Origin of the sequence: Gordonia insulae (assembly GCF_003855095.1) — a bacterium.
Taxonomy (GTDB): Bacteria; Actinomycetota; Actinomycetes; order Mycobacteriales; family Mycobacteriaceae; genus Gordonia; species Gordonia insulae.
Genome location: NZ_CP033972.1, coordinates 1,146,681 through 1,204,351 on the forward strand (window position 1 = coordinate 1,146,681; position 57,671 = coordinate 1,204,351).

The window sequence follows — 57,671 nt, forward strand, 5'->3', positions numbered from 1 at the left end:
TCAATCACATCTTCACCAAGCTCGATCTCCGTGACCGCGCGGCGGCCATCGTCTACGCGTTCGATCATGCATTGGTGACACCGTCACAGCCCGAGGAGCGCCGCCGACCCTGAGCGCCACCGACCCTGAGCGGCACCGGTCGGACCATTGGCAACCGGTTCCGGGTTCGCTAACGTAAAGCATGGCGCGCGAGTTGGTGACGGGGATGACCTTCACGACCTCGGACGAGGTCGTGGTCGACACCGCGCTCCTGGCCGGTTTCGCCGACGTTCTGGGATCACGATCGGACACGTTCGCCGTCCCGGTGATCTTCCGCGTGACCGTCATCCTCGCCCACGAGGCAATGGATTCCGGGACCGTCCCCAGCGACGGCATCGTCCACACAGCCGAATCGCTCCGCGTCCGCCGGCAACCGCGGGTCGGCGATCGGCTGACCGGCCTGCTGACGGTGGAGGAGATCCACCATCGGGGCGGCGCGACGCAACTCCTGGTGCGCAGTGACATCATGGCCGACGGTGAGGTCGCGCCGATCGCGGTCACGACATCGACGCTCGCGTTCCGAACCGAGGGGACCGGGTAGCGATGGGCGAGGAACCGGTGGATACCGAGCTGATCTGGGATGCGATCGAAGAGATCTCTCTCGATCGGGTTCGCCGGTATGCGGATGTCTCCGGCGATCACAACGCCATTCATGTCGATCCCGCCGCCGCCCGAGCTGCCGGCCTGTCCGCGCCGATCGCGCACGGGCTGTTGATCGTCGGCATCGTGCTGAGACACGCCGATGACTGGCTCACGAGGAACGGGGGCACGATCAGCGGGTGCGATACACGCTTCGTGCGGCCGGTCTACCTGGCCGAGGACCCGGTGTCCCTGCATGTGACCGGTCACCGTGCCGGGCCGGGCCACATCGACGCAGCCGTGTGGAGGTTCGATCCGGACGGCGTGACCCATCGCGCGATCATCCGACCCATCCGGATCTCCTACACCGCGGATGCGGACACCTGAGGGGCCCCGTCAGCGGGCGAGCCGATCGGCGGCTGATCGCAGATCGGCGCGCAGACCACGCGGAGCGAGTGCTCGGAGCACCGCCACAGTGGGCACGAGGACAAGGGGCAGGGTCAGAAAAGCCTTGGCGCGCACCTCGGTTCGATCCGCGGGCTGCGGGTCGAACCGCAACGTCAGGTGTGCGTCCACGAAATGCCAGCTGCCGATCTCCTCCCAGCGCGTGTACGGGTCGTCGGCGACGACCTCCATTCGTGGTGACACGCCGGGCACGAGCGTCACGTCGGTCCAGGCGGTGCCGGTGGCCCCGGGCCGCTCACCCACGCGCGCTAGGCCCTCCACCCTGCGCAGACTGGACTGCCACTCGGACCGCTTCTCCGGATCGACGAGATACTCGAATGTCGTCGCCGGTGCCGCGTCGAAGGTCACCGAGACGTCGGCGATGAGCATGCGTCGGGACAGCCGTGGCACGTCAACTCCTCGTCATCGTGCGGGTCCCTGGTGTCGACGTGGGCAAAGCGGTCGTGACACCTCCCGCCACTTTCACCATAACGCGCGACCCCGGGCTTGCGGCAAGACCCGGTGCATGCTGCAGACTCGTCTGCTGCGGCACCGGAGGTGGTGCCCCGGAGGAGGTTCGTGGATGTGTGACGTCATCGTCGTCGGGGCCGGTCCCACGGGGTTGATGCTCGCCGGTGAGCTCCGGCTACAGGGCATCGACGTCGTGGTGCTCGAGCAGGACGAGGAACCGCCCCTGTTCGTCCGGGCGCTCGGCATCCACGTGCGCACGATCGAGATCATGGAGCAACGCGGGTTGCTCGACAGGTTCCTCGCGTGCGGGCGCAAGTATCCGCTCAACGGCTTCTTCGCCGGCATCTCCGCGCCGGCGCCGGCCGGCTTGGACACCGCGCACGCGTATGTGCTGGGCATTCCTCAGCCCGAGATCGACCGGATCCTGGCGGATCGCGCCGTCGAGGTCGGCGCCGACATCCGGCGAGGGAAGCGCGTCATCGGAATACAACCGGGTGGCGATCACGTGACCGCCGAATTGTCCGATGGCACAACGCTTCACGCGCGCTACCTGATCGGCTGTGACGGCGGGCGGAGCACCGTGCGCAAGTTGGTCGACATCGCCTTCCCCGGCGAGCCGTCCCAGGCGGACACGTTGATCGGTGAAGTCGACGTGACCATGCCAGACGACGAACTGACCGCCAGGGTCGCCGAGATCCGGGAAACGCAGAAACGCTTCGGAATCGGACCCTCACCGTCGGGAACCGGCGCATACCGCTTCGTGGTGCCTGCCGCCGATGTCGTCGACGGCCGTGCCGAACCGCCGACTCTCGACGACGTCAGGCGACAACTCCAGGCCGTGGCGGGAACCGACTTCGGCGTGCACTCGCCACGGTGGCTCTCACGCTTCGGGGATGCCACGCGGTTGGCCGAGCAGTATCGCCGTGGCCGGGTGTTCCTGGCCGGCGACGCCGCGCACGTCCACCCGCCGATGGGCGGGCAAGGCCTCAATCTGGGTGTCCAGGACGCATTCAACCTGGGCTGGAAACTCGCCGCGACCATCAACGGCTGGGCTCCCGACGACCTGCTCGACAGTTACGAATCGGAACGGCGTCCGGTCGCCGCCGACGTGCTGGACAACACTCGCGCCCAGGCGTTGCTGATCTCCACCGACACCGGAGCACAAGCGGTGCGGCGCTTGATCTCCGAGCTGATGAACTTCGACGACGTGAGTCGATTCCTCATCGAGAAGATCACCGCGATCTCCGTCCGCTACGACGTCGGCGACGACGGTCATCAACTCGTCGGCCGCCGACTCCGGGATGTGCAGTTGACCGCAGGCAGACTCTACGACCTGATGCACGCCGGTCGCGGCCTGCTGCTCGATCCCACCGGTCGACTCACCATCGATCGCTGGGCGGACCGCCTCGACCACATCATCGACACCAGTGACGAACTCGACGTGCCCGCCGCCCTGCTCCGGCCAGACGGCCATGTCGTGTGGGTGGGGGACGCTCAGACCGACTTGGAGACCACAGTGATCCGCTGGTTCGGTCGCCCGGCCATGTGAGTGCACGCACCGGGGTGTGACCGGCGACCGGGACCCGGTGTCACCTCGACAACTCGGCCGCCGCTTCGGCCTTGATCCGGTCGAACTGTTCTCCCATCGCCTCGGCGAGCGCGGTGGCGCCGGAGAGTGGCCGCACCATCACCATGAAGTCGTCGATCTTGCCTTCCTCGTCGACGTGGAGAAAGTCGCATCCGGTGATCTTCGCGCCACGCACCACCGTCTCGAAGACGAGCGCGTGGTCGCTGCCCTCGCTGTCACCGATCTCGCGCACATAGCGGAAGTCCTCGAACACCCGCAGCACGCCACGAAGGATCGCCGACGTGATGGCCTTGCCCTCATAGGGCTTGAACGCGACCGGACTGGTGAACACGACATCGTCGGCCAACAGGTCGGCGATGGCCTGCTCGTCGCCGGTTTCGACGGCGCGGCGGAATGCGTGCATGACTGTGCACCTCTCTGCTCATCCTGTGTTCGGTCGGACGGTCAGTCTACGGTGGAGTGGCCAACCGGGGGTCGGACGTGTGAGGACAGCGTGAATTCACGTTCGTCTGGCACACTTGTGGGGCCGACGTGATGCATTGCTCATGGTTGTGACTCCCGTAGCGCGCCCGCTAGATGGACCGACCCTCCGTGGCCGAGGCGCCTGGCTCGAGCAGAAAGCAACGAGGCCGTCGTGACCGATGCACACAGTTCGACCCTGCCCCGCGACCGATATGTCAGCTCCTATTCCGAACTGGCCGCCGAGGTCCGCGAATCGGGCCTGCTCGATCGGCGGCACGGCTTCTACGTGACCCGCATCGCACTCACCGTCGCCGCATTCCTCGCCATCTGGGCCGGCGTCGTCGTGCTCGGTGATTCCTGGTGGCAGATCGCACTGGCCGCCGGGCTCGCCCTGGTCAGCACGCAGTTCGGATTCCTCGGACACGATGGTGCGCATCGGCAGATGTTCGCCTCCGCGTCAGCCAACGAGTGGACGGCGCGCATCCTCGCCGGCGGTTTCGCCGGATTGTCCCTGCACTGGTGGCGCGCCAAGCACAATCGCCACCACAAGGCGCCGAATCAGATCGGTGTGGACCCCGACATCGAGGGCGCACCGCTGGCGTTCGTCCCGGCCGACGCGAATGGACGCACCGGGTTCTACGGGTGGTTCACGCGTCATCAGGGCTGGCTGTTCTTCCCGCTGGTCACGCTGGAGGGCATCGCCCTGCACATCTCGAGCATCCAGGGGCTCGTGTCCCGCGCACCCGTCACACAGCGAGCCACCGAGCTCTCGCTGATCGTGGCGCGGCTGTTGCTCGGTTTCATCGTGCCGATCCTGGTCATGTCGCCGGGGATCGCCGCGGTCTTCATCGTGGTTCACCTGGCGCTGTTCGGACTTCTGCTCGGCGGGTCGTTTGCGCCCAACCACAAGGGAATGCCCTTGGTGCCGAAGGACATGCGCGTGGACTTCCTACGCCGGCAGGTGTTGATGTCGCGCAATATCCGCGGTGGCCGGTTCACCGATTTCATGATGGGTGGTCTGAATTATCAGATCGAGCATCACCTGTTCCCGAGCATGCCTCGGCCCAACCTGGCCAAGGTGCGGCCGATGGTCCGCGCGCACTGCGCCCGACACGAGGTGACCTACACCGAGACCTCGCTCATCCAGTCGTACGGCATCGTCGTCCGCTACCTGAACCAGGCCGGCCTCGGTGAGCGGGACCCGTTCACCTGCCCGCTGGTCCAGATGTACCGCTAGACCCACATCACAGGGCGCCACCTGCCGGCGAGCGGACCGGGCGGCGTCCACCTCACGCTGCTGATACAGGATCGGTGGGACGATCTTCCGTGTCCTCGCGGTGGCGATGGGCGTGTTCGCGCCGTTGTTCGTGGATCTGATGCAGGCATGCCGCCAGTGTTCGATCTCGGACTGACCGTGCTCAACATCACGCCCACGTTTCTGGGGCGGCGGCCGGTTGCCGGTGTCCTTGTCAATGGGGTCGTCCTACGCGACGACATGCGCGCCCGCGGCGACTACATCCGCGCCTGACGAGCCATGACGAAGCTGTAAACGCCATAGGTCGCGATACCGATCGCCGCCAGTATGAGTAACGCCTGACCGGCCGGCAGCCCGGCCAGTGTCTTCACCGCGCCGTCGACCCCGGTCGCCTTCGACGGATCCGCCTGTACCGCCGCGACGATCACCAGGAGACCGGCGCCGGCGAGTACCGTACCCTTCGCGGCATATCCGACGACACCGGTGACGGTCACCGCTCGTCCACCGCCGGTACGGAGGTCATCGAGGAAGTTGCGGGTCACCCCTTTGTAGATGTGGTACACGCCCACCGCGATGATGATCAGCCCCACGATCACCAGCACGAACTTTCCTCCGGCACTCTGCATGAGGCGGGCACTGAGCCCGGCGTTCTGACGGCCGCTGGATTCGCCGGCGCCGATGGCGAATCGAGCTGCCGAGTAGGCGAATGCCACGTAGATCACGCACAGCGACAACGCCTTCCCGCGATCGAACCAACCGCCGAGGCCGTCGTCGCGATCTGCGGGATCGTTTGCCTTGCCCCCGAGTACTGCTTCGGCCAGCCGCCACAGCGCGAGGGCGGCGAACGCCACCACCGCGACCCACAACAGAAGGCGCCCTCCGGATGATTCGGCGAAGATCGCCAGGGCACCGGACTGATCGGCGTTCCCCGCGTCGCCGAAGGCCAGCCGTCCGACGATGTAGGCGATCACGAGGTGCATCACCCCACTGACGACGTGACCGGCGCGCGCCGCGCGCTCGAACCACGCGCTGTCGGTGGCCCGGTCGACGGCGCCTGCCACGTTGTTCTGTGTCATCACATTCACTCCTCGACACCCGATGTGTGCTTGTAGTCCACCATTCGGAGACGCGAAGACCGCCCGGAATGGGACATTCAGCCGATAGAGTCACAGGAGTCACAACCCGTCCCAGTGACCGTCTGGAGATGCGATGCACTGGTTTGTCGACAGCCCGCTCCTCACACTGTTCTTCTGCGTCGGTGTCGGCGCGCTGATCGGCCGGATTCCATTCGGGCCGGTCTCGTTCGGGCCGGCCGGCGCGTTGTTCGTCGCACTCGCGTTGTCGGCCATCGATTCGGACGTCGCATTGCCGGCGATCGTGACGAACCTGTCGCTGTGTGTCTTCTGCTACACCGTGGGTATCGCGGCAGGTCCGTCGTTCGTGAACGCGTTGCGCACCGGATGGAAACCCGTGCTCGTCTCGGTGGTCGCGATCATCGCGATGGCGGCGACGGCGCTCGGCGTGGGCAAGGCGCTCGGCTTCGACATCGGTACGATCGCCGGTTCGTTCAGCGGTGCGGGCACGGCGACCGCCGCGCTCGGAGCCGTCCAGCAGCAACTCGCCGACGGTGGCGACATCCCGCCCGAACCGGCGATCGGCTATGCGGTCGCGTACCCGATCACCGTACTGCTGACCATCATCGCCTGCGCGTATCTGATCGGCGCCGGCCGCCGCAAGCCCACTGCGGAGGACCGCGAGAAGGTGTCGCCCATCGTGATCCGGACACTCGAGGTCGTCGGAAACCCCGACCTCACGGTGCACGGCCTGTGCGAGCGATACGAAGCCGTGGTGTCGCGCCTGACACGTGACGGCAGGACCGTGGTGGCGCACGACGACGAGAGTCTTGCGACCGGTGACCTGCTCACCGTGACCGCGCGTGAGGATGTACACGACCGCCTGGTCAACGATCTGGGGAGGCCGGCCGCCGAGGAGGTGTGGCTCGACCGCTCGACCATCGACTTCCGGCGGATCACGCTGTCCAACAAGTCGTATGTCGGACGCGAACTCCACGACCTCCGGATGGAGGAGCGATTCGACGCCGTCGTCAGCCGGGTGCGCCGCGGCGATATCGACCTCATCGCCACACCCGACCTCGTCCTGCAGAGCGGGGATCGGTTGCGGGTGACCGCACCCCGCGATCGCCTCAGCGAGATCACCACGGAACTCGGCGATTCCGAGCGCACCGCGGGCGACATCAATCCGATCGGCCTCGGGCTGGGACTGACCATCGGCCTCGTCCTGGCCTTCGTCGAGGTGCCGCTGCCAGGCGGCGGAACACTGGTACTGGGAACCGCGACGGCTCCGCTGATCATCGGCGTCGTCCTCGGCGCACTCGGACGCACCGGCCCGATCGTGTGGACGCTGCCGGGCAACGTCACCAACACGCTCAACCAGTTCACACTCATGGTCTTCCTGGTGGCAGTCGGGACCGGTGCCGGATCCGGTCTGGTCACCGCCCTGGCCGACGACGGACTCCAACTGGTCGTGCTGGGCTTCGCGATCTCCGCCGCGCACGCGCTGATCTGTGTGATCGCCCTGCGTTCGCTCCTGCAATTCGGGACGGCACGCGCACTCGGCGGACTGACGGGTTCTCAGCTCAACCCGGCACCGTATGCGTATGCCATGGGCAAGGTTCCCGATCAGCGGGTCGCACTGGGGTACGCCGTCCTCTTCCCGGTGAGCATGATCATCAAGGTGTTCCTCGCCCAACTGATGGTCGTGTACTTCTGACGGACCACGCCGTGGCGGAGAGGTCGATCAACCAGTGTCGGGTGAGTCCGTCCCCGCGTGCCGGGGGATCGTGCGACTGCTGCGAAGATCCTGACTCAGGACGCTAGCTGACCTTCTCGGTGGCCGCCGCGAGTCGCGGCTCGATCTGCTCGAGGGCGTACTCGAGGGAGACGGGCGTGCCGGCCGCCATCGCCTGCACGATCGGGTCCGTCTCCGGTAGTTCGATCGCTCGCCCGTCCCGGGTGACCGACAGCGAGTTGATCAGTGGGTCGTTCTGCAACGTGGAGAACGGCAAGCCGATGGTGGTGAAGACGGCCACCTGCGAGTTGAGGCTGGACACCTTCTCTACGGGTACAGCGGCGAAAAAGCCCTGCGCCTGAAGGGATGCCACGGGTGGGTACTGTACGAATCCCAGCTCGGCGAAGGTATCGAAACGTGCGTCGCCGGGTAGATACGCGCCGTAGGCCTCACCGTACTTCGCGCCCCACACGAACGTCTTGCCCGCGAAGTCGGGATGCCGGGATCTGATGGTGTCCTGCACGTCGGTGGTCTGCTTGATGAGGGCGTCGCCCTCGCCGCTCTTGCCGAGGGCATTGGCGATCAGCTGTGTCTGGACCTTCCAGTTGACGGCGTAATCCGGGGTCCCGGCCGGTGCGGTCACCACCGGGGCGATCTGTTTGAGACTGTCGGTCACCTTGGAGTCCGCCTTGCCTCGGACATTCAGGATGAGGTCGGGCGAGAACTCCTTGATCTGTTGATAATTGAACTCACCGCCACTGGATGCGGAGATCAGCGTCGGCGAGTCGGTGCCGAACATGTCTGCCGCCCAGGGGCCGACGCCCTTGGATTCGGCTCCGAAGCTCATCCAGTCGTAGATCGCGACCGGTTTCACACCCAGCGTCAGCGAGATCTCACCGTCTGACCAGCCCAGCGCCACCACTCGCGGCGCGTCCGGGAGACCGAGGTCGGCCTCCGCGGACGGGTCCGAATAGACCGCATTCTCGGTGGTGTCGGACTGGATGCAGCCGGCCGTGACAAGCGCCAGGACGAGCAGCACCGCGAACCCGATCAGTCGTGGAAACCTGTGCGCGAACATCATCGGTGTCTCCTCTTACTCGGTGGACTTCGATTGTGCGGAGCGGAGCGTTGCCGTGTCACCGGGCGTCGTGTCGAACGACACCGCCCCGGCACCCAAAGGAATGACCAGGGGGGTATGGGTTTCCGGATCGGAGATGATCCTCGAACGCACACCGAAGGTCTTCTCGACCATCTCCGTCGTGATGATGTCCGACGGCGCCCCCTGCGCGATGATCTCGCCACCGCGCATCGCGATGATGTGGCTGGCGTACCGTGCCGCCTGGTTGAGGTCGTGCAGGACGGCGACGAGGGTGGTGCCGCTCTGGTTCATCGCGGTGCACAGTTCCAAGACTTCGATCTGGTGGGCGAGGTCGAGGTAGGTGGTGGGCTCGTCGAGCAGGAGGATCGGTGTCTCCTGCGCGAGCGCCATCGCGATCCAGACCCGCTGGCGCTGACCGCCGGACAGCGCATGCACCGCACGTTGGGAGAGGTCGGTGAGCCGGGTGGCGTGCAGCGCGCGGTCGACCGCTGATTGGTCGGCGTCGGTCCACTGCTTGAACATGGTCTGATATGGGAAGCGACCCCGCGATACGAGATCGATGATGGAGATGCCTTCGGGTGCAAGGGACTGTTGGGGCAGTAAGCCGACCTCGCGCGCGAACTCCTTGCCCCGGAAGGTCTGCACATCCTTGCCGTCGAGGATGATGTCACCGCTGCGGGGTGCGAGCAGCCGTGACAGGGCTCGCAGCAGCGTCGACTTGCCGCACGCGTTGGGACCGACGATGACCGTGAAGGATCCGTCGGGGATCACCACGTCGAGATCCGACAGGATGGTGTTGTCGTCGTACCCGACCTGCAGCCCGGACCCTACGAGACGGCCACGGGGGCCCGGATCATGCGCCATTACCTGGCCTTTCGTGACTGGACGAGCAGGAGACCCAGTAGATAGACACCGCCGACCGACGTCGTGACGACGCCCACCGGCAATTGGGTCTCCGGTGCGAGAATGGTTCGGGCGATCGCATCACAGCTGACCAGGAGCGCGGCTCCCACCGCGGCGGAGGTCACCAGGGGGATACCCGGACTCGGCGAGATCCGCGCGGCGAGTTGCGGGGCGACCAGCGCGATGAACGAGATCGGTCCGGCGACCGCGGTGATGACGGCGGCGAACCCGACCCCGAGGATCAGCAGGATCAGCTGGGTCCGGCCTGTGTCGACGCCCTTGCTCTGCGCCGAGTCCGTGCCCAGTTCGAACATCCGCATGCGTGGTGCCATGGCGATGAGGAACGGCACCAGCACCACCAGGGTGACGAATACCGGTACGGTGTCGGACATTCGGATGTCGTGGAGGTTGCCCATTCCCCACGCCGCGGCCGATGCCGCGTTCTGCAGGTTGGCATTCGAGATCAGGTAGCCGTTGAACGCGAGCAGCATCGCGTTGATACCGACGCCGACCACGACGAAGCGATAACTGTCTGTCCCGCCGCGCATGCCGAGAAAGTAGACGGCGGCCGCGGTCACCAACGAGCCGAGCAACGCACCGATGGTTGCCGCCCCGGAACCGTCGTGCATGACCAGCATCACGATCAGCGCGCCGGTGTTGGCTCCCGTGGTGAGGCCGATGATGTCGGGACTGCCCAACGGATTTCGTGTGATGGTCTGGAAGACGGCACCGGACAGCGCCAGTGACGCGCCGCCGATCAACGCGATGACCACCGCGGGCAAGGCCGCGGCGACAAGATTAGCGGGCTCGCCGGAGACCTGTCCGGCGAGGACCCGAAGCGTCTCGCCGAAGCCGATCCGCGGCGTGTCGGTGGTACTGACGCCCAACGACCAGGTCCCGACCGCCAACGCGATCACCACCAGGATCACCGAGATGATCACAGCGGCAAGATCGACCTTGATGCTCAGGAACCGCCCTCGGATGAACCGGATGCGGCGCGGCCATCGTGCGGCGGCCACCGGCTCCGTGCGCAGCGACGTCATGTCTCCGCCCCCTTGCGCCGCACGAGTGCGATGAGTACCGGGGCACCGATGAATGCCGTCACCATGCCGACCGGGAGCTCGCTCGGGGTGATCACCCGCGCCAGGAGGTCGGAGCCCACCAGGACGATCGGCCCGACGATCACGCTCATCGGCAACAGCCATCGATTGTCGGGCCCGAACAGGAGGCGCACGGTCTGCGGGACCATCAGGCCGACAAAGGTGATGGGGCCGATGGCCGCGGTGGCCGCGCCACAGAGGACCGTCACGATCACGAAACCTGCGGCCCGCACCCGACCCACCGGAATGCCCAGGGAGCGAGCCCGGTCATCGCCGAGCGCGAGTCCGTTGAGGTAAGGGATCAACAACATCGAAACCAGACAACCGAGGCAGATCGGGAGCCAGACGATCGTAACCTCTTCCCAGCCGCGTCCGTCGAGGGTGCCGACCTGCCACGAACGGATCGTGTCGAAGGACTTGGGATCGATCATCGTCAGACCGAAACCCACACCGCTGAAGATGGATCCGGCGGCGACGCCGGTGAGCACGAGTTTCTCCGGACTGGCGCCGCTGACGCCGCGCGACCCGACGAAGTAGACGATCGTGGCCGCCAGGAACGCGCCTGCCATGGCGAACCACAGATAGCCACTGGTGGTGGTGATCCCGAAGACCACCGCACCGACGACCATGGCGAAATACGCGCCCGAGTTGACCCCGAGAATCCCGGGATCTGCCAACGGGTTCCGGGTGAGGCTCTGCATGATGGCGCCCGCAGCACCGAGTGCCGCACCGACGAGAACCGCGAGCAGCGTCCGCGGCACCCGGTTGTTGCGGATGACCTCCAGCGTTGTCGCGTCGCCCTGGCCGAGCAAGGCATGCCACACCTCGGAGATCGAGAAGGAACCGGATCCGACGAAGAAGCCGAGCAGGATCAGGGCGGCGAGCACCCCCACCAACGTCACGAGCATCACCAGATGCGAGGCTCGGCGCGACGGGATCGGCGGTGGGTCCGGGCGGGTCGCGGTCTCGGCGGTGTCCACGCTCATGTTCGACCGGTCTGCGCAGTGGGCCCGCGCCACCGTCGGGGAACTCGTGCGCGCACAGAGATCACACCGCCGGCCTTCCGCCAGTGTCCGCCGGCATGTGGGTCGGCAGACCGTGCCGCAAGTATAAGTTAGGAACGCCTATCCTCGGCTTCGAAACGCCCCGACCAGACGGCACGGGTACCCGCGTGGAACAACGGATTCTGCGGTCACGAGACGTGTTGGGTGCCCTGGAGTTCACCGCCTGCGGCGCGCCAGTCGATGAGACCCTTGGTCATGTTCCGCGCCTCGAAACCGAGTTCGATCAGCATGTTCGCTGCTCCGGCCGACCGCAGTCCACCGGTGCAGAAGGTGATCAGGAGCTGATCGTCGGGTAGTTCCGCGCACCGTGTCGGCAGATCCTCGAGCGGGATGTGGATCGCGTCGGGGATGTGGTTCCGATTCCACTCGAAGGATCGGCGCACGTCGACGATCACCGCACCTTCGCGGACCAAGGCGATTGCCTCCTCGGCCGACACCGCGGGCGCGTGTCGCAGGAAATGCCGAATACCCATCCAGCCGAACCTCTTTCGCGTGTCGACGCATCCGTTCTGGAAGATGCGTACAGCTGAACACGACCGTAAGCTTCAGTAAGTCTGAAGCTTACGGTCGGCTGTGTCAAGGCGGCACCGTCGCGGCGCCGGGGTCAGTGATGGCCGCTCGGGGCGCGCACGTCCGGTGGAACCGTCGACCTGTCGCAGCAGATGGCCGCCGATTCCAGCGGCACCCGGTCGTCGTGGTGATCCCGGTTGCGGATGCCGACTGCCGAGATGATGCCCCCGACGATGAACAGTGATGCGGTGATGAGGGCGGCGCGATGGAAGCTCGCGACGTCGAGGACGCCACCCACGATGATGCCGGTGCAGGCAACGGCGACCAGTCCGGCTATCCGGGAGATCGCATTGTTGATCGCGGAGCCGATACCGCTCTGCTCGCGTGTGACCGCCGCGAGAATCGCGGAGGTCAGCGGGGTGACCGTGATCGACAGGCCGAGGCCGAACAGCACCAGACCAGGCAGCATCTGCCACCAGAAGTCGAAGTCCGAGTCGGTGGTGAGCATCAGCAGATACCCGAGACCGGCGATGATCGGGCCGCCCGCCATGAACAGCCGCGGACCGTGGCGCGCGGACAGGACGCCGACCGGACGCGCGATGAAGAACGACAAAACCGGTATGGGAAGTGTCGCGAGTCCGGCGACCAGAGCGGAGAACCCGACGACCTCCTGCAGGAACAACACCGTGATGAGGGAGCCCATCGACACTCCCGCATAGACAAAGGTCGTCGCCAGGTTGCCGACACCGAAATTGCGCACCGCGAACATCCGCAGCGGGATCATCGGATGGTCGGTGTGCGTCTCTCGCCAGAACAGGCCGGCAAGGCAGATCACACCTCCGATCAGTGCCGATGCGACGACGGGATTCGACAGGCCGAGACGTTGCTGTTCGATCAACGCGTAGACCGTCCCGGCGAGTCCGGCGGCCGCCAGGATCGCGCCGGGAAGATCGATGCGCGTCGGTTCAGACGTTCGCGGCGGCTCCTCGAGGCGCATCGAGAGCACCACGGTGACGGCGACCGGGATGACGTTGACGGCGAAGATCCAACGCCAGTTCAAGGCGTCCACGAGGACGCCACCGAGCAGGGGACCGACCACGAACGCCGTACCCGTCCACGCTGTCCACGTGCCGATGGCCTTCGGCTGGTCGTCGGGGGAGAAGGCCGAATTGATCAACGCGAGCGAACTGGGTACGAGCAGTGCCGCACCGACGCCCTGGACGCCGCGACCGGCGATCAGCACCAGAGCCGTGGGCGCTGCGGCACAGACCACCGACGACAGGCCGAATATCAGGAGACCGGCGCGGAGAACCGGCAGACGGCCGAACGCGTCGGAGATCGATCCCGCGACGAGGATCAACGCGCCGAGGGCCAAGAGGTAGGCGTCCACCACCCATTGTTGGGTGGCGAGTCCGCCGCCGAGATCCGCGGAGATCGCCGGCAAGGCGAGGTTGACCACCGATCCGTCGAGGAATGCCACGAACGACGCGAGAATGGCCACCGCCACAACGGGTCCCGTCGCGGGATGCGCTGCCGGCACCGGGGAGCTGAGCGCCATCGTTTCCGCCTGTCACGTGCGTTGGTTGCTCGCGGGGGAGTCAGGTCAGTATGGCAGGGGTGACCGACCGCGGGGGTGCCGAATGCGCGTGGCGGATCAGTCGATCAACCCCAATAGGCGAACTCGCAGGTGGGTCGCGGTTCGGTCTTGTACGCCACGAGCTTGCCGTCCATCGTGATGGTGCAGGACAGTTCGGCGGCGCCGCCGTCTGCCGAGATCGTCGTCTCGAGTTCGTCGTACACGGGAAACTGCTTCTGCCACGGCAGACTCACGTCGCTCTCGGTCTGCTCGGCCGCCCCGTTCACGGAATAGCGGACGGTGGCCTGACCGCTGCCGGTCACCTGCATCGTCGCGGTACCGACGGCCGGGCCGGTTGGTGTGGTCGGCGCGGGCGTCGTCTGCGTCATCGTCACCTCCGGTGACGCGTCGGCCCCGACCGGGTCGCCCTCGATGCCGCAACCGGCCGTCACAGCCGCCACCATCGCGATCGACGCGATCACGCCCAGCCCACGAATACTCATGGCCGTAGCGTAGGTCCGCGGCCCGGGATCGCCCACCGCCCCGGCGGTGAATCATTCGGCCGAGCGACAGCGCCCCGCGAGCCGACGTCCGCAACGAAGTTGCTACGTGTCAGGCCAATTCGATGATCGCCCGGGTGGCCGCGGTGCGCACCCGCGCCACGGGGTCGTCGGCGAGACGGTGGAGCTCCGGCATGGCGTCGACGAGCTCATGCTTTCCCGCGATCTTCGCGACCCACTCCCGAACGCGCCAGTGCACGTCGTCGGCCGCGTCGAGCACGCTCTGCTGGGCGACGTCGTCCCAGACCCAGAAGAGGCCGCGGCCCGCCCAGACGCGCAACCAGTAGGTCAGGTCTTCGGGCAGGCCCCGCTCGACGAGATTCATCCCCGGCGGCCCGCCGAGCGCGATGATCAGACCCGGATCGGTGTCGTCGCCGTCGAGCATGCGACTGCAGGCCAGGACGAAGTCGAGGCGCCCGCGGCGTCGGCATTCCTGTTCGATGCTCTGCCGCGGGGTCAGCTTCCAGTGTCGGCCGGCCACAAGCCGAGTATCGCACTGCGCATGATGCGATTCAGTGCGTCTGCTCGGCCTCGGGGTCGGGGGTGACGTGGCGTCCGGCCAGTTCGTGGAGTTCGCGGAACACCCGTTTCGACGACTCCGCCCACGGCATCAGGATCGGAAAGACATGGAACATCCCGCGTTCCTCCATCGCGTGTACCCGCACGCCCGCAGCGGAGAGACCTTCCGCGAACTCACGGATGCCGTCGCGGAACATCTCGTCGGCGCCCCAGCACACGAACGTCGGCGGGAACCATGCAGGATCGGGGGTCGCGTAGACCGCTGACACGCGTTCGTCGTTCGGCTGCACACCACGGAGGTACGGGGTCACCGGAACATTCCAGGGCAGGATGTCGAACTGCGCGTTGTCCGTGATCGACGGATGGTTGAGGTCGAGATCGACCTCCGGTGAGAACAGCGCGAGCGCCGCCGGCATCGGCATGCCCTCGGCATGCAGGTGCGAGATCAGCGAGGTGGCCAGGCCACCTCCGCCGGAGTCGCCGGCGACGACGAGGTGATCGGCCGACACGCCGCGGTCGATGAGGCCCTGATAGACGTCGGCGGCGTCGAGCACGCCGGCCGGAAACGGGAACTCCGGGGCCATCCGATAGTCGGCGATGAAGAGTTCGTAGCCGGTGATCTTCACGAGCGACGCCGCGAACGCCGAATACATGATGGGTGATGTACCGATGTAGCCGCCGCCGTGCAGGTACAGGATCGTCGCGCCGATGGTCTGCTTGTCGTCGTCATCGTCGACGAACGCATCGGTGCTGGCCTTCGCCCGGCACCATATCCCCGGCACGCCGCCGATCGTGTCATCGGTGATCTCGACACTGTCGATCACCTCGACGAACGGAGGCATCACGGTGAGGCAGATGTCGTCGAGAATCTTCTCCATCGATCGGAACTCCTCGATGGGGAGGCCCATGGAGAAGCCCATGAACGAGCGCACGGCTTGACGAGTGACCGATTGACCGACGTTGTCGAGCAGGCCGCCGGGACCTTCCCACGGTCGCCGAAACGGCACCCGTGCCAATCCGTTCAGCATGCACTGCGCCAGCCCCACGACCGTCAGGGCAGTCACCGGGCCCGACGCCGTCTGCACCTCGGGGCGATCAGCCATCACCATGTTCGCAATCCTAATGGTCGGATCCCGATCGTCGGATGGCTCACCCGTCGAACCTCACTGCCGGGGTGCCGCTCGACTCGTCGATTCAGGCGACGAAGTCATCCCAATTGGTGGACAGGTAGTCGAGAAAGCGCGGACCCACCGACTCGCCGACCAAGTGCTCGCTGGACACCGGCTGGGGAAGCGCCCGATAGTGCGGGTCCGCGATGACCTGCCGCGGGAAATCGTGGTGCAGGATGCCCGCGGTCCCGATGAGGACGAAGTCGGCGCCCCACTCGAGACACTGACGTGCTCCCTGCGCGTCCACGATCTTGCCTGCGACACCCAATCGAGTGGAGCCGCGCGGCAAAGTGGTGAAGTGGTCGATGAGTCGCCGTCCCCGGTGTTGATCCTCGTACGGTTCCTTGAACGCGTCCCAGAGCGACATGTCGAGGTAATCGAGAGACCCATCGGCAAGGACATCGGCAGCGAGGGCAACTGCCTCGTCGAGCACGATCCCGTAGCGCTCGGGAGACAGCCGCAGGCCGAGTTGGAAATCGGTGGATGTGGCCGCCCTGATGCCGCTGATGATCTCGTGGACGATGCGGAAGCGGTTGTCGGCGGACCCGCCGTAACGATCCGACCGATGGTTGTGCCGGGCGTCGAGGAACTGCGCCACCAGATAGCCGTGCGCACCATGGATCTCGACGCCGTCGAACCCGGCGGTCTGCGCGCGGACGGCCGCGTCGACGAAATCCTGCACCACCACCTCGACCTGCTCGGTCGTCAGCGCGGTGGCCCCTTTGGCCGGGTCGTCCCAGGGCGCGACGACCGGTCGGCCGGACAACTGCGTGTCCGCGCGCCGCCCGCCGTGCTGCAACTGGACCGATGACACGGCCCCGGCTGCGCGGAGACCGTCGGCGAGGCGCGTGAGACCGGGCAGTTGGCTGTCGTCGCAGATGCCCAGCTGTCCCGGGAACGCCTGCCCGGCGGGACTCACATGAGCCGCGCAGGTCATGACCAGCGCGAAGCCGCCTGCGGCACGGTGGAGCAGCCACCGATACTCGTCGTCGTGCAGCGTCCCGTCGGGGTTGCTCTGGAGATTGGTGAGCGGCGCGAGGGCCATCCGGTTGGACCACGCCGGACCGCGGTTCATGGCCAGGGGTGCGGAGAGATCGGTCACCAGCGCCTCACGTCGTGGTTCTGTCGGTCTGACTGGTGCGTTTCTATCATCGGCCGACCCGGCGCGTCCTGCCGGGATCGCTCGTGATCGCTGACGTCGATTCTTCAGGACCGGCCCGACACTCGATCAGCGACGGTTGCGATCACGTTCGTGCGGGCCGCTCGGGACCGCAGTTCCAGACGATCGGCGAGCCGGTATGCGGCGTAGAGTCCGGCGACGCCCAGATAGCGCAGGGGTTCAGGTTCCCATTTCGGCGACCGATGGCCCACCCACGGCAGGCGCGTGAGCTCGGTGTCGCGACCGGCGAACAGATCGACCAGCGTCCGGGCCGCGACGTTGGTGGTGGTGAGTCCCGAGCCCACGTACCCGGCGGCCGACGCGATCCCCGTCCGCTCGTCGAACGTGATCGACGTGCACCAATCGCGATGGACACCCAGTACACCGCACCACGTGTGGTCGATCGATGCCGTGCGCGTGCTCGGGAACCGTTCCTGCAGTGCGCGAATCAGCGCGCCCGCGGTCTTCGGCTGGGTCCGCCCGTCGTCGTCGGTCCGCGATCCGTACCGGTATGGGACGCCCCGCCCGCCCAGGGCGATCCGGCCGTCCGCGGTCCGCTGCGCGTAGGTGTACGCGTGCGCCGATTCTCCGAGGAGTTCGGCTCCTTCCCAGCCGATCTCGTCCCATTGGTGGTGATCGAGCGGCTCGGTGACCACCATCGACGAGTTCATCGGCAGGAGCGCGCGGTGCCGACCGGGTAATGCGGGGGTGAACCCCTCGACGCAGATCGCGATGTGATCCGCTCGGACGACGCCGCGATCGGTGGTCAGCCGGCCGGGTTCGACATGCGTGACCGTCGTTCCCTCGACGATCCTGATCCCGGACCGCTCCGCCGCTGCGGCCACCCCGTCGGTCAGTCGTGCCGGCTGCACGCGAATGCAGTGCGGTGAGTAGCTCGCCGAGAGCGCATCGGCCACCCGCACACGTCGGAGCAGTTCGGCTTGGCTCAGCAGGACGGTCCCCGTTGATCCCCAACGCGTCGCGGCCGCGACGTCATGAAGGAGCCGATCATGCTGCGCGGGACACCGTGCCACCGTGAGGACACCAGAATATCTTGCATCGCAGTCGATTTGCTCATCGGAGATACGCGACGCCACCTCACGCACCGCGGATTCCATGGTCACCGTGAGAGCCCGGTTCGCGGCCCCACCGTCCTGGCCCCGCGCCTCGGCGATGCCCGCGTACGTTGCACGGTTGCCGGGTACCTCCGCCGACAGCCAACCACCGTTTCGACCCGACGCACCATATCCGCAGAACCGTGATTCCACGACGAGAATGCGGGCATCGGGAAACTCCCGACGCAGGTAGTAGGCCGTCCACAACCCGGTGAGTCCGCCACCGACGATCGCGAAGTCGACATCGGTGTCGCCGTCGAGAGACGGGCGTGTTCCGCCGGCGTGTATCGCCGCCGACCAGAACGAGACATCCCCGTTTCGCATGGCGCCAAGCTATCCCACCGACCGATCCACGTCGTCGCGGTCGATGAGACCCGGTCGCGGCAGCTCCAGGTGTCGGGGGTCGGCAAGCGAGTCAGAACGCCTCGCGATGCTCCTCCTGTTCCACGAGGGCCTCGAGGTCCGTCAGCCGGCGCATCGATGACACCGCTCGCGCCGTGCGGTGATTGGAACCGAGCATGTCCTGGTGGCGGTGGGTGAACCACCAGTAGCCCGCGGTGAACGGACACGCGTCGTCGCCGACACGCTTCTTCGGGTCGTACTCGCAGTCCCGGCAGAGGTCGGACATCGTGGAGATGTACGCGCCGCCGGAGGTGTAGGGCTTGGTTGCCATCAGTCCGCCGTCCGCATGCTGGCTCATCCCGATGACATTCACCGGCATCACCCAGTCGAAGCCGTCGACGAAGCTCGCCCGAAACCACTCGGTCAGTGCGGCCGGGTCGTAACCCCGCTGCAGCGCGTGAGAGCCCAGCACCATCAGGCGCGGGATGTGATGCACCCACCCGCGGTCGCGGACGCCCGCGAGTGTCTCCGACAGGCAGCGCGCTGTCACCGCCTCGGCATCCAGATCTCGGAACCAGTCGGGGAGCGGAGCGTGGGCGCCGAGTTCGTTCTGTGCGGTGTAGTCTGCGCCGAAATGCCAATAGAGGTGCCAGACGAACTCGCGCCAGCCGAGTATCTGGCGGATGAATCCCTCCGCCGCCGCGATGCCGACGCGATTCGCCCTCACAGCTTCCTCCGCCGCATGCACCACTTCCAGCGGATGCAGCAGCGAGAGATTGAGGGGCACCGACAGCAGCGAGTGCGACATCGTCCAGTCGTCGCTCATGATCGCGTCTTCCCATCGACCGAATGTCGCGAGCCGATGATCGATGAACGTCCGCAATGCGGATCGGGCCTCGTCATGGGTCACCGCGAACAGACGAGGCCCGTCCTCGCCCACGAACATCGCGTCCATCGCGTCGAGATCCGCGCGTACCTGCGCATCGATCTCGTCCTCGGTCGGCCACCACGGGTGCTCGATCCCCAGCGTCGACCGCTTCGGGGGCGGGTCCCTGTTCTCGTGGTCGAAGTTCCACTTCCCACCCGACGGCTCCCGACCGTCCATCAGCACCGAGAAACGGCGGCGCTGTTCGCGATAGAACGCCTCCAGCCGAAAGGAATCGGCGTCCCCGGCCCACGTGGCGAAGTCACTGCGCGACAGTGCGAAGGACGGATTCGGCAGCACCTCGGCGACCAGCCCTTCGTCGGCGAGACGATGCACGAACCGCGATGCCGCCCGCGACGATGGTTCGTGGACCACGACCGGCCGGCCGAGCGTGGTCAGTGCGTCCCGATAGCCGTCGGCCTGCCAGTACTGCACCCGGTCACCGAGTTCGTCCGCCAGATGCCGCATGCCCGAGAGAAGTAGATGTGCCTTCTGACGATGACCACCCTTGCGTGCGAACGCCGACCTGGACTCGATGAGCACGACCTCACGGTCGGCGTGGTCAGCCGAGGCGTGGACATGCCGACCCAGTTGATCGCCGAAGATCCACAGCGGCTCGGGAGATGCCGTCGGGTTCACCTTCATCACCCCTTCCCGGCCGACGCTATCCCCACCGGGAACGGGTGATCCCCGCGAGAACCGCGCTCGCGACACCCCTGCAACATGCCGTCACGAACAGGTCACGATGTCGGCCGACTCGGCCACGTCGCCACCGAGCGGGCGAGACGCCACTGACCAGCGCCGACACCGCACCTTGTACACAGGGCGGGATGCGGCCACGGTCGCGGCGAGCCGGACGTGGCAGACTACCTCGGGTCCTGTTGTCCCTGTGAAACCCCGTGAGGCGGCGATGGAGAGTGCTGAGACGCCGACGCTGGCGCAGGCGTTGGACGCCAATCGAGCGATACAGAAGTCGGCGGCCGTCCGGCTGTTCGCAGCGACCAACTCCGCGCTGTATGTGACGTTGATGGAGCACCACCTCGACTTCGGTGCCAGACTCTCCGAGACAGAGCTGGCCGTGCGAGTGGAACGCGACCTCGCCGAGCTCGACATCCCCGACGTACCGAGCGGTCTCGAGCTCATCAAGCTGTGGGCCAAACAGGGCTGGTTGCATCGCGTCACCGACACGACGCAGCCTGCCGCGCCGAATCTCTGCTACCTGACATCCGAGGCGCGCTCGGTCGTGGACTACGTCCGGCGCCTGCGGCGCGAGGACAGCATCGCCACCGGAGGGTCGATCAACGGGATCGCGGCCGGACTCCGTCGGGTCGCCGGGCAGGTGACCGACGACCCGCATCAGATCCGTGAGGAGATCGAGCACCAGATCGCCGAACTCGACACCGCCCTCACCGACCTCGAGGCGGGCCGCCGGCCGGAACCGGATCTGCGCGGCGCCGAGGACGAGGCCCGGGCCATCGCCTATCAGATGGAGCAGGTCATCTCCGACATCGGCCAGTACGGGAGCATGCTGGACCGGATCACCACGGCTCTGCTCGACGACCCCCATGACTCCGACCTCGCCTACCGCGATCGGCAGCGGCAGATGTTCGACGACTACGAGGCGCTGCTGGAATCCTCGCAGAGCGCGTCCTACCACGCATTCACGCGGATGATCCAGGATCCACTTCGGCGTGAACGTCTGATCGCCGACATCGAGACGCTCAGCCTCCGACTCCCCGGTATCGACAGCGGACTCCGCGCAGTGATGGACAACTTCTTCGGCCTCGTCACCCAACAGATGAGCGAGGTCGGGCGGACCCGACAGCGGTGCGCGCGGCGCATCCGGAGATTCGTCGCAGCCGGAACGCTCGAGCAGAGTCGTGGGGTCGCACGCCAACTCAACGATGCGCTGGCGACCGCCAACGACCTGCTCAAGACCTCACTCGTCGACCGGCGACTCGGCTATGAACTGCCGTTGGCCACACCAGCGATCACATCGGTCGGCCGGATCGCCTTCGAGATCAACGATCCCGCTCCGCCCGCGGCGGCGCTGCCCGCAGGCGGCGGTGCGGATCTGGCGTCCTTCGCCTCCCTCGCCGGCCAGGTCGACACCGTCCAACTCACCGAAGCGGTGAACTCTGCCGTCGACTCCGGACCGATCACGTTGTCGGACATGATCACCCGACTCGACGAACCGTACCTCGCACACGTGATCGTGCTGTGGTCCTGGGCGCTGAAACAGCCCGGCGCCGAAGGTATCCGGCCCGCTCACTCCGTTCCCGGCGCCGAGCAGATCCGGCCCGCTCACTCCGTTCCCGGCGCCGACGATGCCGCGATCTTCGTCCGCTTTCGATCCCTCGCCGGGGAGGACCGCGCCATCGAGGTGCCCGCGCTGACATTCACCGAGCCCATCCCCACTGCGGAGGTCGACACCCTGTGACCAACAACCTCGATGTCCCGGAACATCTCGACACCGGGACAACCCCCGACGAGTTCGCCGGATTCGACGACCTACCGGCCGTGCAGAAAGCCGGCACCGACGACGGCCCGCGGGTTCCGCGTTTCGACGGCGACGTCAGCGCGCTGCCCGACCGCGCGTGCTGGGCGCTACAGAATCTGCTGACCCGGCGCTACATCAGCGGCGAGCGCACACCTCAGTTGTGGGCGTGGGTCGCCGAGTATCAGGAGGTGCTGCGCAGCCGCCTGTCCGAACTCGATCTGCGACTGCGCATCGTCGACGAGTTGGAGGTCGCCTTCGTCGAACAGGCCGGTTATGACTCACGTTGGGGCAGAAGAATTCTCAAGCGTGAGACGATCCAGACCTACGATGCGATCCTCGCCCTGCACCTCGCCAAGTACCTCCGCGCTGCCCGCGACGAGCACGTTCTGATCACTCGGGAGGAGATCCACGAATTGTTCGCCGGTGTCACCAACACCATCGACCGCGACCTCGCACAGTTCGACAAGCGGATCGAGCGGGCGATCGACAAACTCGAGGAACTGGAGTTCCTGCGCAAGCATCGCGACGATGCCGACACCTTCACCGTCAGCCCGGTCATCTCGGCGGTGATGACGGCATCGGTGATCACCGACCTGCAGCGTCAGTTCGACCAGTTCATCGGGTCCGGCGAGACCGGCGACGACGAGACGGTCGCGAGCACGACCGCGTCCGACGACGACGATCCGGATGACAGTGACGACGACGAAGGAGACGAGTGGTGAGTGGACAGGTCGACCAGTACCACCTGTCGCGGTTGCAGCTGATCAACTGGGGAGTGTTCGACGGATATCACTCGATTCCGTTCAGCACCAGCGGATCACTGATCACCGGATCATCCGGCAGCGGCAAATCCTCATTGCTGGACGCCATTTCGCTGGCGTTCCTACCGGACCACCGCCGCAACTTCAACGCATCCGGCGACGCCACGGCCGCCGGGTCGTCGAGCGGAAAGCGCACCGTCGGGAAATATGTACGCGGAGCGTGGGGGGAGCGCCGCGACGGCACCAACGCCCACCGCGAGATCATGTACCTGCGCGGCACCGGACCCGCCTGGGCAGCCATCGCCGTGACCTACACATCGAGTTCGGGCACCGCCATCACCGGTCTGGTACTCAAATGGCTGGCCGCCGGCAAGATGACCGACGCGCACAGCTCCTACTTCATCAGCGACGGCGACGTCGACATCGTCGACGTGTGCAACGACTGGGCCAGGAACAACTACAACTCGGCCAGGTTCCGCGAACAGGGCTGGCGTGGGGGACCGGGCGAGGGCAAGTACCTGGCCACGCTGTACTCCCTGATCGGCATCCGAAGCTCGGAGGCGGCCCAGCAGTTACTCGGAAAAGCGAAGTCGCTCAAGAGTGTCGGTGGTCTGGCCCAGTTCGTCCGGGAGTTCATGCTCGACGAACCGACCAGCGTCGTCGGAATCAAGGACGCCCTGGAACAGATCGACCCGCTCGTCGAGGCCCGCGAACTGCTCGACGTCGCCCGCCGCAAACGGACGATCCTCGGCAACATCGAAACGCTGCAGGAGCGCTACGCGACGGAGGCCGCGACCTTCACCGTTCTCGACACCATCGACACCGCAACGGTGCGCTCGTACCTCAACAACCTGCGGCGGCACAACGCCGGACCGGAGATCGCGGACCTCGACGACCAGATCGCTCGGCTGGACGCCGATCTCGGTGCCCTCACCGCCCAACACGACCAGTTGCGACAGGATCACAGTCATCTGCTGTCACGGATCGCCACCTCCACCGGCGATCTGGCCCCGTTACAAGAGCAACTCGCCACCGCACAGAAGGTGGGCACCGAGGCGTCGACTCGACGGGCCACCTATGAGGACAAGATCTCATCGCTGGGCTTCTCGCTGCCCGACGACGCCGAGGAATTCTGGACACTGCGCGAGACCCTGATGGAGGATGCCACCCGGATCGACGGGCAGCTCGATGCGGGCAAGGCGCATTTCGCGGAGTGCCTGGCGGGCGAGGTCGCCGCACGCGCGCAACGTGATGCCGCGCAGGACGAGTTGAATCGGGTCGAGCAGGCCGGATCGGCCTTGCCACGCACCGAGCACGAAATGCGACGCGCACTCGCGAACGCCCTGCAGGTCGACGAATCGGAACTTCGTTACGTCGCCGAACTCGTCGAACTCGATGCCGGTCAGGAACGTTGGCGTCTGGCCGTGGAGAAGGTGCTGCGCAATGCGGGGCTGCGACTCCTCGTTCCCGACAAGCATTTCCGGGCGGCTCTGCGATTCGTCAACAGCCACGACATGCGCGGCCGCATTCAGTTGCATCACGCCGAGAATCGATCCGCGCCCATCGCCGAACCGGGAACGTTGGGAGCCACGCTGCGCGCTGTCGACCCCGCCCATCCGTGTTCGGGCGAGGCGTTGTCGATCCTGACCAAGCTGGGCAACTACGTCTGCGTCGACTCGCCGGCCGATTTCGTTGCTCATACCAAGGCGGTCACCGATCAAGGCCTGCGCAAGGATTCGGCGAAACTGGCGGTCAAGGACGATCGCCAGCCCCTGCGGCCGTCGCAGTACATCTTCGTCGGGAACGTCGAATCCAAGATCGCCGCGCTGCAGGACGAGCTCGATGCCGAGCAGCGCGCATTCGACGCCGCGAGGGAGGCCAGCTCCGAACTCGATCGGGACCGGACCGCGAAGCAACATCGCCGCGACGCCTATCGCCGTGTGTGCGAACAGTTCACCCAGTGGAGCGAGATCGACGTCGACGCCGCCGACGACCGGGTGGATCAGCTCACCGATCAGTACGAGCTGCTGATGGAAGAGCACCCCGACGTCGAGGCCCTGCAACGTAAGGCCGAGGAGATCTGGGAGCAGGTCCGGGCCGCGATCTCGCAGGCGGCCCTGGTCCGCGACAAGATCGCCACCCATGATCAGCGACGCACCCAGCTTCTCGACCTCATCGACCGGTTGAAGGTGGAACCCGTTGCAACGCAGGCGGAGAACACCCTGGACGGATTCCGTGAAGACACGGCCGCCACCCTGGACGTCCTCACTCCTGAACCCTTCCGGCAAGAGTTGATGAAGGCGGTGATCAAGGACCGCGATCGGATGCGTTCGGACGCACGCCGTTCCCGCGACGAACTCGCCCGCATCCTCGACAGCTACGACGAGGAGTTCCCGGACGCGATACCCAATGACAGCGACGACTTCGACGAGCGACTGCACGACTACGTCGCACTCAGTCGGCGGATCGACGAGCGCGAGCTGCCCGCCGCCTATGAACGGATGCGGCGCCTGATCACCGAGCAGGCGCCGGGCGCGATCCTGAACCTGCACATGGCCGCCGACGCCGAGGAACGTCGGATCGTCGAACAGATCGAGCGGGTCAACACCGGTCTGGGCGCCGTGGCGTTCAACCGGGGCACCCGCCTCCGGCTGCGTCCCGGACGCAAGAACCTCAGCGCCGTCGCCGATCTCACGGAGAAGGCCCGGCTGATCTCCCAACGCACCATGGCCGTCAGCTTCGGCGACGAAGAGGCGATTCTCGAGCAGTACGCCGACATCCTGCTCCTGCGTGAGCGTCTGGCGGGTGCGACGCCCGAGGATCGGCAGTGGACTCGCGACGCGCTCGATGTGCGCAACCGCTTCGATTTCTACTGCGAGGAACACGACGCCGTCACCGGCGAGACCATCCGCACCTACAGCAATGCAGGTGACAACTCCGGTGGCGAGCAGGAGAAGCTGATGGCCTTCTGCCTGGCCGGTGCACTCAGCTTCAACCTCGCCAGCCCACACGGTGACGACAACCGGCCGATCTTCGCCCAGCTCATGCTCGACGAGGCCTTCTCGAAGTCGGATCCGCAGTTCGCCCAGCAAGCGTTGTCGGCGTTCCGGAAGTTCGGATTCCAGCTGGTGATCGTCGCCACGGTGCAGAACACCAGCACCATCCAGCCCTACATCGACAACGTGATCATGGTGTCGAAGACGGAGGGCGCCGACGCCCGCCCGCTCGCCACTGCGATGTCGACGTCGATCCAGCAGTTCTCCGATCTGCGTCGCTCCAGCGCCGGACAGCTACCGGTGTGACGGCCTGCCGGGCCTACAGTCGACCGACCACGTAGCGCGCGGCGTCGAGGGTCATGCCGTTCACGGTGTACAGCACGTGCAGGGCGTTCGGCTGGCCGACCGGCGCTCCGTTGCAGATCGTGTCGCCGGGGATGCAGTAGCGCTTCGTGCGGGCCGCGAGCCCCGGTTCGATCCTGATCGGGGGTGCGCCGACGTCACGGAGGAACCGATCCGACGGCGGTCCGAACATCACGATGGCCGCGACCTGAGACGCTGCTGCCGCGGGGAGCGGCGGCGGGATCTGCTTGGTGTAGCGCGCGTACTGCGGGGGCAGGGCGATCCCGGCATTCGCCGCGTACCCGGCGACCACCGCTCCTTGCGAGTAACCGCCGAGCACGATATCGGTGCGCTTGCAGGTCGCGGCGAGATACTTGACGCGAGCCTGCGCGTCATCGACACCGTTCACGACGGTCTGCGCAAACGCGAGACGATTCGAGAAGTCGCCGCTAGCGGGATAGTTCACCGCATGGGCGGCGACGGATCTACCGGGGAGCTGAGAACGCAGCGCTTCGACGAACGCCAATCCGGTGAGGCCCATCGGTGGCGCAGGCTCGACCGTTCCACGCGCGAAGATCACCTCCACGTCCGGGCATCCCTGGGCTGCCGCCTTCGGTGCCTGGACCGTCGTCAGGGTTGCGGCGACGACCATCGCGACGCCGAGGAGAATCAGGAGCGTGCGTGTGATCATGTCCTGAATCTACGGGACCGGCCGCCCGATGTTCAGAGCGTCGGGATCTTGACCACGCGCTTCTCCAACTCCTCCGGACCGAGCTGATCGACCCACCACGAGATGTTCTTCGCGCGTTTGTTCCGTTCAGAGAGTTCGGCCCAGCGACGGTAGGCCGGCTCGGCGATGAACATCGGACTGGCCGCGTCATCGGTGACCTCCAGCACGCGCACCTGACGCTTGTGTCGCTTCGCCACCCGGGAATCCACACGGAACGGATCGACGATGAGCTTCATCAGGTTGACTACCTGGTACGCCCAGCTCATGGAGTTGTTCGGCAGATACTCCTCGCCGAGGACATCGGGCCTGGCGGTCAGGACCTCGGGCATACGTGCGCGTTCGATCTCCAGTCCATGCTGCGACGCCTCGGACACCATCCAGGTCAGCGACAACGTCGATGGCTCGCCGCGCTCGAGACCGCCGCCGATGTCCGAGTGCACGCCCTCGAACCAGACCTGACGCACGTCGGTCGGGCCCTCGCCATCTGTGGTCCACACGCAGGGATCGAACGTGAGTCGTCTCTCGTCGATGGCCAGCGCCTGCCGCGCGACGTCCACCGAGTCGCTCAACTCGACGTTGAGGAACCCGTAGTTCTGCCGCGTCACACCGGGCACACCCAAGGCACCGACGGTGTCGAACACGCCGATGAACTTGATCCGTGGCCGTGTGTCCGCGCGCGCGGATCCGTAGGTGTGTCTGCGGAACTCGGACAAGGCGTCGCGGGCCGCCGACCCGGGGTTCGATGCGTTGGTCCTGCGGTAGTCGCGATATGTCGTCAGTGCCGCGTCCAGGAGGTTCACCCGACCCCGCGAGCAGGCCAACGCGTCGGCCGTGAGCAGCCCGACGGTGCCCACCATATCGGTCAGGGAGCGGGCGGTATACGCACCACGACTGAAGCCGAAGACGAAGATCTCGTCGCCCGGTTCGTAGTTCAATGCGAGAAACCGGTAGGCATCGATCAGGGTCAGATCCAGTCCGCGACCGAACGCGCCGCCGATCACGCGGTCGAACCAGGTGGCGCCGGTTCCCACACCGTTGCAATAGTGCACCAGCTGCATCGTGCCGTCGCCTGCCCGGGTCCTGATCGCCCGCGCGATCTTCTCGATGTTCGAGATGTGCGGGTCCTGCGCGGTCTTCCATGTTCCGTCACAACAGATGATCAGGCGCTTCATGGGAATCTCCTCCGACTCGTCGGTGTGTTCTGACCTTCGCAACACCGGGCAGATCAGGCACGCGTACTGCGTTACGCAGTCGTTCCGGGGTTTACTACCCAGGTGCCCCTCGACCACTCGACTTCGCTGCTGCGCGTGGCAATCGCTGCTGCGGCCACCTGCGCATTCGCACTACTCCCGCCCGCAACGGTGCCCGATGCAAACGCCGCGACAGGCACCGCGGGCCTCGACCCCGTTCTCGCCACCGCGTACACGCAGGCATCGAGAACGGCACGGAGCGAAGGTGTCTCGTTGTGGATCACGTCCGGCAAGCGGTCGTCAGGCGAGCAGGAGCAACTGTGGCGTGATGCGATCCGGACACACGGCTCGCCGGCCGCGGCGCGGCGCTGGGTGCTGCCGCCCGGTCAATCCACCCATGTGAGCGGCCACGCCATCGACGTCGGCCCGCATACCGGAGCCATGTGGCTCCGCAGGACAGGTTTCCGCTGGGGACTGTGCCGCACCTTCGCCAACGAGTGGTGGCATTTCGAGGTCGCCACCATCCCTGGGCAGCCGTGCCCGCCGATGTGGCCCGATGCCGCGGCGCGTGTCGATCGCTCGATCAGTCCGCTACGCCGCTGACCCGGCCTGTCACCAGCCGCGCCCGATCTGCGTCCCCGACCTCGGGTGCCAGCCGGTTGCACCGGTGGGGTCGTGTTCACCGTTGCCGAGGTACTTGTACCAGTAGAGGTCTCCGTTCGGTTCCACCGCGTACAGGGCCACGCCGAAACCACCATGGTCGTCAGGCCCGCCGACGATCCGCGTGAATCGCGTCCACCCTCGTCCGATGATGTTGCGGGAGTTGGGATGCCAGCCCGTTCCGCCACTGGGATCGTGGGTACCGTCCCCGTGGTACGAGTACCATCGCAGGTCGCCGTTCCGTTCGACGCCGAACAGCGCACCCGAGGCCGCGGTCAGGATCGCGAAGTTCTGCCAACCGTTCCCGATGGTGTTCCCGGAGTTGGCCGCCCAGCCGGTGTTGCCCGACCGGTCCTCTTTGCCGTCGCCGACGTAGCGATACCAGCGGAGGTCACCGTTCCGCTCGACGCCATAGAGGGTGCTGGCGGGGTCGTTCGCGATCCGCCCGGCCCGCGGTGTGCACACGAGATCCACGAATCCGTGCCATCCGTTGCCGATCACGTTGCGTGAGTTCGCATCCCATCCGCGCGAACCCGCCGGATCCTGGACGCCATCGCCGGCATCGTACTGATACCAGCGGAGATCGCCGTTCTGTTCGACCGCGAACAGGATGCCGTCGCCGCCACCACGTAGGTACTTGAACCCGGCCCAGCCGTTGCCGATCACGTTCCGCGAGTTGGGCGCCCAGTCGGCGCTGCTCTGGCCGTTGAGTCCGGAACCGTTATAGCGATACCAGTGCAGGTCGCCGTTGGCGGCGACACCGAACAGCTCGCCCACGCGGGGCAGCCCGCTGTCGACGGGTACGGTTCCGGCACCTCCGCAGGTCAAATGTGTGAACGTCATGATGCACTCCTCGGTCAGAGATCTGTTGACGTTCTCAGCGTGCGCCGCCCTGGCCGCGCACAGGAGCGTAGCCGTCTACCTGTCTCGCTCGCTCGACCGTCGCCTCCGATGAGTAGCCTGCGCAGTTGAGCAGAACGGGGCGGTTGGCCTGAGCCAACCGCCCCGATGACGTAGGTCGCCGATCAGCCCCGCGCGGACTCCAGCGCCTCGTTGAAGGTCTTGCTGGGCCGCATGACGGCCGCGGTCAGTTCCGGATCCGGGAAGTAGTACCCGCCGATGTCCACCGCGTCACCCTGCGCGTCGTTCAACTCCTGCACGATGGCAGCTTCGTTCTCGGCCAGGGTCTCGGCCAGCGCCGCGAAGCGCTTCTTCAGCTCGTCGTCGTCGGACTGTGCCGCCAACTCCTGCGCCCAGTACATCGCCAGATAGAACTGGCTGCCCCGGTTGTCGAGCTCGCCGGTGCTGCGCGACGGCCCCTTGTCGTTCTCCAACAGCTTGCCGGTGGCCGCGTCGAGGGTCTTGGCCAGGATCACCGACCGCTGGTCACCGGTCTTCTTGCCGAGTTCCTCGAGACTGACGGCCAGGGCGAGGAACTCACCGAGCGAATCCCATCGCAGGTGATTCTCCTCGATGAGCTGCTTGACGTGCTTCGGCGCCGACCCACCCGCGCCGGTCTCGTACAGACCACCACCGGCCATCAGCGGCACGATGGACAGCATCTTGGCACTGGTGCCGAGTTCGAGGATGGGGAAGAGGTCGGTGAGGTAATCACGGAGGATGTTGCCGGTCGCCGAGATGGTGTCCATGCCGCGGATGAGCCGTTCCATCGTGTACCGGATCGCCCGGACCTGCGACATGATCTGGATGTCGAGGCCGTCGGTGTCGTGATCCTTCAGGTACTTGTGCACCTTGGCGATCAACTCGTTCTCGTGCGGGCGGTAGGGGTCGAGCCAGAACACCACGGGCATCCCCGAATCGCGGGAACGCGTGACCGCCAGCTTGACCCAGTCCTGGATCGGCGCATCCTTCACGATGCACAAGCGCCAGATGTCGCCCTCCTCGACGTCCTGGCTGAGCAGCACCTCACCCGTCGCCAGGTCGACGATGTTGGCGACCCCGCCCTCGGGAACCTCGAAGGTCTTGTCGTGCGAGCCGTACTCCTCGGCCTTCTGCGCCATGAGTCCGACGTTGGGCACGGTTCCCATCGTGGTCGGATCGAACGCCCCGTTGGTCTTACAGAAGTTGATCATCTCCTGATAGATGCGGGAGAACGTCGACTCGGGATTGACTGCCTTGGTGTCCTTGAGCCGACCGTCCGCGCCGTACATCTTGCCGCCCGCGCGGATCATCGCGGGCATCGACGCGTCGACGATGACGTCGCTGGGGGAGTGGAAGTTCGAGATACCGCGTGCGGAGTCCACCATGGCCAGCTCGGGCCGGTGCTCGTGGCACTTGTGGAGGTCGTCGACGATCTCCTCGCGCTGCGCGCTCGGCAGCGACTCGATCTTGCTGTAGAGGTCGGACAGTCCGTTGTTGACATTCACGCCGAGTTCGTCGAACAACTCGCCATGCTTGGCGAAGGCATCCTTGTAGAAGACCTTCACGGCGTGACCGAAGACGATCGGATGCGATACCCGCATCATGGTCGCCTTGACGTGCAGGGAGAACATGACGCCGGTCTTGTACGCGTCTTCGATCTGCTCTTCGTAGAACTCGACGAGCGCCTTCTTGCTCATGAACATGCTGTCGATGACGTCGCCGTCGGTCAGCGAGACCTTCGGCTTGAGGACGCGTGTCTCGCCGCTCGCACCGACCAGTTCCATCTTGACCTCGCGGTCGCCGTCGACCGTCATCGACTTCTCACCGTGATAGAAGTCGCCCTCTGTCATGTGGGCGACGTGCGTGCGCGAAGCCATCGACCACGTGCCCATGCTGTGCGGGTGTTTGCGCGCGTAGGCCTTGACGGCCTTGGGGGCGCGACGATCGGAGTTGCCCTCACGCAGAACCGGATTCACCGCACTGCCGAGGCACTTGGTGTACCGATCCCGGATCTCCTTCTCCTCGTCGGTCTTGGGGCTCCCGGGGAAGTCCGGGATCGCGTAGCCCTTGCCCTGGAGCTCCTTGATGGCCGCCAGCAATTGCGGCACGGAGGCGCTGATGTTCGGCAGCTTGATGATGTTGGTGTCGGGATCCTGCGTCAGCCGGCCCAGCTCCGCGAGGTTGTCCGGCACACGCTGCTCCTCGGTCAGGTGGTCGGAGAACTCGGCGAGGATGCGCGCGGCGACGGAGATGTCACTGGTCTCGACGTTGATGTCGGCAGCATCCGCAAAAGCACGTATGACCGGTAGGAAGGCCTGCGTGGCGAGCATGGGCGCCTCGTCGGTCAGGGTGTAGATGATGGTCGGCTGCTTCGCGTTCATGACCCGCCTTTGTCTTCGATTGGTCTCGTAACATGTTCGGTTCGAGATTCTCGCCGACTACCAGTATTACGTCGGGCCTCTGTTCATGCCGGACGATGGGTCCTACTCGCCGGTAACACTGGCCGGTAACCAGGCGTCCCGCGAGCTGTCGGCGCCGGGTCAGGACCGCCGTTCGTGGCCGATCCGCGCCGCCTGTCGTGTGAGGTGATCACGCTCGGCCACGTTCGTCGCCTCGACGGCGGCGTCGGCGTACAACCGGGCCGCCTCCCCACGGTCGCCCGCCTTCTCGTGCAGGTAGGCCGCGGCGGCCGTACGTCGTGGAACACCGGCGGGGACGCCCGACAACGCCGCGAGACCTGCGGCCGCACCATCGGCCTCGCCCACCGCGACGGCCCGGTTGAGTTGCACCACGGGACTGTCGGTGATCCGGAGCAGCTCGTCGTACCAGCCGACGATCTGCAGCCAGTCGGTTTCCGCAGCCTGAGGGGCGTCGGCATGCAAGGCGGCGATCGCGGCCTGCGCCTGGAACTCACCGAGCCGATCACGAGCCAGCGCGGCCTGCAGGATCTTCACGCCCTCGACGATGAGGGAAGTGTCCCAGCGCGAACGATCCTGCGCGGCCAGCGGGATCAACGTGCCGTCGGATCCGATCCGGGCGGGCCGGCGGGCATGGTGCAGCAGCATGAGAGCCAGCAGACCCGAGGTCTCCTCGTCATCCGTCCGCGACGCCAGCTGCCGGGTCAGCCGGATCGCCTCGGCGGCCAGGTCGATGTCGCCGGTGTAGCCCTCGTTGAACACGAGATACAGGACGCGTCGAACGGTCGCCGGGTCGCCGGGCTCGTCGAACCGCACGCCGCCGACCGTGCGCTTTGCCCGGCTGATGCGCTGGGCCATCGTGGCCTCCGGGACCAGATAGGCGTCGGCGATCTGCCGGGTCGTCAGGCCGCCGACCGCCCGCAGCGTGAGGGCAACCGCCGACGTCGCGGTCAACGAGGGATGGGCGCAGAGGAAGAAGAGCTGGAGTGTGTCGTCGGAGTACTCGGTGACCCCGGGTGGCGGCTCGGCGTCGAGGCGCCGCTCCCTGTCCCGCCGCGCGACCTCGGAGCGGTGAGCGTCCAGGAACTTGCGCCACGCCACCGTCACCAACCACGCCTTGGCGTCGGCGGGCGGGCGGTCGGGCCAGATCACCGTGGCCTGTAGGAGTGCATCCTGGACGGCGTCCTCGGCAGTCGCGAAGTCGATCCCGCGATGCACGAGAACGCCGATGACCGCAGGAGTCAGCTCCCTGAGCAGCAGCTCGTCCATTACCTGGTCCGGTCGGCCGGTCCGGTCACTCGGTGACCGTCGGCGGCGGTGCGGTCAGGAACGGCCGCACCTCCAACCATTCGTGAATCGGCTCTCCGCCTGCACCGGGAGCCGCCGACAGTTCTGCGGCGAGCTCGAGTGCCCGTTCATAGGAGTCGACGTCGATCGCCATCCACCCGGCGATCAGGTCCTTGGTCTCTGCGAAGGGTCCGTCGGTGACCGGCGGTCTGCCCTCACCGTCGTATCGGACGAACGTGCCCTGCGCAGCGAGCGCCTGACTGTCGACGAACTCTCCCGAGGCGACGAGCTTGGCCGCGAAATCGGACATGAACTGAAAGTGGTCCTGGACCTCCTGCGGGGTCCATTGATCCATCGGGGTGTCGGTCACCGGGTCCGGACCTCCTCGGTAGTGCTTCAGGAGCAGGTATCTCATGATTGCTTCGCCTCCGTTTCGTGCGGCCGGTGTGGCCACATCTACCCCTGGGACGCGGCCGTCGGGGCGATCTCGACATCGTCGCGGTAAATCGCGGGATATCGCGACAGGATGCCGCCTGAGGATCGGGATTCAGACGAGTCGACGCGGACCTGGCACGCAGGACCAAATGCCCACTCGACTCGTGACCTTGGGCCTCTCTTTGCGGCCAGGGGAGCACTTCGGCTCGGCAGCGGGTGGGTCAAATTGACAATCACAAATACTGAATGCATTGTGATGCATATCGGGCTGTGGGGGCCGGCCTGCCGGGGGGGTTCTGCAGGCATGCCGGAACCGGCACGACCGACCTCGTCAGTGGCGGCGCACCCGTGGCGCGCACGCGCGGGGCGAACGTGCGGACGGCTCGCCGCTGAAGCAGCAGAGCAAGGAGAGTCGACCATGGCACGAGTGCAGCACGTCGAGATCATCGATGATCTCGACGGCGAACCCATCGACGTGGCGGACGTGCACACCGTCGAAGTGGAGATCACTCTGCCCGGGCGCCGCCCGGCGCGCTACCGACTCGATCTCCGGGCCGACAGTCTCGCCGAGTTCGAGAAGGACATCGGCAGATACCTGACGCGCACCGAGTCCGTATCGGACGTACACCAGAACGTTCGATCGGATCAGCGAACCCGCTCGGGTCGCAGCACGCGCTCGGTTCGGAAATGGGCTCTCGCCAACGGCTATTCGGTGGCCACCCACGGTCGATTGCCGAACTCGATCGTGCGCGCGTTCGAGGCTGCGCACTGACGCGGTGCTCCCGAAAGGGTCAGTCCGTCAAGGAGACCCGGGCCATCTGTATCAGTTTCCGGTCGTCGTCGGGCTGTTCGAACACCACGTGTGAGCTACGACCTCGCGTGCCCAGGGTGGCGATGGTGTTGCCGAACAGCGGATGTCCGACGGGACGCCAGGACAAGGGCAACGCGGGCGAGCCGACACGTCGCGCCCACGCTCGCGTCAGTCGACCGGCGCGACGCGACCACGCATGCTTCAGCGCCGGTTTCACGTACGCGGGAACGTGATTGTGCACGGGGGAGCACACCAGCTGATGAACTGCGGTGTCGCCGTCTCCGGCATGGTCGACGCGTGCGACGTAACTGTGGTGGACGTCGCCGGACAGCACGCTGATGGTTGCGGGCGCCGATACCCCTCCGCGCGAGGCGACGCCGATGATCAGCTCACTCAGCCGTCGAAACGACTCCATGAACGCCGGCCAGTGCTCGAAATCGAAAGTCTGACGCACCTTTTCGGCCAACCGTCCGCGTACTCCGCTGCGGTTTCCGGCGACTTCGTTGACGGTCTGCAGATCGGCGAGGGCCGGCGGAAGCAGCCACGGCAGCGAGGAGCCCACCAGCAGGTGGTCGACCTCGTCGAGATCTTCGGTGAGCTGCGCTTCGAGCCAATCGAATTCCCGGTCGCTCAACATCTTCCGGACGTCACCCGCGAGAATCCGACCGTTCCGGGAATCCGCCATCACCAGTCGTGACCGCCCGAGGTCCCAGCGGTAGCTGAATCGCAGCCCCTTCTCGCCATCCTGGTCTGCATCCGCCCGGTCGGCCAGGTCGACAAGCAGCGGCCAGCAGTCACCGACATTCGCGCGGACCCGCCGATAGTCCGGATCGTCGTCGAGCTCGGCCGGGCTGAGATTGCCCAGATGCTGGTAGACCCAGTAGGCACCGAGGCCCGCGCGGATTCGATCCCGCCACCACGGAATGCCGTCCATCTCCGCACGCCATGCCGCCGAGGTGTTCCAATCGTCGCGGATGTCGTGATCGTCGAAGATCATCGCGATCGACACGGTGGACATGAGCCAGCGGATTTCCGGATCCCCCCACGTGTGCCGGTAGAGGCCCTCGTACTCGGTGAAGCTCACGACCTCGTCCGGCGGACGTTTGGTGCGCGCCGAGCCCCGCCGACGGCCGGCCAGGTGACTCCGCGCCTCAGGGGTCAGTTCGTCGGCGTAGACCTGATCACCGAGGAGGACCACGGCGTCGGGATACTCGTCGACCGGGAGTTCGGTCAGGCGCTGGGCGTAGCAATCGAGCGCATCCACGCCGAGTTTGTCGTCGAGTGCCGGGTCACCGGTCTTCGGGTAGCGACATGACCCGAATACCAGCCGCAGCGTGTCGTCGCGCCCGGGCCCTCGAGTGCGGATGACGCTCGGCGGGAGCTGGGATTCGGATTCGGGCCACGCTCGCGATCCGTTGACGTGCACCTCGTATTCGTTGGTCGAATCCGGGGCGAGGCCGTCGACCACCACCAGCGCGTAATGGCATCCGCGGACCTCGAATGTGGAGGCGTGGCAACCCAAGACCTCGACGTCGGCACTCTTGTCGGTTTGCATCCAGACCGTTGCGGTGGTCTCACCGACATGGCGCAGGATCGGACCCAAAACGAGAGACATCAGATCAGCCTAGTGTTGCGAGGCGACAAGGCCTCGGACTCGGGCGCGTGCGGGGGCCGATCAGCGGAACGGATCCACCGGGCGGACACCCAGTCGACGGAGTGGGGTGCCGAGCCGCCAATAGAGCAGTCCACCGAGCCCACGCGGAAAGAAGCTGGACGTCGTCGTGATCCGGGTGACGGGCGGTGGCCCGGACGTCTGCGCGTCGAGGCGGTGGTCGACGAAGGCGCTGCCCGGCCGGCCGCTGTCGGCGCGGAGTCGCAGGTGCGTGGACGGCACCGAGTCGACGACGGTCCACTCGGGGCCGAGCCGGTGGGAGAGGCGGTCCCAGGCGTCATCGGGCGACTCGTGCACCTCTGAGCTCGTCACCGTCACAAAGACAGCCTCGCCGGACCACGGCGGATCGGTCGGCAGGGGTTGTGCCGCGGAGACATCCGCCGCGGCATTCGTCCACGGCACTGTGCTGTCGCCACGCTGGACGCGATCCATGGTCGCGGCCAGCGCTTCCGGATAGGACAGCAGACCGCCCGGCGGCGGTGAGATCACGTCGTCGATGGCGTGATCTCGGCAGACCGCGTCGCATTCCAGCGATTCGATCAACGGGCGCGCGACCTTGCCGCGGATCGGCGTCACGAACCGTACCCAGCGGCTCGCGATCGTCGGGGTGAGGAATGGCACGACGACCATCTGCCGACGCGGTAGTCCGGCGACCTCCGCGTAGCCCTGCATCATGTCGCCGTACTCCAACACGTCCGGGCCGCCGATATCCCAGGTCCGCGACTCCGGCACATCGGCTGTCGCCGCCTCCACCAGGTAGTAGAGCGCATCGGCGACGGCGATCGGCTGAATCTTGTTGTGCACCCACCGCGGCGTCGTCATCGCAGGCAAACGCTCGGTGAGATGGCGGATCAACTCGAACGATGCCGAGCCCGATCCGATGAGTGTGCCGGCCTGCAGGGCGACCGTCTCGATCTGTGAGTCGATCAAGATCTGACCGACCTCGGCTCGAGATGCCAGATGTTCGGACAGATCGGTCCCCTCGGGATGCAGGCCACCCAGGTAGACGATCCGGGACACCCCTGCCGACGTCGCCGCCGCCGCGACGTTCCGGGCCGAGCGACGTTCCTCCTCCGCGAAGTCGGCGTCGGTACTCATCGAATGCACGAGGTGATACACCACATCGATGCCGACGAAGGCGTCGTCGAGCGAATCGCGGTCGGACAGATCTCCGCGCACGACGTCGGCTCGATCGTCGGCCACCCAGGGAGCGTCGGCGAGCTTCGACGGGTTCCGTGCGAGCGCACGAACGTGGTGCCCGCGCGCGAGCAACCGCGGCGCGAGTCGACCCCCGACATAGCCGGTCGCACCGGTGACGAGGCAATGCAGTGAGTCGTTCACACCCCAAGCCTACGGATCGGCCGTCGGCGTATTCTCGTGTCGACGTCGGAGAGACAGGAGCGCAGTCGTGGACGCGATCTCGTATGTGATTGCCGGGTCCGAGGCCACCGGGGGAGCCGGAATCCAAGCGGACCTTCGGACATTTGCGCAGCTCGGCGTCTACGGCGTCGGCACCATCACCTGCATCGTCTCGTTCGACCCGAAGGCCGACTGGGGACACCGGTTCGTCCCGGTGGACGCGCAGGTGATCGCCGACCAGATCGAGGCAGCGACCACTGCGCACGCCCCCGAGGTCGTCAAGATCGGCATGCTGGGCACTCCGGAGACGATCAGCACCGTCGCCGAGCGGCTCCGCAGCCGGCCGTGGCGCCATGTCGTGGTGGATCCGGTGCTCATCTGCAAGGGTCAGGAACCCGGCGCCGCCCTGGACACCGACAACGCGTTGCGCGACGAAATCCTGCCGCTGGCCACGGTCGTCACACCGAACCTCTTCGAGGCGGCGACACTCGCCGGAGTGGACACCCTCGAGACCGAGGACGACCTCGCCGACGCCGCCCGCCGGATCGCCGCTCTGGGGCCGCAGGTGGTCGTCGTCAAGGGCGGTGTCGGACTCGCCGGTGACGATGCGGTCGACGTCGTCTTCGACGGTCGCGAGACGTCGGTGCTGCGTACGCCGAAGATCGGGGACGAGCGGGTCTCCGGCGCAGGATGCGTCTTCGCCGCGGCGGTGACGGCCGAACTCACGAAGGGTGCGGACGTGGTCGATGCGGTGCGCACGGCCAAGCAGTTCACGCATGACGGCATCGTCGGGCGCATCGGATCGAATGCACCGTTCGACGCCGTCTGGCCGCGGCCGGGCCGGTGAACAGCATCAACGTGCACGTGGCACCTCGTGATGCCATTTTGAGCCAAACCTGAGCCAAGACACTTGCGGTGGCACCATAGTGGTGCCATGATGGCATCATGAACTTGAGCACCTACGTGAACAACCTCGGACGCGAGTTCGCCACCCTCGCGGAGGCGGGCGGCGAGGAATCCCGGGAGTTGGTCGAACGCCTCAGCGGCTCACTCGAATCCGCGATCCGGATGACCCTGCTCGACGCACTGTCCGCGGCTACGGACGAGATCACTCTCGACCTCGCACCGGGATCCGTGGAGTTGCGATTGCGCGGGCGCGATCCGAACTTCGTGGTGACCGCGCCCGCACCCGAGCCGGCGCCCGACGCCTCGGCGGTCACGGAGGCGACGACCGCCGACCCCCTCGCACCGATCGCCGACGACGGCCCGAGCTCCCGGATCAACGTGCGTCTGCCGGAGCAGCTCAAAGCCGCTGTGGAGGACGCCGCGGCCAAGGAGGGCCGGTCGGTCAACGCATGGTTGGTACGTGCCGCCTCGTCGGCGCTGCAGAAGACCGACAGCGATCAGCGCCCCCGGCAGTCGGGCAGCGGACCTCTGACGCAGCAGAGCTTCAACGGCTGGGTTCGCTAGCCGGCAATCCCTTTCACCTACATCCCGCAACCTGCGGGAACGCTCCACCAACCCATCTCGAGGAGACACCCATGCCAGAATTCGACACACCCCAACCGATTTCCGTCGCAGTGGAGCTCGGCGTCGGCAACGTCACGATCACCGCTACCGAACGCGCCGACACGCTGGTCGACATCGTGCCGAGCGATGATACGAACGACTCGGATGTGCAAGCCGCACAGCGAATCCGTGTCGACCACACGAATGGCGTGCTCACCGTCGGGGGCCGAGGTCACGCGTCTTCGACTTCTCACGCAAGACCCGGTCGGTCGACGTGACGATCACCGTGCCCAGCGGCTCGTCCGTGACGGCCGCCGTCCAGTTGGGGAACTTCACCACCACGGGCCGGCTGGGGGATTGCCGGTTCTCGACATCCGCCGGGAACGTCGGCGTCGATCGGACCGGCCCGCTGCGGGTGGACACGTCCTTCGGCGACATCGCCGCGGAGGAGGTCGGCGGGAACGCCGAATTCCACACCGGCTCAGGCAACATCCGCATCGGCGAGGTCGACGGCTCCGCAGTCGTCAAGAACTCCAACGGCGACACCATGATCGACACGGTCACCGGCGACATCCGGGTGCGGTCGGCGAACGGCGCCATCGCGATCGACCGCACCTCAGCGAACGTGGAGGCGAAAACCTCCAACGGGAGCATCCGTCTCGGCGAGATCGTCCGGGGATCGGTCGAACTGGCGACCGGGATGGGAGATCTCGAGATCGGCATCGCCACGGGCACCGCAGCCCTACTCGAGGTGAGCACCAAGTTCGGGCAGGTGCGCAACCTGATGGATCCGACGCCCCGGCCCGAGGCATCCGACGAGACCGTCGAGGTGCATGCGCACACGTCGTTCGGCGGCATCACGATCCGCCGTTCCTGATCCGCATCGGCAACCAGAGGAAGTTCGGCACCCAGAGAGTTCGACACCCCGGAAAGATTCACTCCCAGAAAGGAAGACAGCATGACCTCCACCTCAACTCCGCCCGCAATCGCGGTGACGGGACTACGAAAGTCGTTCGGCGATAACGTCGTGCTCGACGGCATCGATCTGACCGTGCCGCAGGGGACGGTCTACTCGCTGCTCGGCGCGAACGGCGCGGGTAAGACCACCACCGTCAAGATCCTGTCCACCCTGAGCACCGCCGACTCCGGGGACATCCGGGTCGCGGGTCACGACCTCTCGACCGAACCCGACGCGGTCCGGGCCGCAATAGGTGTGACCGGCCAGTTCTCGGCGGTGGACAACCTCCTGACCGGCACAGAGAACATGCACCTGATGGCGGACCTCCACCACCTGTCCGGGAAAGCCGGTCGGCGACGGACCGTCGAACTGCTCGAACAGTTCGACCTCGTCGACGTCGCCGGGAAGCCGGTCTCGACGTACTCCGGTGGCCTGCGCCGACGGCTCGATCTCGCGATGACGTTGGTCGGCAACCCCCGGATCATCTTCCTCGACGAGCCGACCACCGGACTCGACCCGCGGAGCAGGCGCGGCGTGTGGCAGATCGTCCGTGACCTGGTGGCCGACGGCGTCACGATCTTCCTGACCACCCAGTATCTCGACGAGGCCGACGATCTGGCCGACCGGATCGCGGTCCTGGACAAGGGCCGTCTGGTCGCCGAGGGCACAGCAGACGAGCTCAAGCGGCGGGTTCCCGGTGGCCACGTCAGTCTGCGATTCACCGATCCGCTGCGGTTCGATGCGGCCGCGCGCGTCCTCGACCCGGCGTCTCGTGACAACAGCGCGCTCGTCCTGCGTGTGGCCAATGACGGCAGCCTCCGGTCGCTGCGGACCTTGATCGAGCGGCTCGACCACGACGACATCGAGGTCGACGAATTGTCCGTGCACACACCCGATCTCGACGATGTCTTCTTCGCCCTCACCGGCAACCCCAGCACAGAGAAGGTGAACTCCTGATGACCATTCACAGTGCGTCCCCGGCCACGCACGGCACGGCAGATCTCCGATTCCACCCGTTCCGCGATTCGGCGACGATGCTGCGCCGCAATCTCAGGCACATGGTGCGGTACCCGTCGATGACCGTGACCCTGATCGGCATGCCCGTGGTGTTCCTCCTGTTGTTCGTCTATGTCTTCGGCGGAACGATGGGAGCAGGACTCGGCGAGGCCTCGGGTGGCCGCGCGGACTACGTCGACTACGTGGTGCCCGCGATCATCCTGATGACCGTGACGGCCACGGTGCAGGGCACGTCGATCTCGATCGCGATGGATCTGACCGAGGGCATCATCGCCCGGTTCCGCACGATGCACATCGCCCGCGTCTCGGTGCTCACCGGCCACGTGCTCGGCAGCGTGATCCAGGCGATGCTCGCCCTTGCGATCGTGATCGGCGTGTCATTGCTGGTCGGTTTCCGTCCCGATGCCGGACCGGTCGACTGGCTGGCCACCGCCGGTTTCCTCGTGGTGGTGACCTTTGCGCTCGTCTGGCTGGCGGTTGCGCTCGGTCAGACCGCATCGACCGTCGAGGCGGCGAGCAATGTGGGGATGCCGTTGATCCTGCTCCCGTTCCTGAGCAGCGGCTTCGTTCCCACCGACTCGATGCCGGCCGGACTGCGCTGGTTCGCCGAGTACCAGCCGTTCACACCCATCATCGAAACGCTGCGCGGTCTGTTGATGGACGAGCCGATCGGCAGCAGTGGCTGGATCGCGCTCTGCTGGTGCGCCGCCATCGCACTCGGCGGTTACCTCTGGTCGAGGCGTTTGTTCAACCGCGAGTACGCCCGCTGAGAGATCCGGCTGACTATGGAGACGATGTGAGGCGCTGACAGAGCGACGACCTCCGAGGATGCGAGTGCCGCGATGGCGGTCTCGCCCCTCGGAGGTCATCGGTATGTCAGGGCAACCACATCGGCCCCCGCTCGGAACGATCCGCTACCGCTGCGCGGAGACGTTCTGTGCGTGAGGTGACGCCTGCCTGATCAGCGGTTGTGAAGTATTTCACGGCCTGGCAATGTCGCACCCCTCGTCACCACCCGACCGGCATGCTGATCGAAGCTGCACGCGAGGGTGATTCGTGGAAGGCGGAGCGCCTACCGCGGTGTTCCGGCCGCGCCATCGCAGGGTGCTGTCCTGCGATGTCGCAGCGACCGTACTCGCGCGTAGGGAATCGATCCGCGACAATCATGCGGTCCGCAACCGGCGCTGCGCGTCGGCCGGAGCACCGACCCGCTCGACGGGACCGTCGAGTCGGGCACCGCTGATCTCCGTGCGGCCGACAAGAAGTAGAGACGACGACTGGAGTCGATGATGTTCACCCGTATTGCCATCGTGAACCGCGGCGAGGCCGCCATGCGCCTCATCCATGCCGTCCGCGGCCTCTCCGCGGAGACCGGACAGCAGATCGAGGTCGTCGCCCTGTACACCGACGCCGATCGGAACGCGACATTCGTCCGCGAGGCCGACCTCACCTACGACCTCGGGCCGGCGGCATCGCGGCCGTACCTCAACCTCGGGCTCCTCGAACGGGCCCTGGTCGAGACCGGCGCGGACGCTGCATGGGTCGGCTGGGGATTCGTCGCCGAGGATCCGCTCTTCGCCGAGTTGTGCGAGCGAATCGGTATCACCTTCGTCGGACCGTCGCCGGACGCGATGCGCAAACTCGGTGACAAGATCGGCGCCAAGCTCATCGCCGAAGAGGTCGGCGTGCCCGTGGCGCCGTGGAGCCGTGGGGCAGTGGACACCCTCGACGGCGCGAAGACCGCGGCAGCCGACATCGGCTATCCGCTGATGCTGAAGGCGACCGCCGGCGGTGGTGGACGTGGCATTCGGGTGGTCACCAATGACGGAGACCTCAGTGATGCCTACGAGCGCACCCGCGATGAGGCCGAACGCGCCTTCGGCAGCGGCGTCGTCTTCCTCGAGCGCCTGGTCACCGGGGCCCGCCACGTCGAGGTCCAGGTCATCGCCGACGGACAGGGCACCGCGTGGGCGTTGGGGGTCCGGGACTGCTCGGTGCAGCGACGCAATCAGAAGGTCATCGAGGAGTCGGCCTCGCCGGTTCTCTCCGCCGCCCAGGTCGCCGACCTCAAGGCATCGGCCGAGCGTCTCGCCGTCGCCGTCGGCTATCGCGGCGCAGCCACCGTCGAATTCCTGTATCACCCCGGCGAGCAGCTGTTCGCGTTCCTGGAGGTCAACACACGCCTTCAGGTGGAGCACCCCATCACCGAGTTGACGACCGGTTTCGACCTCGTGCGGGCACAACTGCTGGTGGCGTCGGGCGGTCGGCTCGAAGGGGAACCGCCGGTCGAGCGCGGGCATGCCATCGAGGCCCGGCTCAACGCCGAGGACCCGGACCGCGACTTCGCACCCGCCCCGGGCCGTATCGCCCGGCTCGATCTCCCGGCCGGGCCGGGCATCCGGGTCGACACCGGAGTCAGCGAGGGCGACACGATCCCCGCCGACTTCGACTCCATGATCGCCAAGATCATCGCGTACGGCCGCGACCGCGACGAGGCGCTCGGGCGCCTGCGGCGCGCGATGGGGCAGACACGCGTGATCATCGAGGGCGGTGCGACCAACAAGAGCTTCGTGCTCGAGCTCCTCAACGAGCCCGAGGTGATCGATGGCAGCGCGGACACCGGCTGGATCGACCGCGTGCGCTCCGAGGGTCGCTTGGTAGCCCATCGGCACTCCGCAGTCGCCCTGGCCGCGGCGGCCATCGACGCCTATGAAGAGGAGGAGTCCGTCGAGCGTCGGCGACTGCTGTCCACCGCTGCCGGCGGACGGCCGCAGGTGCAGCACGACAGCGGGCGACCGCTCGACCTCAAGCTCCGTGGTGTCGCCTACCGCGTGCGGGTGGCACGCATCGGCGCGCATCGTTTCCGCGTCGGCATCGAGGCCGGGGAGCAGACCCGCACCGCCGACGTCGACATCGAACGCTTCGACGAGCACGCCGCGCAGATTGTGCTCAACGGTGTGCGCTACCGGCTGGTCACCGACACCCACGGTCCGGTCCACCTCATCGACGTCGACGGGGTCACGCATCGGGTCAGCCGCGACGAGGGCGGCGTGGTCCGGTCACCCGCACCCGCTCTGGTCGTCGCCACGCCACTGGAGGTGGGTGCCGAGGTGGAGGCCGGGGCGCCCGTACTCGTACTCGAGAGCATGAAGATGGAGACAGTGCTCCGTGCGCCCGTCCGGGCTCGGCTGAAGGAATGCCTGGTCTCGGTCGGAACCCAGGTGGAGACCGGCGTGCCGCTGTTGCGACTCGAGCCGCTCACCGACGACGAGGAGGCCGAGGCCGCCGACGACACCGGCGACGCCGTCGACATCGAGCTGCCCGCGGAGCCGGCACAGGTATCGCCGCAGGATCGCGCCACGCGTGGGCTCGAAGACCTGCGCAGCCTGCTCCTCGGCTACGACGTGGATCCGCACAATCGCACCCGTCTGCTCGACGACTACCTCGCCGCCCGGCGCGCTGCCGTCGAGGCCGGTGGACGGCGGCCCCTCGCCGACGAACTCGAACTCATCACCGTCTTCGCCGACCTCGCCCGGTTGAGCCAGAACCGGCCGTCGGGGGAGGACGTCGGCGTCGAGCATGTCCACAGCGCACGAGAGAACTTCCACACCTACCTGCAGAGCCTCGACGTCGAGCGCGACGGACTGCCCGAGGCATTCCACGCCCAGCTCGGCTGGGCACTGCGGCACTACGGGATCACCGACCTCGAGCGCACCCCCGATCTGGAGGCCGCGGTCTTCCGGATCTTCCTCGTCCTGCAACGTCCTTCCGACTCGGTCACGGTGATCACCACCCTGCTGCGCGAATGGCTGCGTGAGCCGACCCCGCGCGACGAACTGCGCGATCCCATCGGGACGGCTCTTGACCGTCTCGTGGCGGCGACACAGGTCCGTTTCCCCGTCACCGCCGACGTGGCGCGTGGCGTCATCTACTCGTGGTACGGCCAGCCGCTGCAGCGACGCAACCGCGCCCGCGTGTACAACAACGTGCGCGCACACCTGCGACATCTCGACGCGAACCCGAGCGCCCCCGACCGCGCCGAGCGCATCTCCGAATTGGTCCGCAGCACCGAGCCGTTGGTACGTCTGCTCGCGCAGCGGGTGGTCCGCGGCAAGGCCGACAACACGGTGATGCTGGAAGTGCTGACCCGCCGGTATTACGGCAACAAGGGCCTGACCGATGTCCGCATCCAGCAGGCCGGCGGCGCCGGCTTCGTTATCGCCGAGCGCGACGGCGCCAATCTGGTCTCGGCCGCCGTGGGCTTCGACGACCTGGGTCCGACGCTGGGTGGCCTCGCCGAACTCGCCCGGGACACCGCATCTGTCGACGCGGACATCTACCTGGCGTGGGAACAGCAGCCCGAGGACTTCGATGCGATGGCCGGGACCCTCCACGAGGTGCTCGCAGCAGGCTCGCTGCCCAACCAGGTCCACCGAGTGACCATCACGGTCGCCGGGCGTGGTGGCGCACTCATGCACCACCACTTCACATTCCGTCCGTCTGCGACCGGAATGTCGGAGGAACGACTGATCCGAGGCCTGCACCCGTACATCGCGCAGCGCATGCAGATGGAGCGACTGCGCAAGTTCGATCTCACCCGGCTGTCGTCGTCGGACGACGAAGAGGTCTACCTCTTCCGCTGCATCGCGAAGGAGAACCCGGCAGACGAGCGCCTCATCGCCTTCGCACAGGTGCGTGACCTGACCGCGTTGCGTGAGCACGGCCGGCTGCTGACGCTGCCGACCGCCGAGACGACCCTCGCCGCGTGCGTCGACTCGCTCCGGCGGGCCCAGCGGAGCTCGGACCGGGCCGCGGACACCAATCGGATCGTCATGTACATCTGGCCGCCCATGGAGGTCACCGCCGAGGAACTGGACACGATCGCCGGGTACATCCGAGGCATCACGATGGGTGTCGGTCTCGAAGAGGTCCTGCTCATCGCGCGCCGGCGCGACCAGGACACCGGCGAATTGTCGAAGGTCGCCGTGCGATTCTCCGTCACGGCCACGGGCAGCTTCGACGTCACCGTCGGTGAGCCGTCCGACGAGCCGATCGAACCGATCGACGGCTATCGCCAGAAGGTGCTGCGGGCCGCCAAGCGCAACACCGTCTATCCGTACGAGTTGGCCGGTCTGCTCGGCGAGTTCGCCGAGTACGACCTGAACGCCGAACAGGTCCTGGAGCCGGTCGACCGCCCGAAGGGTGAGAACACCGCTGCGATGGTGGTCGGCGTGGTCACCACGCCGACCGACAAGTACCCCCAGGGTGTCACCCGCGTGGTGCTGCTCGGCGACCCGACGAAATCGCTCGGTGCGCTGTCGGAGCCGGAGTGCAGCCGGGTGATCGGCGCGCTCGACCTGGCCGAGCGACTGCAGGTGCCGCTGGAGTGGTACGCGTTGTCGTCGGGCGCCCGGATCTCGATGGATTCGGGAACCGAGAACATGGACTGGGTGGCGCGCGCACTCAAGCGGGTCGTCGAGTTCACCCAGGCGGGCGGCGAGATCAACATCGTCGTCGCCGGTATCAACGTCGGTGCGCAGCCGTACTGGAACGCCGAGGCGACCATGCTCATGCACACCAAGGGCATTCTGGTGATGACACCGGATTCGGCGATGGTGTTGACCGGCAAGCAGTCGCTCGACTTCTCCGGCGGTGTGTCCGCCGAGGACAACTTCGGTATCGGCGGATACGACCGGGTGATGGGCCCCAACGGGCAGGCGCAGTACTGGGTCCCGAATCTGGGTGCCGCCAGGGATCTGCTCATGTCGCACTACGAGCACACCTACGTCGTGCCCGGCGAGCAGACGCCGCGACGTGCGCTGACCGCCGACCCGACCGATCGGGACGTCTCCGATTACCCACATGTGTTGGCGGGCAGCGACTTCACCAAGGTCGGGCACATCTTCTCTGCGGAGACGAATCCGGATCGTAAGAAGCCCTTCGACATCCGGACCGTGATGCGTGCACTCGCGGATCAGGATCACGCGGTACTCGAGCGGTGGGCCGGCATGGCCGACGCCGAGACAGCCGTCGTGTGCGACGTCCACCTGGGCGGGATTCCGGTCTGCCTGCTCGGCATCGAGTCGCGTGAAGTGCAGCGGCGCGGTCACAAGCCCACCGACGGTCCGGACACCTACACCGCGGGCACCTTGTTCCCGCAGTCGTCGAAGAAGGCCGCGCGGGCGATCAACGTGGCCAGCGGCAACCGACCGCTGGTGGTACTGGCCAACCTGTCCGGTTTCGACGGTTCGCCCGAGTCACTGCGAAAGCTGCAGTTGGAGTACGGCGCCGAGATCGGCCGCGCGATCGTGAACTTCCAGGGCCCCATCGTGTTCTGCGTGATCTCGCGCTATCACGGCGGCGCCTTCGTGGTGTTCTCCAAGGCACTGAACCCGAACATGACCGTCCTGGCGATCGAGGGCTCGTACGCCTCGGTGCTCGGCGGGGCGCCGGCGGCCGCGGTGGTGTTCGCCGGTGAGGTCGGCAAGCGCACGGCGGCCGATCCGCGTGTCCGGGAGTTGGAGGCGCGCGTCGCGGAGGCGTCGGGTACCGATCGGTCCACTCTGAGTGCCGAACTCGCCGATACCCGGCAGTCGGTGCGGGCGGAGAAGATCAGTGAGATCGCCGCCGAGTTCGACGGTGTCCACAGCATCCAGCGGGCCGTCGAGGTCGGCTCGGTGGATGCGGTGATCAGCGCCGCCGAGCTGCGGCCGAAGATCATCGGGGCGATCGAGGCGAGCACCGCGTGGTCGGGTCAGGGTGCGCAGGTGGGAGTCTCGTAGAGCCGTTCGGGTAGGGCGACGTGAAGGTCCTGATCCTGGGAGCCTCCGGTGCTGTCGGCAGCGTCGTGGGGCGCGCCCTTCATCGGATGGGTCATGAGTGCACCGCGACGAGTCGGTCACCGCGTCCACACACAGTGACGCTACGACTCGACGAACCGGCCGGCCTCGGCGCGCTGACGTCGGCGGCGGCGGATCATGATGTCGTCGTCAACGCATCCGGCGTCGAGGACGTCGCGATCCGTGCGGCGTGCGCCGACGTTCCCTTTGTCGACATCTCGGCAACCGGCGCCTATCTCGATGCGCTGACCGAGTTCGACACGGAGGCGACCACCGTGTGCGGCGCCGGCCTGGCACCTGGCCTGACCACGGTGCTGGTCCGGTCGTTGGACAATCGCCCGGGTGATGATGTCGATGTGGCGATCATGCTCGGCTCCGGCGAAGACCACGGCGCCGCAGCCGTCGCATGGACGGCCGGACTGGTCGGTCGCGAGATCTACTCTCCGAGTGATGGCGAACGGGTGCTCAACTACCGGGAGCGGCGCGGTTTCGACTTCGCCGACGGACGACGCACGTGCCTGCGTGCCGACTTTCCCGACCATGTGCTCGCCGGCAGGCCGCATGGGTTCCGGGTGCGGAGCTACCTGACGCTCGATGATCGTCTCTCGACCGCGGGTCTGGCACTGGTCGGCCGGCTGCCCGTTCTTCGACCGGTGCTGACGCGAGCACCGCACCGGGGCGGTGACCGGTGGCGCATCCTGGTGCGCAACCGTCGAACGGGCCGGCAGGCCGCCGCGCACGGAAACGGACAGTCGTCGACGACGGGAGAATTGGTCGCACAAGCGGTCGTTGCGGTCGCGCAGTCCCCATCGTCGGGCCCGGTCACCATGGCCGACCTGACCACCGCCGAACACCTGTGCACCACTCCCGGCGTCTCGGCGATCTCCGTCGATTGACCGTGGGCGTCGACGACGTCGTCGGGCGATAGCCCGACCGCACCACCAGATTCGACGACCCACCACGGGAATCCGCAGACCGTCCTACCGTGTACCCGGGGGCACCTTTCGCGATCGATTCGAGGCCCCCGGAAGCGCCGAGGACGACGAGGGAGACCCAAGATGACCGTGACCACCGAGTCGACCAGTGATCTCGTGGCCGAGCCGATGCGTTCGCGCCGGAATCACTGGAACAACCAGGTCCGCCGGCACTCGTTCATGACTCCGACCCGTACGGCGATCAGGTACCGCGGCGAGTCCACCAGCTGGCGGCAGCTGGATGAGCGATCGCGCGCATTCGCCGCCGCGCTCCATCGCCGAGGTGTCGGGTTCGGCGACCGGGTCCTGATGGCCCTGCTCAACCGCACGGAGTATGTCGAAGCCGTCCTGGGCGCCAACCTGATCGGCGCGATCCCGGTGCCGGTCAACATCCGGATGAGCCCCGCCGAGGTCGCGTTCCTCGTCGCCGACAGCGGCGCACGGGTGATCGTCACCGAGCGGCTGCTCGCCCCGCTGGCCGATGCGGTCAGCGCGTCGACTGGTGCGATCGACACGACGATCGTGGTCGACGGCAGCGACAACGCGGCGCATCTGGACTACGAGTCGCTCCTCGCCGAGGATCCGTCGGATCTCGCCGAGATCGACATCCCCGAGGACACCGTCGCCCTCATCATGTACACGTCGGGCACCACCGGAAAACCCAAGGGCGCCATGCTGACTCACACCAATCTGCAGGCGCAGGCGGTTACCACCATCAGCGTGTCGCAGGGGAGTTCCGACGATGACATCGCGTCGGTGGTGCCGCCGATCTTCCACATCGCCGGTCTCGCCGCATTTGCGCCGGTGTTCTATCGGGGAATCGCCGCGGTGATCCATCCACTCGGCGCCTTCGACCCCGACGACATGCTGGACACGCTCGAACGGGAGGGCACCACATCGGTCTTCATGGTTCCTGCCCAATGGCAGGCGGTCTGCGCCGCGCAGCAGCAGCGACCTCGCGATCTCAAGCTCCGAACCATCAGTTGGGGAGCAGCGCCGGCCTCGGACTCGGTTCTCACCGCGATGAACGACAGCTTCCCTGCAGCGCTCAACATGACCGCGTTCGGGCAGACCGAGATGTCGCCCGTCACAACGGTTCTCGAAGGCAAGGATGCGCTGCGCAAGATCGGGTCCATCGGGAAGGTGGTGCCGGCGGTGACCGCCCGCATCGTCGACCCGCTCATGAACGACGTCAAGCCCGGTGAAGTCGGCGAGATCGTCTACCGCGGACCCAACATGATGAAGGGGTACTGGCAGAACCCGCAGGCCACCGCAGATGCGTTCCGTGGCGGCTGGTTTCACTCCGGTGACCTGGTGCGTCAGGACGAGGATGGTTTCCTCTATGTCGTCGATCGCGCCAAGGACATGATCATCTCGGGCGGCGAGAACATCTATTGCGCCGAGGTCGAGAACGCGCTGTACGGACACCCGAGCATCGCCGAGGCCGCGATCATCGGTCGTGCTGATGACCGATGGGGCGAGGTGCCGGTCGCGGTCGTGGTCCTCGCCGCCGACGTCGCCGACCTGACCCTCGGTGAGCTCGAGCCCTACCTCAACGAGAATCTCGCTCGCTTCAAGCACCCGAAGGACCTCGTCATCGTGGACGAGCTGCCCCGAAATGCCGGCGGCAAGGTGGTGAAACCGAGGCTCCGCGAGGCCTACGGCAGCAAGGACGCCGGGCTGGCCGACTGATCCGGGACACCGCTCCACACGTCCACGTACGGTCGTCCGTCGCCCGTCCCGGCGATCAGCGCACGATGTACCTGTCGGCCGGATCGGTTCGGGCCTGCCAGTCCGATTGTTCGAGTTCAGGCACGACGTCCTCGCGCTCGGGATATCCGACGCACAGGTACGCGACGAGTTCCCACGTGTCGGGGACCGAGAGCGCAGTGCAGACCTCCGCCGGATCGATGATCGAGATCCAGCCGACGCCGACGTCGCGCGCGCGGGCGGCGAGCCAGAAACTCGTGATCGCGGTGACCACCGAGTACGTGAGCGTCTCGGGCATCGTCCGCCGCCCGAGGCCGTGGCCCTGGCCGCTGTCGAGGTCACAGAAGACGGCGAGGTGGACCGGCGCCTCGCCCAGGCCGGCCAGCTTGAGCGTCGAATAGTGCTGGGCGCGTTGACCGCCGTAGCCGGCCAGTGCCTCGGCGTTGCAGCGGATGAAGCTCTCCTCGACAGCGCGGCGCGGAGCCGGGGAGCGGACATCGACCCAACGCCACGGCTGACTGTTGCCGACCGACGGTGAGAGCTCGGCAGCGGCGATCAACTCGCCGAGCAGATCCTCGTCGAGCGGTGTGTCGGTGAACCGGCGGACATCGCGACGCCACCGCAACAACCGGTCGAACTGACGGACGAAGTCGTGGTCGAAATGCCCCTCTGACCGATCCCCGGACGCGACTGGTGCGTTCGTCATTCGTCGCCGACCTCGGCCGGGGCCAGGACCGGCACCCGGAAGACCTGCGGTCTCACTCGCTGTAGTCGTAGAAACCTCTGCCGGTCTTCTTACCGAGGTATCCGGCCTCGACCATGCGCTGCAGCAGGGGTGGCGGGGCGAGGTGCGGTTCGCGGAACTCGTGGTACAGCGATTCCGAGACGTCGAGCACGACGTCGAGACCGACCGTGTCGGACAAGGTCAACGGGCCCATCGGGTGCGCGCACCCGTTCACCATGCCGGCATCGATGTCCTCCTTGGACGCGTAGCCGCTCTCATACATGCGGATGGCGCTGACGAGGTAGGGGATGAGGAGTGCGTTGACCACGAATCCGCCGCGATCACCCGCTTGAATGGTGCGCTTGCCGAGGTGGTCTCGCGCATAGGCGGTGACCGTCTCGATGGCATGCGGCGAGCTGGCCAGGCTCGAGATGATCTCGACGAGCGGCATCACCGGCACCGGGTTGAAGAAGTGCACCCCGACCACCCGGGACGGGTCGGCGACGTCCTTGGCGATCCGGATGATGGGGATCGACGACGTGTTGGTCGCCAGAATCGCCTCCGGCGACGTTACCTTGTCGAGGTCGGCGAAGAACCCGACCTTGAGGTCCTCGATCTCCGGCAACGCCTCGATGACGAGCTCGCGGTCGCCGAAGTCGGACAGAGAGGTGGTCAGCCGTAGATTCGCCAGGGACCGTTCGGCCTCGTCCTCGGTGATCTTGGCCTTCTTCACCGCCCTCGACAGCGACTTCTCGATGCGCCCACGGGCGGCATCAGCGGCCGACTGATCGCGCTCGAGAACGAGCACCTCATCACCGGCCCGGATGGCGATCTCGGCGATTCCCGCGCCCATGGTTCCGCCGCCGACAACTCCGAGCTGTGTCATGAATCCCTCCAGGTGGGTCAGTGATCGGTCGGGAACAGCCTAGTCACCGTGGCTGTGCCGCGCCGATTCGGGATCGTCGCGGTGTCGTGGCAGCGCTCTCTGCGAGTTCGGCGGCAGCCTTGTTCCGCAGCGCGTAATGCAGGCTCGGATCGTTGCGCAGCGTCCAGCCCGGGCCGAGGAAGGCGCGCCCTGCGACCGGGTCCGAGATCAGCGTGTGGTCGAGCCACTCGAGCATGATCGGTGCGAGGGGATTGTGTGCGGGATCGTCGACCGGGGTGAAGTGCCCGGTACCGTTCGCGCACAGAAGGTACGCCGGCACACGCTGATTCAGTTCGTACTGAGTCCATCGCACCCACAGGAAGTGCGGGACCACGACGTCGTTGTACCCGGTGAGGTAGAGGGTAGGGACCCCCGCGAACGCCCCGATGGCGAGCGGACCCGGTTCGACGGCCATCGCGCTCCTGATGGTGATGCGCGGATCGATCAGCTGCCAGATCCCGCGGGGAAGACCGGTCGCCTGCTGGGTCGCCTGGCCACCGGCGGAGTGTCCGGCCACCGCGATGTGGGCCAGGTCGACACGGCCGTGCAGCGCCGACCGTCGGTCCGCGTTCGCCCGTGACACCGCAGCAGCGGCCATCAGCGGCAGATACGCCAACGAGTTCACATAGTCATACGGCACCGCCACGACGTACCCGTGGCTCGCGAACATCTTGGCGGTCTTGTCGTAGTTGCCGGGTTCGGACGTGATACCGCCGGTCCAGATCACCACGGGCAGCCTGGTGTTCGTCGGCGAGTCAATGGGGTAGTAAAGCGCGACGCCGACCGGGGAGCCGAGACCGTTCGGAAACGTCTGCGAGCACGTCAGATCCGAGTGGTTGTTGCCCAATGCATGGATCACCCCGTTGGTGATCGCGCCGTAGAGCGACGTGCACGCCCCGACATCGATGGTCTGCGCTGTGCGATAGGGCCCGGTCAGCGAACTGGTGGACGACCGGTCTGTCTCACCTGGTGCGGGTGCCGCCACCGCAGGCGCCACGCCGACCATCCCGAGACCGAGAAGCACCGTGAGCAGCACTCCCATGACGCTCGACGAACCGCGAATCATCGGATGTCCCCCTGTACGACACCGGCGACCGCTGCCGCGAAGGCCCGCATCCCGCGGGCGGTCGGATGCAGGGGGATGCTGCCGTCATTGCCCTGCGGAACCAGCCCCTCGAGCCATCGCTGATCGGGTGTCGCGCAGGCGGTGTGGCGCAACGCGTTCGGCACCTCGCTGAGCGCGACGAACCGAGCGGAGTGCGCAGCCGCGACCTCCTTCAGGATCGTGTTCATGTGATCGAGCAACCCTTGGATGTAGACGGCGTCGCCTCCGGACAGCGGTTGAACGGACGGGCATCCACCGGGCGGGAGGTATCGGCCGTACCCGACCACCACGACGGTCGCGCGGGGAGCGCGGAGTGTGATGGTGCGCAGGGCCGCGGAGAGTCGCGGTCTGGTCTCCTCGAGCCGGTCGTGTGGCTCACGCCCCTGGCGTGCCGCACAGCCGGGCACGATGCAGTCGAGGACCAGCTGAACGAGATGCGCGTCGTTGGCCCCGATCGGCCCGAGGGTCACCACCGTGCTTGCCGGCGTCACGGCGTCGAGTTGCGGCCGCGCATCACCCTGCGCGGTGAACAGATTGGCGGTGACCGCACTCGAGCAGGTCGCGTCGACGAAGTCGGTGATCCGCAGTATCCGCGCCGCCACGGTGGGGAAGTTCCGCTCGCTGCGCCGGCAAGCGCTCGGGCCCGGCTTCTGGGGAATGATCAGCGGTCCTGCCGCAGCAGAATCCCCCAGCGCCACATAGTGTCCGGGACCAGAAGTGGTCGGCTCCGCGGCAGCCGGGTGCGCATACGCGACTCCGGCGGCCGCGACGGTGCCGATGATCAGTCCGGTCAGTGCTCTGCGAAACATGGTCGACTCCTCGAGTCTGTCAGTTCGGTGTCGAATGGTCGGGTCGAATGGTCGGGTCGAATGGTCGGGTCGGGTCAGACGGGTCTCGCGAGGGCAGGCGCAGCCCGGTGCCGGCGCGTCACCGCCCAGCCGAAGGCGGGCGCGAACACATACATGAACACCGAGTAGACGGCACTGGGAATGGCTACCTCGGTGCTGTCGAGCACGCTGAGCGCGATGGTCAGCGCCACGGTGGTGTTGTGGATGCCGACCTCCATCGAACTCGCGATGGCCTGCCGCTGATCGAGCCGCAGGAGACGGGCGCCCGCATACCCGAGCGTCAGGCTGGTCAGGCAGAAGATCGCGGTGACCAACCCGACCTGCCGGAGATACTCCGCCACATTGTCACGCTCACCGATGAGTGCACCGACGGCGACAACGAACAGGACCACGATGGAGAAGACCCGAACGGGGCGGTCCGCTCGCGCGGCGAGCGTCGGAACATGATGCCGCGCAAGCATCCCGACCGCGACGGGCACCAACACCACTGCGATCACCTGCATGACCTTGGTGAACTGCAATCCGAGCCGGCCGGCAGCGTCGAAGTACGCGATGGCCAGGTTGGTGATCAGCGGGATCGTCACCGCAGCCAGGACCGAGTTGATCGCGGTCAGGGTGACGTTGAGTGCCACGTCTCCGCGAAAGAGGTGGCTGAAGAGGTTCGCGGTGGTGCCACCCGGCGAGGCCGCGAGCAACATGACCCCGACCGCGAGCAGGGGTTCGACGTCGAAGGCCACGACCAGGCCGAAGGCGATTGCGGGCAGCACGACGATCTGCAGGACCAGTGCCACGATCACGGCCTTCGGCGTTCGGGCCACCCGCGCGAAGTCGCCCGGGGTCAATGACAGCCCCAGTCCGAACATGATGATCGCCAAGGCGATCGGTAGTCCGATGCTGATCAGTGCGGAATCGTTCATGGGTCCCCTCGATGCCTTCGGCCGCCGTGAGTCGGCCGTCATAGTGAACATCGCCCTGGAGACCGTTCACAGGCGATACGCCAAGATTGTCTGATTGTGCGAATCGTGGTGCGATGACGTTGTGACACCTCACAGTGGTTCGGGCTCGGTGTCCCTGACCGCGGCGGCGCGGGAACTGCAGGCATCGCTGGGTGACGTGACGAGCGCGGTGATCACCGCGCTCGTCGCCCAGCTGCCCACCTACGCCCACCTGCCGCGCGAACAACTCTCCGGCGACGTCGTGCGGATCACCCGGCGCGGCCTCGAGGCATTCGCGGAGTACCTGCGCGCCGACGGACAGGGCGGATTCCCCGACGACTACGGGACGGCGGTGGTGGCATCCGCGGCCCAGCGTGCCGAGGAGGGCATTCCGATGCCGGACATCGTGCGGGCCTACTTCGTCGGCGTTCACGTCGCCCTGACCCATCTGGAAACGACGCTGGGATCCGACCTGCGCGACCTCCTCCCGACGATCACCCGCCACACGTTCGACTATCTCCAGGCGGTCACCGCCGCAGTGGCCGAGGGGTATTCACGTGAACGCGAACTCACGCTGGGCGACACCCTCGTGGCTCGACTGCAACTCGGTGGCGCCCTCGTGGAGGGCCGCGGAACTGAGGCGATAGTCGAGTCCGCGAGGCTCGCCGGCATCGAGCTACCCACCGCCTACGCGGTCGTGGCGATGTCCGTGACCGACCAAGGTGTCGTTCACGCAGGCGCGGAGCGCTCGTCGCGTGACTCTCGGCCGCGCGACGAGGTCGTACGCGCACGGCTGGTCCGACAGGTCAGGAACCATCTCGTGTCCGAACTGGGCCGTGAGGTCCTCTGGCTGCCGGGCTACCGGGACGCTCTCGTCCTGATCCCGCTGGACCGAGCCGACGATGCCGGACAGGATGCGGTGGACATCGATTCCGTACTCGGGCGCAGTGATGTCCCGATCCTCGCCGGGATCGCGCACGGATCTCCCGAGGAGGTCGCGGCGGCCGCCCGAATCGCACTGGAGGTGCGGGACTTCGTCGAACGACTGGGGCGCAGACCGGGATGTTATGAGTTGACCGACGTCGCGCTCGAGTACCAGATGTCGCGTCCCGGTCCGGCCCAGGAAGCCTTGGCGGCGCTGGTCGCGTCGCTGGACGACGAACCGCTGCTGCGCGCCACGTTGGCCGTGTTCGTCGACGAGAACAGGCACCGGTTGCGTGCCGCACGACGCCTGGGCGTGCACGCCAACACCGTCGACAATCGCCTGCGCAAGATCGCCGAGCTGACCGGACTCGACCCGCACCGTCCACGTGACATGACCCGACTCGAGGCCGCGATGGCCGCAGCCCGACTCCGTGCGTGACCCTGACCGCCCGTCAGCGCGTCGACAGCCAGCGGTCGATGTCGGCCAAGGCCATCGCAGCGATCGCCGTCGGTCGAGATGTGAAGCCGTGCGGCGATTTCGGGTAGACCCGTAGGTCGACGTCGACACCCGCGACGGCGAGGCGCCCCGCCATGGCGACATTGTCCTCGAGCAGGACGTCGAGCTCACCGACGACCAGCAGGGTCGGCGGCAGATCGTGCAGGTCGGCGTAGATGGGGGAGACATCGGGGACGGTGCGGTCGGGAACGTGCCCGACGTACGCCTGCAGGAAGTACTCGTCGGCGATCAGGCGACCGGCCGGCGTGTGCCCGCTGAGGTCGTAGGTGCCGAATTGCAGTGCCGCGCCACCAAATCTGTCGATCACGCCACGGTCCCGCAACCGCAGCAACGTCGTGACGGCGAGCGTGGACCCGGCCGAGAATCCGCCGATGGTCAATCGCGATGACCCGAAACGGGATTCGGCGCACTCGACGAGCCAGAGTGCAGCGGCTTCACAATCATCGGGCGCGGCCGGCCACGGGCGTTCGGGCGCCAGTCGATAGTCAACGCTCACGACGACGATCCCGAGTGACTCTGCGAGCCGACGATTGCGGGTGTCTCGTTGGATCGCTGCGCCCATGTAGAAGCCACCACCGTGGATGTCGAGGTGGACACCCTGCGCGGTCCCGTTGGCGGGGGCGATGATTCGCACCGGGACGGGCCGTCCGTCGCCGTGGACGATCTCCTCGGTCGCATGATCGTCCCCGGCGGGCACGACTCGTTGTGCCCGGACCCGCCGCAACTCTGCGTCGTTCTCCGGTCCGCGACCGGCAGGCGCGGCACCGTAGACAGCATGCGAGTCGGCGAGAGCATCGGCCGTCACGGGGACCATCACATCGTCGAGCCCGAGCCTCATACCGTCACCTTTCGCTGCGCCATCCGCGACACCGATCTCAGGGTAGACGGAGGTCAACCGAACACGGGCCTTGCAACATACAACCACTTGGTTGTATGTTGGTCTCGTGGCCGATGATG

The 57,671-nt window shown here is 66.7% G+C and carries 51 protein-coding genes (2 of these 51 cut by a window edge); 22 read left to right on the forward strand and 29 right to left on the reverse strand.

Features of this window, described 5'->3' with window-relative positions; genetic code table 11:
• The 3 genes from D7316_RS05235 to D7316_RS05245 all read left to right on the forward strand — a co-directional run.
• A protein-coding gene (locus D7316_RS05235) for a response regulator transcription factor (RefSeq protein WP_124707340.1) crosses the window boundary here: on the forward strand, positions 1-113 show its 3' end. Its footprint begins 592 nt before the window's first position; 113 of the gene's 705 nt are visible here — the last part of the coding sequence; its start codon lies beyond the left edge, outside the window; it ends in the stop codon at positions 111-113.
• A 92-nt stretch (positions 114-205) separates the two neighbouring features.
• Positions 206-580, forward strand: a complete 375-nt coding sequence (locus tag D7316_RS05240) for an FAS1-like dehydratase domain-containing protein (RefSeq protein WP_164473727.1) — start codon at positions 206-208, stop codon at positions 578-580.
• 17 nt (positions 581-597) lie between these two features.
• Positions 598-1,005: a MaoC family dehydratase gene (locus D7316_RS05245; protein ID WP_232016779.1), complete on the forward strand. Its 408-nt coding sequence runs from the start codon at positions 598-600 to the stop codon at positions 1,003-1,005.
• Between the two features lie 9 nt (positions 1,006-1,014).
• On the opposite strand, the gene D7316_RS05250 is transcribed toward D7316_RS05245, so the two are convergent.
• Positions 1,015-1,473, reverse strand: coding sequence for an SRPBCC family protein (locus D7316_RS05250; RefSeq protein ID WP_331852561.1), 459 nt, complete (start codon positions 1,471-1,473; stop codon positions 1,015-1,017).
• Between the two features lie 172 nt (positions 1,474-1,645).
• Between D7316_RS05250 and rox the strand changes: the two genes are divergently transcribed.
• Entirely contained in the window at positions 1,646-3,082 is a 1,437-nt protein-coding gene (gene rox, locus D7316_RS05255; RefSeq protein ID WP_124707343.1) for a rifampin monooxygenase, read from the forward strand.
• Positions 3,083-3,122: 40 nt separating this feature from the next.
• Here the strand turns inward: rox and D7316_RS05260 are convergent, their stop codons facing one another.
• Positions 3,123-3,524: a nuclear transport factor 2 family protein gene (locus tag D7316_RS05260; protein ID WP_124707344.1), complete on the reverse strand. Its 402-nt coding sequence runs from the start codon at positions 3,522-3,524 to the stop codon at positions 3,123-3,125.
• A 231-nt stretch (positions 3,525-3,755) separates the two neighbouring features.
• Between D7316_RS05260 and D7316_RS05265 the strand changes: the two genes are divergently transcribed.
• Together D7316_RS05265 and D7316_RS27075 are read left to right on the forward strand one after the other, a co-directional pair.
• Positions 3,756-4,820: a fatty acid desaturase family protein gene (locus D7316_RS05265; RefSeq protein WP_232016780.1), complete on the forward strand. Its 1,065-nt coding sequence runs from the start codon at positions 3,756-3,758 to the stop codon at positions 4,818-4,820.
• A 147-nt stretch (positions 4,821-4,967) separates the two neighbouring features.
• On the forward strand, positions 4,968-5,111 hold the full coding sequence (locus tag D7316_RS27075) for a hypothetical protein (RefSeq protein WP_164473728.1): 144 nt from the start codon (positions 4,968-4,970) through the stop codon (positions 5,109-5,111).
• On the opposite strand, the gene D7316_RS05270 is transcribed toward D7316_RS27075, so the two are convergent.
• Positions 5,096-5,914, reverse strand: a complete 819-nt coding sequence (locus D7316_RS05270; protein WP_124707345.1) for a DUF1206 domain-containing protein — start codon at positions 5,912-5,914, stop codon at positions 5,096-5,098. The genes D7316_RS27075 and D7316_RS05270 overlap by 16 nt on opposite strands.
• 133 nt (positions 5,915-6,047) lie before the next feature.
• Between D7316_RS05270 and D7316_RS05275 the strand changes: the two genes are divergently transcribed.
• Positions 6,048-7,628, forward strand: coding sequence for an aspartate:alanine exchanger family transporter (locus tag D7316_RS05275; protein ID WP_124707346.1), 1,581 nt, complete (start codon positions 6,048-6,050; stop codon positions 7,626-7,628).
• 103 nt (positions 7,629-7,731) lie between these two features.
• On the opposite strand, the gene D7316_RS05280 is transcribed toward D7316_RS05275, so the two are convergent.
• From D7316_RS05280 to D7316_RS05335, 12 genes are all read right to left on the reverse strand, one after another.
• Complete coding sequence (locus tag D7316_RS05280; protein WP_124707347.1) at positions 7,732-8,727, reverse strand: ABC transporter substrate-binding protein; 996 nt, start codon at positions 8,725-8,727, stop codon at positions 7,732-7,734.
• A gap of 12 nt (positions 8,728-8,739) precedes the next feature.
• Positions 8,740-9,609 carry an ABC transporter ATP-binding protein gene (locus D7316_RS05285; RefSeq protein ID WP_124707348.1) on the reverse strand — a complete coding sequence of 290 codons (870 nt, stop codon included), beginning with the start codon at positions 9,607-9,609 and terminating at the stop codon, positions 8,740-8,742.
• Positions 9,609-10,691, reverse strand: coding sequence for a FecCD family ABC transporter permease (locus tag D7316_RS05290; protein ID WP_124707349.1), 1,083 nt, complete (start codon positions 10,689-10,691; stop codon positions 9,609-9,611). The genes D7316_RS05285 and D7316_RS05290 overlap by 1 nt, the downstream gene beginning before the upstream one ends.
• Positions 10,688-11,734, reverse strand: a complete 1,047-nt coding sequence (locus D7316_RS05295; protein WP_232016781.1) for a FecCD family ABC transporter permease — start codon at positions 11,732-11,734, stop codon at positions 10,688-10,690. Before D7316_RS05295 ends, D7316_RS05290 begins: the two co-directional genes overlap by 4 nt.
• Positions 11,735-11,940: 206 nt before the next feature.
• On the reverse strand, positions 11,941-12,285 hold the full coding sequence (locus D7316_RS05300; RefSeq protein ID WP_124707350.1) for a rhodanese-like domain-containing protein: 345 nt from the start codon (positions 12,283-12,285) through the stop codon (positions 11,941-11,943).
• Between the two features lie 131 nt (positions 12,286-12,416).
• Positions 12,417-13,880 carry an MFS transporter gene (locus tag D7316_RS05305; protein ID WP_124707351.1) on the reverse strand — a complete coding sequence of 488 codons (1,464 nt, stop codon included), beginning with the start codon at positions 13,878-13,880 and terminating at the stop codon, positions 12,417-12,419.
• A gap of 104 nt (positions 13,881-13,984) precedes the next feature.
• Positions 13,985-14,401: a hypothetical protein gene (locus D7316_RS05310; RefSeq protein WP_124707352.1), complete on the reverse strand. Its 417-nt coding sequence runs from the start codon at positions 14,399-14,401 to the stop codon at positions 13,985-13,987.
• A gap of 109 nt (positions 14,402-14,510) precedes the next feature.
• Positions 14,511-14,939 carry a HEAT repeat domain-containing protein gene (locus D7316_RS05315; RefSeq protein ID WP_124707353.1) on the reverse strand — a complete coding sequence of 143 codons (429 nt, stop codon included), beginning with the start codon at positions 14,937-14,939 and terminating at the stop codon, positions 14,511-14,513.
• A 31-nt stretch (positions 14,940-14,970) separates the two neighbouring features.
• Complete coding sequence (locus tag D7316_RS05320) at positions 14,971-16,086, reverse strand: alpha/beta hydrolase (RefSeq protein WP_124707354.1); 1,116 nt, start codon at positions 16,084-16,086, stop codon at positions 14,971-14,973.
• Positions 16,087-16,171: 85 nt separating this feature from the next.
• Positions 16,172-17,248, reverse strand: coding sequence for an NADH:flavin oxidoreductase (locus D7316_RS05325; RefSeq protein ID WP_124707355.1), 1,077 nt, complete (start codon positions 17,246-17,248; stop codon positions 16,172-16,174).
• 104 nt (positions 17,249-17,352) lie between these two features.
• Positions 17,353-18,744, reverse strand: a complete 1,392-nt coding sequence (locus D7316_RS05330) for an NAD(P)/FAD-dependent oxidoreductase (RefSeq protein WP_124707356.1) — start codon at positions 18,742-18,744, stop codon at positions 17,353-17,355.
• A gap of 91 nt (positions 18,745-18,835) precedes the next feature.
• Positions 18,836-20,332 (reverse strand): cryptochrome/photolyase family protein, encoded by a 1,497-nt coding sequence (locus D7316_RS05335; protein ID WP_124707357.1) that lies wholly within the window; start codon positions 20,330-20,332, stop codon positions 18,836-18,838.
• A 265-nt stretch (positions 20,333-20,597) separates the two neighbouring features.
• Between D7316_RS05335 and D7316_RS05340 the strand changes: the two genes are divergently transcribed.
• The 3 genes from D7316_RS05340 to D7316_RS05350 are packed head-to-tail and all read left to right on the forward strand — an operon-like array spanning position 20,598 to position 26,250.
• On the forward strand, positions 20,598-22,127 hold the full coding sequence (locus tag D7316_RS05340) for a DUF3375 domain-containing protein (RefSeq protein WP_124707358.1): 1,530 nt from the start codon (positions 20,598-20,600) through the stop codon (positions 22,125-22,127).
• Positions 22,124-22,909: a DUF4194 domain-containing protein gene (locus tag D7316_RS05345; protein WP_232016782.1), complete on the forward strand. Its 786-nt coding sequence runs from the start codon at positions 22,124-22,126 to the stop codon at positions 22,907-22,909. Before D7316_RS05340 ends, D7316_RS05345 begins: the two co-directional genes overlap by 4 nt.
• Positions 22,906-26,250, forward strand: a complete 3,345-nt coding sequence (locus D7316_RS05350; RefSeq protein WP_124707359.1) for an ATP-binding protein — start codon at positions 22,906-22,908, stop codon at positions 26,248-26,250. Before D7316_RS05345 ends, D7316_RS05350 begins: the two co-directional genes overlap by 4 nt.
• A gap of 13 nt (positions 26,251-26,263) precedes the next feature.
• Here D7316_RS05350 and D7316_RS05355 read toward each other — a convergent pair whose 3' ends face one another.
• Together D7316_RS05355 and D7316_RS05360 are read right to left on the reverse strand one after the other, a co-directional pair.
• Positions 26,264-26,977, reverse strand: coding sequence for a cutinase family protein (locus D7316_RS05355; RefSeq protein ID WP_124707360.1), 714 nt, complete (start codon positions 26,975-26,977; stop codon positions 26,264-26,266).
• Positions 26,978-27,009: 32 nt separating this feature from the next.
• Positions 27,010-28,188: a DUF2235 domain-containing protein gene (locus D7316_RS05360; RefSeq protein WP_124707361.1), complete on the reverse strand. Its 1,179-nt coding sequence runs from the start codon at positions 28,186-28,188 to the stop codon at positions 27,010-27,012.
• A gap of 126 nt (positions 28,189-28,314) precedes the next feature.
• Here D7316_RS05360 and D7316_RS05365 point away from each other — a divergent pair, with 126 nt between their 5' ends.
• Entirely contained in the window at positions 28,315-28,809 is a 495-nt protein-coding gene (locus tag D7316_RS05365; RefSeq protein WP_124711134.1) for a M15 family metallopeptidase, read from the forward strand.
• A 9-nt stretch (positions 28,810-28,818) separates the two neighbouring features.
• Here the strand turns inward: D7316_RS05365 and D7316_RS05370 are convergent, their stop codons facing one another.
• From D7316_RS05370 to D7316_RS05385, 4 genes are all read right to left on the reverse strand, one after another.
• Positions 28,819-29,709, reverse strand: coding sequence for a tachylectin-related carbohydrate-binding protein (locus D7316_RS05370; RefSeq protein ID WP_124707362.1), 891 nt, complete (start codon positions 29,707-29,709; stop codon positions 28,819-28,821).
• A 182-nt stretch (positions 29,710-29,891) separates the two neighbouring features.
• Positions 29,892-32,129, reverse strand: coding sequence for an NADP-dependent isocitrate dehydrogenase (locus D7316_RS05375; RefSeq protein WP_124707363.1), 2,238 nt, complete (start codon positions 32,127-32,129; stop codon positions 29,892-29,894).
• Positions 32,130-32,288: 159 nt separating this feature from the next.
• Positions 32,289-33,434, reverse strand: coding sequence for an RNA polymerase sigma factor (locus tag D7316_RS05380; protein ID WP_124707364.1), 1,146 nt, complete (start codon positions 33,432-33,434; stop codon positions 32,289-32,291).
• Between the two features lie 25 nt (positions 33,435-33,459).
• Positions 33,460-33,870 (reverse strand): YciI family protein, encoded by a 411-nt coding sequence (locus D7316_RS05385; protein WP_124711135.1) that lies wholly within the window; start codon positions 33,868-33,870, stop codon positions 33,460-33,462.
• 435 nt (positions 33,871-34,305) lie between these two features.
• Here D7316_RS05385 and D7316_RS27080 point away from each other — a divergent pair, with 435 nt between their 5' ends.
• Positions 34,306-34,659: an Lsr2 dimerization domain-containing protein gene (locus tag D7316_RS27080; protein ID WP_164473729.1), complete on the forward strand. Its 354-nt coding sequence runs from the start codon at positions 34,306-34,308 to the stop codon at positions 34,657-34,659.
• Between the two features lie 19 nt (positions 34,660-34,678).
• Here D7316_RS27080 and D7316_RS05395 read toward each other — a convergent pair whose 3' ends face one another.
• Both D7316_RS05395 and D7316_RS05400 read right to left on the reverse strand, forming a co-directional pair.
• Positions 34,679-36,313, reverse strand: coding sequence for an alkaline phosphatase D family protein (locus D7316_RS05395; protein ID WP_124707366.1), 1,635 nt, complete (start codon positions 36,311-36,313; stop codon positions 34,679-34,681).
• Positions 36,314-36,373: 60 nt separating this feature from the next.
• Positions 36,374-37,711 (reverse strand): NAD(P)H-binding protein, encoded by a 1,338-nt coding sequence (locus tag D7316_RS05400; protein WP_124707367.1) that lies wholly within the window; start codon positions 37,709-37,711, stop codon positions 36,374-36,376.
• Between the two features lie 67 nt (positions 37,712-37,778).
• On the opposite strand from D7316_RS05400, the gene thiD reads away from it, so the two are divergent.
• The 8 genes from thiD to fadD5 all read left to right on the forward strand — a co-directional run bounded on the left by thiD (position 37,779) and on the right by fadD5 (position 50,718).
• Positions 37,779-38,576, forward strand: a complete 798-nt coding sequence (gene thiD, locus D7316_RS05405; RefSeq protein WP_124707368.1) for a bifunctional hydroxymethylpyrimidine kinase/phosphomethylpyrimidine kinase — start codon at positions 37,779-37,781, stop codon at positions 38,574-38,576.
• A 98-nt stretch (positions 38,577-38,674) separates the two neighbouring features.
• Positions 38,675-39,199: a toxin-antitoxin system HicB family antitoxin gene (locus tag D7316_RS05410; RefSeq protein WP_124707369.1), complete on the forward strand. Its 525-nt coding sequence runs from the start codon at positions 38,675-38,677 to the stop codon at positions 39,197-39,199.
• 313 nt (positions 39,200-39,512) lie between these two features.
• Positions 39,513-40,115 (forward strand): DUF4097 family beta strand repeat-containing protein, encoded by a 603-nt coding sequence (locus D7316_RS05415; protein WP_232016783.1) that lies wholly within the window; start codon positions 39,513-39,515, stop codon positions 40,113-40,115.
• An 81-nt stretch (positions 40,116-40,196) separates the two neighbouring features.
• The gene (locus D7316_RS05420; protein ID WP_124707370.1) at positions 40,197-41,153 is read left to right on the forward strand and encodes an ATP-binding cassette domain-containing protein; all 957 of its coding nucleotides are present in this window, start codon (positions 40,197-40,199) and stop codon (positions 41,151-41,153) included.
• A complete protein-coding gene (locus tag D7316_RS05425; RefSeq protein ID WP_124707371.1) occupies positions 41,153-41,983 on the forward strand; it encodes an ABC transporter permease in 831 nt (276 codons plus the stop codon). Before D7316_RS05420 ends, D7316_RS05425 begins: the two co-directional genes overlap by 1 nt.
• Positions 41,984-42,502: 519 nt before the next feature.
• Positions 42,503-47,995, forward strand: coding sequence for an ATP-binding protein (locus D7316_RS05430; RefSeq protein ID WP_124711136.1), 5,493 nt, complete (start codon positions 42,503-42,505; stop codon positions 47,993-47,995).
• A gap of 134 nt (positions 47,996-48,129) precedes the next feature.
• Positions 48,130-48,948, forward strand: coding sequence for a saccharopine dehydrogenase family protein (locus D7316_RS05435; protein ID WP_232016784.1), 819 nt, complete (start codon positions 48,130-48,132; stop codon positions 48,946-48,948).
• A 162-nt stretch (positions 48,949-49,110) separates the two neighbouring features.
• Positions 49,111-50,718, forward strand: coding sequence for a fatty-acid--CoA ligase FadD5 (gene fadD5, locus D7316_RS05440; protein ID WP_124707373.1), 1,608 nt, complete (start codon positions 49,111-49,113; stop codon positions 50,716-50,718).
• Positions 50,719-50,773: 55 nt separating this feature from the next.
• Here fadD5 and bluB read toward each other — a convergent pair whose 3' ends face one another.
• The 5 genes from bluB to D7316_RS05465 all read right to left on the reverse strand — a co-directional run bounded on the left by bluB (position 50,774) and on the right by D7316_RS05465 (position 55,255).
• The gene (bluB, locus tag D7316_RS05445) at positions 50,774-51,442 is read right to left on the reverse strand and encodes a 5,6-dimethylbenzimidazole synthase (RefSeq protein ID WP_124707374.1); all 669 of its coding nucleotides are present in this window, start codon (positions 51,440-51,442) and stop codon (positions 50,774-50,776) included.
• Positions 51,443-51,494: 52 nt separating this feature from the next.
• Entirely contained in the window at positions 51,495-52,346 is an 852-nt protein-coding gene (locus D7316_RS05450) for a 3-hydroxybutyryl-CoA dehydrogenase (protein ID WP_124707375.1), read from the reverse strand.
• Positions 52,347-52,389: 43 nt separating this feature from the next.
• Positions 52,390-53,451: an alpha/beta hydrolase family protein gene (locus tag D7316_RS05455; protein ID WP_124707376.1), complete on the reverse strand. Its 1,062-nt coding sequence runs from the start codon at positions 53,449-53,451 to the stop codon at positions 52,390-52,392.
• On the reverse strand, positions 53,448-54,299 hold the full coding sequence (locus tag D7316_RS05460; RefSeq protein WP_124707377.1) for an SGNH/GDSL hydrolase family protein: 852 nt from the start codon (positions 54,297-54,299) through the stop codon (positions 53,448-53,450). The genes D7316_RS05455 and D7316_RS05460 overlap by 4 nt, the downstream gene beginning before the upstream one ends.
• A 74-nt stretch (positions 54,300-54,373) precedes the next feature.
• On the reverse strand, positions 54,374-55,255 hold the full coding sequence (locus D7316_RS05465; RefSeq protein WP_124707378.1) for a bile acid:sodium symporter family protein: 882 nt from the start codon (positions 55,253-55,255) through the stop codon (positions 54,374-54,376).
• A 121-nt stretch (positions 55,256-55,376) separates the two neighbouring features.
• Between D7316_RS05465 and D7316_RS05470 the strand changes: the two genes are divergently transcribed.
• Positions 55,377-56,636 carry a PucR family transcriptional regulator gene (locus D7316_RS05470; RefSeq protein ID WP_124707379.1) on the forward strand — a complete coding sequence of 420 codons (1,260 nt, stop codon included), beginning with the start codon at positions 55,377-55,379 and terminating at the stop codon, positions 56,634-56,636.
• Between the two features lie 13 nt (positions 56,637-56,649).
• Here the strand turns inward: D7316_RS05470 and D7316_RS05475 are convergent, their stop codons facing one another.
• Positions 56,650-57,552, reverse strand: a complete 903-nt coding sequence (locus D7316_RS05475) for an alpha/beta hydrolase (RefSeq protein WP_124707380.1) — start codon at positions 57,550-57,552, stop codon at positions 56,650-56,652.
• A 106-nt stretch (positions 57,553-57,658) separates the two neighbouring features.
• On the opposite strand from D7316_RS05475, the gene D7316_RS05480 reads away from it, so the two are divergent.
• Positions 57,659-57,671 carry the beginning of an ArsR/SmtB family transcription factor gene (locus D7316_RS05480; RefSeq protein WP_124707381.1) on the forward strand. The gene runs 329 nt beyond the window's last position, so the window shows 13 of its 342 coding nt (coding positions 1-13); it begins with the start codon at positions 57,659-57,661; its stop codon lies beyond the right edge, outside the window.

Bases quoted from the DNA above. Each gene is read 5' to 3' on its own strand.
- D7316_RS05270 (WP_124707345.1), bottom strand. From the start codon at position 5,914: ATGACACAGAACAACGTGGCAGGCGCCGTCGACCGGGCCACCGACAGC.
- D7316_RS05460 (WP_124707377.1), bottom strand. From the start codon at position 54,299: ATGTTTCGCAGAGCACTGACCGGACTGATCATCGGCACCGTCGCGGCC.
- D7316_RS05450 (WP_124707375.1), bottom strand. From the start codon at position 52,346: ATGACACAGCTCGGAGTTGTCGGCGGCGGAACCATGGGCGCGGGAATC.
- D7316_RS05340 (WP_124707358.1), top strand. From the start codon at position 20,598: ATGGAGAGTGCTGAGACGCCGACGCTGGCGCAGGCGTTGGACGCCAAT.
- bluB (WP_124707374.1), bottom strand. From the start codon at position 51,442: ATGACGAACGCACCAGTCGCGTCCGGGGATCGGTCAGAGGGGCATTTC.
- D7316_RS05285 (WP_124707348.1), bottom strand. From the start codon at position 9,609: ATGGCGCATGATCCGGGCCCCCGTGGCCGTCTCGTAGGGTCCGGGCTG.
- D7316_RS05425 (WP_124707371.1), top strand. From the start codon at position 41,153: ATGACCATTCACAGTGCGTCCCCGGCCACGCACGGCACGGCAGATCTC.
- D7316_RS05420 (WP_124707370.1), top strand. From the start codon at position 40,197: ATGACCTCCACCTCAACTCCGCCCGCAATCGCGGTGACGGGACTACGA.
- D7316_RS05300 (WP_124707350.1), bottom strand. From the start codon at position 12,285: ATGGGTATTCGGCATTTCCTGCGACACGCGCCCGCGGTGTCGGCCGAG.
- D7316_RS05360 (WP_124707361.1), bottom strand. From the start codon at position 28,188: ATGAAGCGCCTGATCATCTGTTGTGACGGAACATGGAAGACCGCGCAG.
- D7316_RS05280 (WP_124707347.1), bottom strand. From the start codon at position 8,727: ATGATGTTCGCGCACAGGTTTCCACGACTGATCGGGTTCGCGGTGCTG.
- D7316_RS05465 (WP_124707378.1), bottom strand. From the start codon at position 55,255: ATGAACGATTCCGCACTGATCAGCATCGGACTACCGATCGCCTTGGCG.
- D7316_RS05475 (WP_124707380.1), bottom strand. From the start codon at position 57,552: ATGAGGCTCGGGCTCGACGATGTGATGGTCCCCGTGACGGCCGATGCT.
- rox (WP_124707343.1), top strand. From the start codon at position 1,646: ATGTGTGACGTCATCGTCGTCGGGGCCGGTCCCACGGGGTTGATGCTC.
- D7316_RS27080 (WP_164473729.1), top strand. From the start codon at position 34,306: ATGGCACGAGTGCAGCACGTCGAGATCATCGATGATCTCGACGGCGAA.
- fadD5 (WP_124707373.1), top strand. From the start codon at position 49,111: ATGACCGTGACCACCGAGTCGACCAGTGATCTCGTGGCCGAGCCGATG.
- D7316_RS05305 (WP_124707351.1), bottom strand. From the start codon at position 13,880: ATGGCGCTCAGCTCCCCGGTGCCGGCAGCGCATCCCGCGACGGGACCC.
- D7316_RS05455 (WP_124707376.1), bottom strand. From the start codon at position 53,451: ATGATTCGCGGTTCGTCGAGCGTCATGGGAGTGCTGCTCACGGTGCTT.
- D7316_RS27075 (WP_164473728.1), top strand. From the start codon at position 4,968: ATGCCGCCAGTGTTCGATCTCGGACTGACCGTGCTCAACATCACGCCC.
- D7316_RS05335 (WP_124707357.1), bottom strand. From the start codon at position 20,332: ATGAAGGTGAACCCGACGGCATCTCCCGAGCCGCTGTGGATCTTCGGC.
- D7316_RS05355 (WP_124707360.1), bottom strand. From the start codon at position 26,977: ATGATCACACGCACGCTCCTGATTCTCCTCGGCGTCGCGATGGTCGTC.
- D7316_RS05290 (WP_124707349.1), bottom strand. From the start codon at position 10,691: ATGACGTCGCTGCGCACGGAGCCGGTGGCCGCCGCACGATGGCCGCGC.
- D7316_RS05330 (WP_124707356.1), bottom strand. From the start codon at position 18,744: ATGCGAAACGGGGATGTCTCGTTCTGGTCGGCGGCGATACACGCCGGC.
- D7316_RS05275 (WP_124707346.1), top strand. From the start codon at position 6,048: ATGCACTGGTTTGTCGACAGCCCGCTCCTCACACTGTTCTTCTGCGTC.
- D7316_RS05320 (WP_124707354.1), bottom strand. From the start codon at position 16,086: ATGGTGATGGCTGATCGCCCCGAGGTGCAGACGGCGTCGGGCCCGGTG.
- D7316_RS05375 (WP_124707363.1), bottom strand. From the start codon at position 32,129: ATGAACGCGAAGCAGCCGACCATCATCTACACCCTGACCGACGAGGCG.
- D7316_RS05380 (WP_124707364.1), bottom strand. From the start codon at position 33,434: ATGGACGAGCTGCTGCTCAGGGAGCTGACTCCTGCGGTCATCGGCGTT.
- D7316_RS05430 (WP_124711136.1), top strand. From the start codon at position 42,503: ATGTTCACCCGTATTGCCATCGTGAACCGCGGCGAGGCCGCCATGCGC.
- D7316_RS05410 (WP_124707369.1), top strand. From the start codon at position 38,675: ATGAACTTGAGCACCTACGTGAACAACCTCGGACGCGAGTTCGCCACC.
- D7316_RS05240 (WP_164473727.1), top strand. From the start codon at position 206: ATGACCTTCACGACCTCGGACGAGGTCGTGGTCGACACCGCGCTCCTG.
- D7316_RS05395 (WP_124707366.1), bottom strand. From the start codon at position 36,313: ATGTCTCTCGTTTTGGGTCCGATCCTGCGCCATGTCGGTGAGACCACC.
- D7316_RS05370 (WP_124707362.1), bottom strand. From the start codon at position 29,709: ATGACGTTCACACATTTGACCTGCGGAGGTGCCGGAACCGTACCCGTC.
- D7316_RS05310 (WP_124707352.1), bottom strand. From the start codon at position 14,401: ATGAGTATTCGTGGGCTGGGCGTGATCGCGTCGATCGCGATGGTGGCG.
- D7316_RS05260 (WP_124707344.1), bottom strand. From the start codon at position 3,524: ATGCACGCATTCCGCCGCGCCGTCGAAACCGGCGACGAGCAGGCCATC.
- D7316_RS05295 (WP_232016781.1), bottom strand. From the start codon at position 11,734: ATGAGCGTGGACACCGCCGAGACCGCGACCCGCCCGGACCCACCGCCG.